Origin of the sequence: Pseudomonas sp. CAU 1711, from assembly GCF_039888625.1 — a bacterium.
GTDB lineage: Bacteria > Pseudomonadota > Gammaproteobacteria > Pseudomonadales > Pseudomonadaceae > Aquipseudomonas.
Map to the genome: position 1 here is coordinate 1 of NZ_JBDQQT010000009.1, position 54,680 is coordinate 54,680.

Annotated in this window: 54 protein-coding genes and 2 tRNA genes (1 of these 56 running past the window's edge); 30 read left to right on the top strand and 26 right to left on the bottom strand. The window is 67.8% G+C overall.

Going from position 1 to position 54,680, the window contains the following annotated elements:
- Positions 1-182 precede the first annotated feature (182 nt).
- The 6 genes from AAFN46_RS11475 to AAFN46_RS11500 form a co-directional block, all read right to left on the bottom strand.
- Positions 183-722: an alpha/beta fold hydrolase gene (locus AAFN46_RS11475; protein ID WP_347808824.1), complete on the bottom strand. Its 540-nt coding sequence runs from the start codon at positions 720-722 to the stop codon at positions 183-185.
- A 70-nt stretch (positions 723-792) separates the two neighbouring features.
- Entirely contained in the window at positions 793-1,224 is a 432-nt protein-coding gene (locus AAFN46_RS11480) for a hypothetical protein (RefSeq protein ID WP_347808825.1), read from the bottom strand.
- A complete protein-coding gene (locus AAFN46_RS11485; protein WP_347808826.1) occupies positions 1,221-1,496 on the bottom strand; it encodes a hypothetical protein in 276 nt (91 codons plus the stop codon). The genes AAFN46_RS11480 and AAFN46_RS11485 overlap by 4 nt, the downstream gene beginning before the upstream one ends.
- Positions 1,497-1,503: 7 nt before the next feature.
- On the bottom strand, positions 1,504-2,211 hold the full coding sequence (locus AAFN46_RS11490) for a DUF4349 domain-containing protein (RefSeq protein WP_347808827.1): 708 nt from the start codon (positions 2,209-2,211) through the stop codon (positions 1,504-1,506).
- A gap of 101 nt (positions 2,212-2,312) precedes the next feature.
- Entirely contained in the window at positions 2,313-3,971 is a 1,659-nt protein-coding gene (locus AAFN46_RS11495; protein ID WP_347808828.1) for a cation acetate symporter, read from the bottom strand.
- The gene (locus AAFN46_RS11500) at positions 3,968-4,279 is read right to left on the bottom strand and encodes a DUF485 domain-containing protein (protein ID WP_347808829.1); all 312 of its coding nucleotides are present in this window, start codon (positions 4,277-4,279) and stop codon (positions 3,968-3,970) included. The genes AAFN46_RS11495 and AAFN46_RS11500 overlap by 4 nt, the downstream gene beginning before the upstream one ends.
- Positions 4,280-4,545: 266 nt before the next feature.
- On the opposite strand from AAFN46_RS11500, the gene AAFN46_RS11505 reads away from it, so the two are divergent.
- The 6 genes from AAFN46_RS11505 (at position 4,546) to AAFN46_RS11530 (ending at position 9,253) form a co-directional block, all read left to right on the top strand.
- Positions 4,546-4,770 carry a DUF2061 domain-containing protein gene (locus AAFN46_RS11505; RefSeq protein WP_347808830.1) on the top strand — a complete coding sequence of 75 codons (225 nt, stop codon included), beginning with the start codon at positions 4,546-4,548 and terminating at the stop codon, positions 4,768-4,770.
- Positions 4,771-4,834: 64 nt separating this feature from the next.
- Positions 4,835-6,400 carry a beta (1-6) glucans synthase gene (locus AAFN46_RS11510; protein WP_347808831.1) on the top strand — a complete coding sequence of 522 codons (1,566 nt, stop codon included), beginning with the start codon at positions 4,835-4,837 and terminating at the stop codon, positions 6,398-6,400.
- 349 nt (positions 6,401-6,749) lie between these two features.
- Entirely contained in the window at positions 6,750-7,046 is a 297-nt protein-coding gene (locus tag AAFN46_RS11515) for a DUF2282 domain-containing protein (RefSeq protein WP_347808832.1), read from the top strand.
- A 30-nt stretch (positions 7,047-7,076) separates the two neighbouring features.
- On the top strand, positions 7,077-7,997 hold the full coding sequence (locus AAFN46_RS11520; protein ID WP_347808833.1) for a DUF692 domain-containing protein: 921 nt from the start codon (positions 7,077-7,079) through the stop codon (positions 7,995-7,997).
- On the top strand, positions 7,994-8,755 hold the full coding sequence (locus AAFN46_RS11525; protein ID WP_347808834.1) for a DNA-binding domain-containing protein: 762 nt from the start codon (positions 7,994-7,996) through the stop codon (positions 8,753-8,755). The genes AAFN46_RS11520 and AAFN46_RS11525 overlap by 4 nt, the downstream gene beginning before the upstream one ends.
- Positions 8,756-8,761: 6 nt before the next feature.
- Complete coding sequence (locus tag AAFN46_RS11530) at positions 8,762-9,253, top strand: DoxX family protein (protein WP_347808835.1); 492 nt, start codon at positions 8,762-8,764, stop codon at positions 9,251-9,253.
- 9 nt (positions 9,254-9,262) lie between these two features.
- On the opposite strand, the gene AAFN46_RS11535 is transcribed toward AAFN46_RS11530, so the two are convergent.
- Positions 9,263-9,631: a hypothetical protein gene (locus AAFN46_RS11535; protein ID WP_347808836.1), complete on the bottom strand. Its 369-nt coding sequence runs from the start codon at positions 9,629-9,631 to the stop codon at positions 9,263-9,265.
- 194 nt (positions 9,632-9,825) lie between these two features.
- Here AAFN46_RS11535 and AAFN46_RS11540 point away from each other — a divergent pair, with 194 nt between their 5' ends.
- The 3 genes from AAFN46_RS11540 to AAFN46_RS11550 all read left to right on the top strand — a co-directional run bounded on the left by AAFN46_RS11540 (position 9,826) and on the right by AAFN46_RS11550 (position 12,828).
- Positions 9,826-11,124 (top strand): serine/threonine protein kinase, encoded by a 1,299-nt coding sequence (locus AAFN46_RS11540; protein ID WP_347808837.1) that lies wholly within the window; start codon positions 9,826-9,828, stop codon positions 11,122-11,124.
- A 22-nt stretch (positions 11,125-11,146) separates the two neighbouring features.
- The gene (locus tag AAFN46_RS11545; protein WP_347809020.1) at positions 11,147-11,887 is read left to right on the top strand and encodes a VacJ family lipoprotein; all 741 of its coding nucleotides are present in this window, start codon (positions 11,147-11,149) and stop codon (positions 11,885-11,887) included.
- A gap of 92 nt (positions 11,888-11,979) precedes the next feature.
- The gene (locus tag AAFN46_RS11550; RefSeq protein WP_347808838.1) at positions 11,980-12,828 is read left to right on the top strand and encodes a pirin family protein; all 849 of its coding nucleotides are present in this window, start codon (positions 11,980-11,982) and stop codon (positions 12,826-12,828) included.
- Positions 12,829-12,831: 3 nt separating this feature from the next.
- Here AAFN46_RS11550 and AAFN46_RS11555 read toward each other — a convergent pair whose 3' ends face one another.
- Together AAFN46_RS11555 and AAFN46_RS11560 are read right to left on the bottom strand one after the other, a co-directional pair.
- On the bottom strand, positions 12,832-14,037 hold the full coding sequence (locus AAFN46_RS11555) for a patatin-like phospholipase family protein (protein WP_347808839.1): 1,206 nt from the start codon (positions 14,035-14,037) through the stop codon (positions 12,832-12,834).
- Positions 14,038-14,077: 40 nt separating this feature from the next.
- Complete coding sequence (locus AAFN46_RS11560; protein WP_347808840.1) at positions 14,078-15,004, bottom strand: lipid A biosynthesis lauroyl acyltransferase; 927 nt, start codon at positions 15,002-15,004, stop codon at positions 14,078-14,080.
- 110 nt (positions 15,005-15,114) lie between these two features.
- On the opposite strand from AAFN46_RS11560, the gene minC reads away from it, so the two are divergent.
- The 5 genes from minC to AAFN46_RS11585 all read left to right on the top strand — a co-directional run bounded on the left by minC (position 15,115) and on the right by AAFN46_RS11585 (position 19,195).
- A complete protein-coding gene (gene minC, locus AAFN46_RS11565) occupies positions 15,115-15,846 on the top strand; it encodes a septum site-determining protein MinC (RefSeq protein ID WP_347808841.1) in 732 nt (243 codons plus the stop codon).
- Between the two features lie 100 nt (positions 15,847-15,946).
- Entirely contained in the window at positions 15,947-16,759 is an 813-nt protein-coding gene (minD, locus tag AAFN46_RS11570; RefSeq protein WP_347808842.1) for a septum site-determining protein MinD, read from the top strand.
- Positions 16,759-17,013 carry a cell division topological specificity factor MinE gene (gene minE / locus AAFN46_RS11575; protein ID WP_110682317.1) on the top strand — a complete coding sequence of 85 codons (255 nt, stop codon included), beginning with the start codon at positions 16,759-16,761 and terminating at the stop codon, positions 17,011-17,013. The genes minD and minE overlap by 1 nt, the downstream gene beginning before the upstream one ends.
- 86 nt (positions 17,014-17,099) lie before the next feature.
- Entirely contained in the window at positions 17,100-17,735 is a 636-nt protein-coding gene (locus tag AAFN46_RS11580; RefSeq protein ID WP_347808843.1) for an RluA family pseudouridine synthase, read from the top strand.
- 170 nt (positions 17,736-17,905) lie between these two features.
- Positions 17,906-19,195 (top strand): M18 family aminopeptidase, encoded by a 1,290-nt coding sequence (locus AAFN46_RS11585; RefSeq protein WP_347808844.1) that lies wholly within the window; start codon positions 17,906-17,908, stop codon positions 19,193-19,195.
- An 11-nt stretch (positions 19,196-19,206) separates the two neighbouring features.
- Here AAFN46_RS11585 and AAFN46_RS11590 read toward each other — a convergent pair whose 3' ends face one another.
- On the bottom strand, positions 19,207-20,169 hold the full coding sequence (locus AAFN46_RS11590) for a helix-turn-helix domain-containing protein (protein WP_347808845.1): 963 nt from the start codon (positions 20,167-20,169) through the stop codon (positions 19,207-19,209).
- Between the two features lie 84 nt (positions 20,170-20,253).
- On the opposite strand from AAFN46_RS11590, the gene AAFN46_RS11595 reads away from it, so the two are divergent.
- Positions 20,254-21,051: an MBL fold metallo-hydrolase gene (locus tag AAFN46_RS11595; protein WP_347808846.1), complete on the top strand. Its 798-nt coding sequence runs from the start codon at positions 20,254-20,256 to the stop codon at positions 21,049-21,051.
- Here AAFN46_RS11595 and AAFN46_RS11600 read toward each other — a convergent pair.
- Positions 21,048-21,764, bottom strand: coding sequence for a UTRA domain-containing protein (locus AAFN46_RS11600; RefSeq protein ID WP_347808847.1), 717 nt, complete (start codon positions 21,762-21,764; stop codon positions 21,048-21,050). The genes AAFN46_RS11595 and AAFN46_RS11600 overlap by 4 nt on opposite strands.
- 298 nt (positions 21,765-22,062) lie before the next feature.
- Here AAFN46_RS11600 and AAFN46_RS11605 point away from each other — a divergent pair, with 298 nt between their 5' ends.
- The 6 genes from AAFN46_RS11605 to AAFN46_RS11630 all read left to right on the top strand — a co-directional run bounded on the left by AAFN46_RS11605 (position 22,063) and on the right by AAFN46_RS11630 (position 27,344).
- Complete coding sequence (locus tag AAFN46_RS11605; RefSeq protein ID WP_347808848.1) at positions 22,063-23,118, top strand: ABC transporter substrate-binding protein; 1,056 nt, start codon at positions 22,063-22,065, stop codon at positions 23,116-23,118.
- 85 nt (positions 23,119-23,203) lie between these two features.
- Positions 23,204-24,010: an alkaline phosphatase family protein gene (locus AAFN46_RS11610; RefSeq protein ID WP_347808849.1), complete on the top strand. Its 807-nt coding sequence runs from the start codon at positions 23,204-23,206 to the stop codon at positions 24,008-24,010.
- Positions 24,011-24,078: 68 nt separating this feature from the next.
- Complete coding sequence (locus tag AAFN46_RS11615; RefSeq protein ID WP_347809021.1) at positions 24,079-24,921, top strand: ABC transporter permease subunit; 843 nt, start codon at positions 24,079-24,081, stop codon at positions 24,919-24,921.
- Positions 24,911-25,705, top strand: a complete 795-nt coding sequence (locus tag AAFN46_RS11620; protein ID WP_347808850.1) for an ABC transporter permease subunit — start codon at positions 24,911-24,913, stop codon at positions 25,703-25,705. Before AAFN46_RS11615 ends, AAFN46_RS11620 begins: the two co-directional genes overlap by 11 nt.
- Positions 25,702-26,691, top strand: coding sequence for an ABC transporter ATP-binding protein (locus tag AAFN46_RS11625; RefSeq protein ID WP_347808851.1), 990 nt, complete (start codon positions 25,702-25,704; stop codon positions 26,689-26,691). Before AAFN46_RS11620 ends, AAFN46_RS11625 begins: the two co-directional genes overlap by 4 nt.
- A complete protein-coding gene (locus AAFN46_RS11630; RefSeq protein ID WP_347808852.1) occupies positions 26,691-27,344 on the top strand; it encodes an HAD family hydrolase in 654 nt (217 codons plus the stop codon). The genes AAFN46_RS11625 and AAFN46_RS11630 overlap by 1 nt, the downstream gene beginning before the upstream one ends.
- 1 nt (position 27,345) lies before the next feature.
- On the opposite strand, the gene AAFN46_RS11635 is transcribed toward AAFN46_RS11630, so the two are convergent.
- On the bottom strand, positions 27,346-28,308 hold the full coding sequence (locus AAFN46_RS11635) for an NAD(P)H-quinone oxidoreductase (protein ID WP_347808853.1): 963 nt from the start codon (positions 28,306-28,308) through the stop codon (positions 27,346-27,348).
- 156 nt (positions 28,309-28,464) lie between these two features.
- Here AAFN46_RS11635 and AAFN46_RS11640 point away from each other — a divergent pair, with 156 nt between their 5' ends.
- Positions 28,465-30,543, top strand: a complete 2,079-nt coding sequence (locus AAFN46_RS11640; RefSeq protein ID WP_347808854.1) for a carboxy terminal-processing peptidase — start codon at positions 28,465-28,467, stop codon at positions 30,541-30,543.
- 84 nt (positions 30,544-30,627) lie between these two features.
- Positions 30,628-32,388: a bifunctional diguanylate cyclase/phosphodiesterase gene (locus AAFN46_RS11645; RefSeq protein ID WP_347808855.1), complete on the top strand. Its 1,761-nt coding sequence runs from the start codon at positions 30,628-30,630 to the stop codon at positions 32,386-32,388.
- Here AAFN46_RS11645 and AAFN46_RS11650 read toward each other — a convergent pair.
- The 7 genes from AAFN46_RS11650 to AAFN46_RS11680 form a co-directional block, all read right to left on the bottom strand.
- Positions 32,372-32,848, bottom strand: coding sequence for a sel1 repeat family protein (locus AAFN46_RS11650; protein WP_347808856.1), 477 nt, complete (start codon positions 32,846-32,848; stop codon positions 32,372-32,374). The two genes, AAFN46_RS11645 and AAFN46_RS11650, sit on opposite strands and share 17 nt — an antisense overlap.
- Positions 32,848-33,213 (bottom strand): hypothetical protein, encoded by a 366-nt coding sequence (locus AAFN46_RS11655; protein ID WP_347808857.1) that lies wholly within the window; start codon positions 33,211-33,213, stop codon positions 32,848-32,850. Before AAFN46_RS11655 ends, AAFN46_RS11650 begins: the two co-directional genes overlap by 1 nt.
- Positions 33,210-33,521, bottom strand: a complete 312-nt coding sequence (locus AAFN46_RS11660; protein ID WP_347808858.1) for a helix-turn-helix transcriptional regulator — start codon at positions 33,519-33,521, stop codon at positions 33,210-33,212. Before AAFN46_RS11660 ends, AAFN46_RS11655 begins: the two co-directional genes overlap by 4 nt.
- 281 nt (positions 33,522-33,802) lie before the next feature.
- Positions 33,803-34,234: a DUF1232 domain-containing protein gene (locus tag AAFN46_RS11665; protein WP_347808859.1), complete on the bottom strand. Its 432-nt coding sequence runs from the start codon at positions 34,232-34,234 to the stop codon at positions 33,803-33,805.
- A 341-nt stretch (positions 34,235-34,575) separates the two neighbouring features.
- Positions 34,576-35,280 (bottom strand): FKBP-type peptidyl-prolyl cis-trans isomerase, encoded by a 705-nt coding sequence (locus tag AAFN46_RS11670; protein WP_347808860.1) that lies wholly within the window; start codon positions 35,278-35,280, stop codon positions 34,576-34,578.
- A gap of 213 nt (positions 35,281-35,493) precedes the next feature.
- Positions 35,494-35,570 (bottom strand) — tRNA-Asp (locus tag AAFN46_RS11675).
- A gap of 15 nt (positions 35,571-35,585) precedes the next feature.
- A tRNA-Val gene (locus AAFN46_RS11680) sits at positions 35,586-35,661 on the bottom strand.
- Positions 35,662-35,821: 160 nt separating this feature from the next.
- Here AAFN46_RS11680 and rdgC point away from each other — a divergent pair.
- Positions 35,822-36,742 carry a recombination-associated protein RdgC gene (rdgC, locus tag AAFN46_RS11685; RefSeq protein ID WP_347808861.1) on the top strand — a complete coding sequence of 307 codons (921 nt, stop codon included), beginning with the start codon at positions 35,822-35,824 and terminating at the stop codon, positions 36,740-36,742.
- Positions 36,743-36,898: 156 nt separating this feature from the next.
- Entirely contained in the window at positions 36,899-37,213 is a 315-nt protein-coding gene (gene sugE / locus AAFN46_RS11690; RefSeq protein WP_347808862.1) for a quaternary ammonium compound efflux SMR transporter SugE, read from the top strand.
- 35 nt (positions 37,214-37,248) lie between these two features.
- On the opposite strand, the gene AAFN46_RS11695 is transcribed toward sugE, so the two are convergent.
- The 4 genes from AAFN46_RS11695 to trxB all read right to left on the bottom strand — a co-directional run bounded on the left by AAFN46_RS11695 (position 37,249) and on the right by trxB (position 41,377).
- Positions 37,249-39,120, bottom strand: a complete 1,872-nt coding sequence (locus AAFN46_RS11695) for an MFS transporter (RefSeq protein WP_347808863.1) — start codon at positions 39,118-39,120, stop codon at positions 37,249-37,251.
- A 180-nt stretch (positions 39,121-39,300) separates the two neighbouring features.
- The gene (locus AAFN46_RS11700) at positions 39,301-39,630 is read right to left on the bottom strand and encodes an AzlD domain-containing protein (RefSeq protein ID WP_347808864.1); all 330 of its coding nucleotides are present in this window, start codon (positions 39,628-39,630) and stop codon (positions 39,301-39,303) included.
- Positions 39,630-40,340, bottom strand: coding sequence for an AzlC family ABC transporter permease (locus AAFN46_RS11705; protein WP_347808865.1), 711 nt, complete (start codon positions 40,338-40,340; stop codon positions 39,630-39,632). Before AAFN46_RS11705 ends, AAFN46_RS11700 begins: the two co-directional genes overlap by 1 nt.
- An 89-nt stretch (positions 40,341-40,429) precedes the next feature.
- Positions 40,430-41,377 carry a thioredoxin-disulfide reductase gene (trxB, locus tag AAFN46_RS11710; RefSeq protein ID WP_347808866.1) on the bottom strand — a complete coding sequence of 316 codons (948 nt, stop codon included), beginning with the start codon at positions 41,375-41,377 and terminating at the stop codon, positions 40,430-40,432.
- Positions 41,378-41,590: 213 nt separating this feature from the next.
- Between trxB and AAFN46_RS11715 the strand changes: the two genes are divergently transcribed.
- From AAFN46_RS11715 to AAFN46_RS11725, 3 genes are read left to right on the top strand one after another with little or no spacing between them, the layout of a single operon-like run.
- The gene (locus AAFN46_RS11715) at positions 41,591-43,543 is read left to right on the top strand and encodes a diguanylate cyclase (protein WP_347808867.1); all 1,953 of its coding nucleotides are present in this window, start codon (positions 41,591-41,593) and stop codon (positions 43,541-43,543) included.
- Positions 43,544-43,585: 42 nt separating this feature from the next.
- Positions 43,586-44,326, top strand: coding sequence for a sulfate transporter CysZ (gene cysZ, locus AAFN46_RS11720; RefSeq protein WP_347808868.1), 741 nt, complete (start codon positions 43,586-43,588; stop codon positions 44,324-44,326).
- 45 nt (positions 44,327-44,371) lie between these two features.
- Complete coding sequence (locus AAFN46_RS11725; protein WP_347808869.1) at positions 44,372-45,511, top strand: glycosyltransferase family 1 protein; 1,140 nt, start codon at positions 44,372-44,374, stop codon at positions 45,509-45,511.
- A gap of 45 nt (positions 45,512-45,556) precedes the next feature.
- Here AAFN46_RS11725 and AAFN46_RS11730 read toward each other — a convergent pair whose 3' ends face one another.
- The 3 genes from AAFN46_RS11730 to AAFN46_RS11740 all read right to left on the bottom strand — a co-directional run bounded on the left by AAFN46_RS11730 (position 45,557) and on the right by AAFN46_RS11740 (position 53,060).
- The gene (locus AAFN46_RS11730; protein WP_347808870.1) at positions 45,557-50,449 is read right to left on the bottom strand and encodes an alpha-2-macroglobulin; all 4,893 of its coding nucleotides are present in this window, start codon (positions 50,447-50,449) and stop codon (positions 45,557-45,559) included.
- A 55-nt stretch (positions 50,450-50,504) separates the two neighbouring features.
- Entirely contained in the window at positions 50,505-52,433 is a 1,929-nt protein-coding gene (locus AAFN46_RS11735; RefSeq protein WP_347808871.1) for a methyl-accepting chemotaxis protein, read from the bottom strand.
- A gap of 162 nt (positions 52,434-52,595) precedes the next feature.
- A complete protein-coding gene (locus AAFN46_RS11740) occupies positions 52,596-53,060 on the bottom strand; it encodes a YbaK/EbsC family protein (RefSeq protein ID WP_347808872.1) in 465 nt (154 codons plus the stop codon).
- Positions 53,061-53,219: 159 nt separating this feature from the next.
- Between AAFN46_RS11740 and AAFN46_RS11745 the strand changes: the two genes are divergently transcribed.
- Positions 53,220-54,566: an MATE family efflux transporter gene (locus AAFN46_RS11745; protein WP_347808873.1), complete on the top strand. Its 1,347-nt coding sequence runs from the start codon at positions 53,220-53,222 to the stop codon at positions 54,564-54,566.
- A 12-nt stretch (positions 54,567-54,578) separates the two neighbouring features.
- Positions 54,579-54,680, top strand: the start of a protein-coding gene (locus tag AAFN46_RS11750) for a sensor domain-containing diguanylate cyclase (protein WP_347808874.1). Its footprint extends 936 nt past the window's final position; only the first 102 of its 1,038 coding nucleotides appear in the window; its start codon is at positions 54,579-54,581; its stop codon lies off the right edge, out of view.

The following is a 54,680-nucleotide window of genomic DNA, read 5'->3' on the forward strand; positions in this document are numbered from 1 at the left end:
GGTCTGCTTGCGCTTGCCGGCGTACTCGGCATCGGCGAAGGTCATCTGCTTCATCGGGAAACTCGGGCAACGGGATCGGCGTATTTCACCAGATTCGGGAAGTCTTCTTCAGAATTTCCCTAAGTGAACAGTATTACGCCAACGCGGGGCTCTTCGTTTCTGCCACCCGCCGACTACCCGCCTCAGGCCGAGCAGGACAGCAGCGACTCCAGCAGTGCGCGGCCCTGCGGCCAGTCGCCGAGACCGCTGTCGCCGTTGATGTGGCCGCAGGGGCCGAGATTGTGCCAGCGGCTGCCCCAGCGCAGGGCGGCGGCATGGGCATGTTCCAGGCTGGAGTAGGGATCGTCGCTGCTGGCCACCACCAGGCTGGGGAAGGCCAGCGGCAGATCGGGCACCGGCACGAAGCCGCGGATGTTCAGCTCCGCCGCCGGCCCCTCGGGGTCGGGCGGCGCCACCAGCATGGCGGCGCGGATGCGCTGGCGGGTCTGCGCCGCCCAGTGCGCCACCAGCCCGCAGCCCAGGCTATGGGCGACCAGCACGGTCTGCGGGCCGCAGGCCGCCACCGCCCGCTCCAGCGTCTCGACCCACTCCGCGCACAGCGGGCTCCACCAGTCGCGCTGTTCGACCCGGCGAAAGCGCGGGTCCTGGTGCTGCCAGTGGCTCTGCCAGTGCTCGGGACCGGAGTCGCCGTAGCCGGGGATGATCAGAAAGGTCGTATCCATAGCGTTGACTACCTTGTCGAAAACCTGCGCCCACCATGCCGCAAGCACCGCACCAGCTCAAGCATGGGGCTCAACCTGCCGTGGACTGGAAGTTGAACACGCGCCAGCGCCCCACCTCATCGCGGCGCAGCTCGATGCTGATCAGGCAGGCGCCCTCGAAACGAGCGGTGATGCTGGGCATCTCCACCTCACGCCCTGACAACCAGCGACGCAGGCGATTGCCATTGGACTGCGGCGGATGCAACCGGAGCAGGGACAACGCCTCCCGCGTGCACAGCTGACGCCCGGCGACCCTGCGGAACTCGGCCAGATCGCGCCCGACCAGGCCATTGCCCTTGAGCGTCAGCGCGTAGGCCTGCTCCAACCGCCCATCCTGCAGCAGGGCGAGAAACTCACGGGCCACACCACTCGCCACGGCGTTGGCATAGGGCGCCTTGAGCCAGGCATAGCCGCCCGCCCCGGCAGCCAGCAGGACAATCAGCACGACGACCAGGCGTTTCACAGATCGGGGCCGTCGATATCGCGGAACAATCGCCCCAGCAGGCGCAGCAGCCAGAGCGCGACATTCACCGGCAGCTCCACCAGCACTTCCAGCACATCGAGCCAGCCGTAATCCAGCTTGCGACGCCGCGGCCACAGCCAGTAGGCCAGGAGAAAACACAGGGCCATGCCAAGCAGACCTGCCCATAGCGGCCCGACGGCAATACCGTGGACCAGGGCGGCGACACCGGCCAAAAAGGCCAGCACCGCCAGCAGGATGCGCAGCGGTTCCATGCTCACCTCACTCGCGAATGACGAACAGCTTGACCACCAACCACTCCGCGCCCTTGTACAGGTAGCCCAGCGGCCCATAGATGGTCGCCGGCTTGGGCGGTTCCTGCTGGCGCAGCGAGACGCGGAGGGTGGCCATCTGGACCTGGTCCTTGAGCACACGCATGCGCGCCTCCATCGAGTCGATCTCCGACTGGACGCGGTTGAGCTCGCTCTCGATCGCCAGGATGTCCTTGACGTCCCTGGCCTTGGCCAGCAGTTCGCGGAAGCGGTCGCGCAGGGCCAGGTTGTTCTTCAGCCGGGTCTCGATGTCGACGTACTGCTCGGTGACGTCCTCACCCTTGACGTGGCGCGACAGCACGCTGCCGCTGCGCTCGATATCGCCGAGGGCGTCGGCGAAGGCGTCCTTGGGCACGCGGTAGACGAAGCTCTGGCTCTGCCTGCCGTAATCGCTCTTCTCCTCCACGTAGCCGCCGAGGGCGAGCATGCGCGCGGTGAGTCGCTCGGCGGCCTTGTCGAGTTCGACCACCTCCACGGAGAAGTCGGCGCTCCACACCAGCAGACGACCGTTGCTCTTGCCCTGGCTGGGCGAATAGCCGGCGCTCACCGGTTCGGCTGCCTCGCCCGCATGCTCGCCGCCCTTGGAGGAGCAGCCCAGCAGCAGGCTCAGGCACAGTGCCAGGGCAATGGCGCCCCAGCCGGAAAAATGGCTGTTCATCCTTGCGAGTCCTCGTTCGTCCATGCGGATGGCCGGCGATCATACAGTCGCGCAGAAAAAAGGGCAGCCCGCAGGCTGCCCAGTGCACACGGAGCAATCGGTCAGTGAGCGGCGGCGCCGCTGGCGCCCAGGCCGGTCTGCGAACGCACGAACTGCGGGTAGAAGCGCGCGCGCTCGTCTGCGGCCATGGCCGACTTGTCGGTGATGGAGAAGAACCAGATGCCGACGAAGGCGACCAGGATGGAGAACAGCGCCGGGTACTCGTAGGGATAGATCGGCGCGGCGTTGCCGAGGATCTGCACCCAGATGGTCGGGCCGAGCACCATCAGCACCACGGCGGTGGTCAGGCCCAGCCAGCCGCCGATCATGGCGCCGCGAGTGGTCAGGCGCTTCCAGTACATGGAGAGGATCAGCACCGGGAAGTTGCAGCTGGCGGCGATGGAGAAGGCCAGGCCGACCATGAAGGCGATGTTCTGCTTCTCGAACAGGATGCCGAGGCCGATGGCCAGCACGCCTAGCACCAGGGTGGTGATCTTCGACACGCGCAGCTCATCCTTCTCGTTGGCCTTGCCCTTCTTGATCACGCTGGCGTACAGGTCGTGCGACACCGCCGAGGCGCCGGACAGGGTCAGGCCGGCGACCACCGCGAGGATGGTGGCGAAGGCCACGGCCGAGATGAAGCCGAGGAACAGGCTGCCGCCCACGGCATCGGCCAGGTGCACGGCCGCCATATTGTTGCCGCCGATCAGGGCGCCGGCGGCGTCCTTGAACTGCGGATTGGTGCCGACCAGCAGGATGGCGCCGAAGCCGATGATGAAGGTCAGGATGTAGAAGTAGCCGATGAAGCCGGTGGCATAGAACACCGATTTGCGTGCTTCCTTGGCATCGGAGACGGTGAAGAAGCGCATCAGGATATGCGGCAGGCCGGCGGTGCCGAACATCAGCGCCAGGCCCAGGGAGATGGCCGAGATCGGGTCCTTGACCAGGCCGCCGGGGCTCATGATCGCCTCGCCTTTCGGGTGCGCCTTGACCGCCTCGCTGAACAGGGTGCCGAAGTCGAAACCGACGTGCTTCATCACCATCAGCGCCATGAAGCTGGCGCCGGACAGCAGCAGCACGGCCTTGATGATCTGCACCCAGGTGGTGGCCAGCATGCCGCCGAACAGCACGTAGCAGACCATCAGGATGCCGACCAGCACCACCGCGACGTGGTAGTCCAGGCCGAACAGCAGCTCGATCAGCTTGCCGGCGCCGACCATCTGCGCGATCAGGTAGAAGGCCACCACCACCAGCGAGCCGCAGGCGGACAGGCTGCGGATTTCCTTCTGCCCGAGGCGGAACGAGGCGACGTCGGCGAAGGTGTACTTGCCGAGGTTGCGCAGGCGCTCGGCGATCAGGAACAGGATCACCGGCCAGCCGACCAGGAAACCGATGGAGTAGATCAGGCCGTCGTAGCCGGAGGCGAACACCAAGGCGGAGATGCCCAGGAAGGAGGCCGCCGACATGTAGTCGCCGGCGATCGCCAGGCCGTTCTGGAAGCCGGTGATACCGCCGCCGGCGGTGTAGAAGTCGGCCGCCGACTTGCTGCGCTTGGAGGCCCAGTAGGTGATGCCCAGGGTGGCGCCGACGAAGGCGACGAACATCAGGATGGCCGCGAGATTCAGCGGCTGGCGCTGCACCTCGCCCTCTATGGCGCCGGCGGCCCACAGGGCCGGCGCGGCGGCCAGCAGAGCGACGGCGGTGAGAATGCGGGCGATCATTGCTGCACCTCGGCCAGGATCTCCTGGTTCATGCGGTCGAACTCGCCGTTGGCGCGCTTGACGTAGATGCCGGTCAGCACGAAGGCGGAGAGGATCAGGCCGACGCCCAGCGGAATGCCCAGGGTCATCGGCGAGTCGTCGCTGATGCGGGTGCCGAGTACCTGCGGCTCGAAGGCGATCAGCAGGATGAAGGCCACGTAGAGGCCGAGCATGATGGCGGAGAGTATCCAGGCGAAGCGATCGCGCTTGGCGACCAGCTCCTTGAAGCGCGGGCTCTGTTCGATCCGCTTGTAGACGTTGTCGTTCATTGTTGTCCTCCCTCGGCGAGCATCGCCGGTGAGGCCACTGTAGGGCGCGCCAGGCCGCGAGACAGACGACCTTAGTCGTAACCGGGCGGGCTTCTCGACCAAAGTATTAGGGCCTGCGCAGCGGAAAACGCAGGTCAAGACTATGAGAATTTGAATATCGATTAGGCATAACTATCCAAGGCATATCCATAGACGATTTCACCGCGGCAGAACGGCCGACTAACCTGCACCTCAATAAAGAACGGCTCTCATTAACGAGGTGCAGCGTGCTCAAGACAGTGACCTTCACCCTTATGCACTTCTGCATTGCCTTCTCCGTGGCCTACGCCCTGACCGGCAGCGTCACGGTGGGCGGCCTGGTGGCGGCGGTGAAGCCGCTGTGCAACTCGGTCGGCTTCTACTTTCACGAGAGGCTGTGGAGCCGAATCGAGGACGGCGAGGCGAAACGCGCCGCCATCCCCAGGCACGCCTGGCTGCACCAGCACGCCTGAGCTGGGCGCCGCCGCGGGGCTCGGCTAAGATGCGCCGCTTTGCCGCCAGCCAGTCGCCGCCGCCATGACCCACAGCCCCAGAGCCTCTCTCGCCGCTTACTGCCTCGCCCTGCTCGCCGCCCTCGCGGCGCTGGCGGCCGCCTGGTACTGGGTCGGTCGGCCGCTGCCCCTGGCCGATGCCGCCACCCCTACGCACAAGCTGCAGTGCGCCTCCTACACGCCGTTCGCCAAGGATCAGTCGCCCTTCCAGCAACCCTTCGTGCTGCGCCCGGAGCGGGTCGAGGCCGACCTGGCGCTGCTCGCCCAGCGCTTCCGCTGCATCCGCACCTATTCGCAGAGCGGCCTGGAGGCCCTGCCCGAACTGGCGCGCAAGCATGGTCTGAAGATGTTGGCCGGCGCCTGGATCGGCGCCGATACGGCGAACAACGAACGGGAAGTGGCCGCGCTGATCGCCGCGGCCAAGGCCTATCCGGACGTGATCGAGGCCGCGATAGTCGGCAACGAGGTGCTGCTGCGCAAGGAGGCCACCGCGGCGCAGCTGGTGGCGCTGATCGAGCGGGTCAAGGCCGAGATTGAGCAGCCGGTGACCTATGCCGATGTCTGGGAGTTCTGGATCAAGCACCCGGAAATGGCCCCGGCGGTGGATTTCCTCACCCTCCACCTGCTGCCCTACTGGGAAGACGAGCCGAGCGGCATCGACGCCGCGCTGGCCCAGGTGGCCAACGTGCGCCGCGCCTTCGCCAGCGCCTACGCGCCCAAGGACATCCTGATCGGCGAGACCGGCTGGCCCAGCGAAGGCCGCCAGCGCGAGACGGCGCTGCCGAGCCGGGTCAACCAGGCGCTGTTCATCCGCGGCTTCGTCAGGCTGGCCGAGGACAATGGCTGGCGCTACAACCTGATCGAGGCCTTCGACCAACCCTGGAAGCGCGACAGCGAGGGCGCGGTGGGTGGCTACTGGGGCCTGTTCGATGCAGCGCGTCAGGACAAGGGGATACTCGCCGGGCCGGTGTCCAATCTGCCGCACTGGCCGCTGTGGCTGGGCGCCAGCGGCCTGCTGCTGCTCGCCGCCCTGGTTCTCGCCGGGCGCCCGGCCTCGACCCGCGCTGCCCTGCTGCTGCCACCGAGCGCCGCCCTGGGCGCCGCCTGCATCCTCGGCTGGAGCGAGCTGGCGCTGATCACCAGCCGCGGCTGGGGCGAATGGCTGTGGGCCACCGCCCTGCTCGGCCTCAACCTGCTGGTGCTGGCCCACGCCGTTCTGGCCCTGGGCGCCCGCCCGGGCTGGCGCGGGCGCGCCTTCGCCTGGCTGGACAGGCGTGGCGGCTGGTGGCTGGCGGCGGCCGGCTTCGCCGCTGCGGTGCTGATGCTGGCGCTGGTGTTCGACGCCCGCTACCGCAGCTTCCCCAGTCTGGCTCTGCTGCTGCCGGCGCTGGTCTACCTGTGCCGCCCGGTGTGCGGCCCACGCCGCGAGATCGCCCTGCTCGCCGCCCTCATCGGCGCCGGCATCGCCCCGCAGCTATACCAGGAAGGCCCGCACAACCTGCAGGCCATCGGCTGGGCGCTGACCTGCACCCTGCTGGTCGCCGCCCTGTGGCGCAGCCTGCGCACGCCCCCGGCGCCTCAATCGGCCTGATATCGAAGGGTGCGCAGCAGGCTGCTGACGGCCTGCCGGGCAGCGCTTGCGTAACGCAGCCGACGCTATTCGCCCACGCCCCGGGCGGCGCTCCCGAGTGCTCGCCTGGGCTTGTCCCCTTCTTGCCAACAAGGGCGGTCCATCGCGCCGAGCCCCTGCGCTGCGCTCGGCCGCTGGCGCTCGCCGCCTCGGCGTGCGGCTTTCTGACCTAACCTGAAGTCGTTCGAGCCGCGCTTTTTTGCAGTGCGGCTGTAACAAGTCGCCGTCTGCTTTCTCTATGTGGTGTAGGGCTGATAACCAGCACCTCGCCCTAACCCAACCCTCATGCAACGCTGCAAGGATTCGACCCATGAAAAGCACAACAACCGCTGCATCGCTGGCCCTGGCGCTGAGCACCGCACTGACCATCGCCGCTGCGCCGACAACCGTACAGGCAGCCGATCAGGAGAAATGCTTCGGCGTCGCCCTCAAAGGCAAGAACGACTGCAAGGCCGGCCCCGGCACCTCGTGCGCAGGCACTTCGAAGACCGACTACCAAGGCGATGCCTGGACCCTGGTACCCAATGGCACCTGCGAGAAGACTCCGTCGCCGACCTCGCCGACCGGCTTTGGCCAACCCCAGGAGTTCGAGGAGAAAGGCGCCTGACTAGCCAGTGAACCTTCGCGGAGCGATCTCATGCTTCAACCTCCTGGCAATACCGCGTGCAGGGCAGGCGCCTCGAGCGGGGCGCCTGCCGCGCTGCCCAACCGCGCCGGTATCGGTTTGAAGCCCGAGCACCTCCGCGAAATCCTCGCGCAACCACCGGCGCTGGGCTTCTTCGAAGTCCACGCCGAGAACTACATGGTCGCCGGTGGTCCGGCCCACCACTACCTGGAGAGAGTCCGCGAGCGCTACCCGCTCTCCGTGCATGGCGTCGGCCTGTCGATCGGCGGCCGGGAGCCACTGGACGAGGCGCATCTGGACAGGCTCGCACGGGTGCTGGAGCGCTACCAGCCGCAGTCCTTCTCCGAGCACCTGGCCTGGTCCAGCCATGGCGGCAACTTCCTCAACGATCTGTTACCGCTGCCCTACAACGCACTGAGCCTGGGGCATGTCTGTGCACATATCGACCATGTGCAGGAGCGTCTGGGCCGGCGCATGCTGCTGGAGAACCCGGCCACCTATGTCGAGTTCGCGGCGTCGAGCATGGCCGAGAACGAATTTATCCACGAAGTCGTACGCCGCACCGGCTGCGGCTTGCTGCTGGACGTCAACAATGTGCACGTGACTTGCGTCAACCACGGCATCAACGCCCATGAATACCTGGCGGGGCTGCCCCTGCAGGCGGTCGGCGAAATCCACTTGGCGGGCTTCGCCGAAGAGCTGGACAGCCGAGGCGCACCCTTGCTGATCGATAGTCATGGTGCCCCGGTGGCGCCGGATGTGTGGGCGCTTTATGAATTCGCGCTGGGCCTGACGGGCCCCAGGCCAACCCTGATCGAGCGCGACAACGACATCCCCGCACTCACGGTTCTCCTGGCCGAGGCCAGCCAGGCCCAAACCATGCTGGAGCGCACCGCTGCGGCCATGCCCGCGCGGCGCAGAGAACTCGTATGACCGCCCATGAGCAGTTCGCCCAATGCCTGTTGCAGGACTCACCTACCTGTCCATCGGGCCTGCGCAGCTGGAACGGCTCCGACCCCGCTCAGCGCTTCGCCATCTACCGCAACAACGTCGTTTCCTCGCTGATCGACGCCCTGGCCGACACCTATCCGGTGACCCAGGCCATGGTCGGCGAAGCCTTCTTCCGCGCCATGGCCCGCCTGTTCGTGCGCGCGCAACCGCCCCGCTCTCCGGTGCTCGCGCTGTATGGCGACGGCTTTGCGGACTTCATCGAAGGCTTCGCACCGGCCGCCCGCCTGCCCTATCTGGCCGACCTCGCGCGCCTGGAAATGCTGTACCTGGAGTCCTACCACGCGGCCGACGCGACTGCGCTGGCGCTGGACGAACTGGCGGCCTTGCTCGGTGACAGCGAGGCCCTGGCACAGGTGCGCTTCGAGCTGCACCCGGCCCTGCAGCTGCTGCGCTCGCCCCATGCGGTGGTCTCGCTGTGGAGCGCCCACCAGGGCCCGGATGTGACCGAAAGGCTGAGTTCGATCGACCTTACCCGCGGCGAGGCGGCCTTGCTGATGCGCCGGGAGCTGGCAGTAGAGATCATGCCGATCGAACGCGGGGCGGCCGAATTCATCGACAACCTGCGCCGCAGAGCAACTTTCGCCAGCGCCGCCGACACGGCCGAGCCTTTCGACCTGAGCGCCGCCTTGGAACTGCTGCTGCGCTGCGGCGCCATTATCCGCTTCACTACCCAGGAGTAATCCACGATGCCTGCCGCCCGCCCGATACAGCTGTTCAATGGACTCATCGCTCTTTTCGAGCAAGTGCCCTACGGGTTGATCGCCTTGCTCGGACGCTTCTCCATTGCGGCGATCTTCTGGAAGTCGGGCCAGACCAAGGTGCAGGGCTTCGCCCTGGACATCGTCTCCGGGGAGTTTCAGTTCGGTCTGCCGCAGCTGTCCAACTCGGCGGTGTTCCTGTTTCAGGAGGAGTACCGCTTACCGCTGATCGCGCCGGAGCCCGCAGCCCTGCTGGCGGCCATCGCCGAGCACCTGTTCCCGGCGCTGATTCTGCTCGGCCTGGCCACGCGCCTGTCCGCCCTGGCGCTGCTGGTCATGACGCTGACCATCCAGCTGCTGGTCTATCCGGATGCCTACCCGACCCACGGCGTCTGGGCCACGGTGCTCCTACTGCTGCTGGCGAAGGGCCCCGGTGCGGTGTCGCTGGATCACCTGATCGCACGCAGATTCAAGCGATAGCGCTAACGCTCAGGCCGGGCGCGGCGCACGCACCAGGCGCAGCCCGGCCAGCACCAGGGCGAATACCGCCAGGCTGGCGCCGTACAGCACCAGCGCCGCAATGCCCAGCAGCAGCCCCAGGCCGGCCAGCACGCGACCGGACCTGGCGGGCAGCAGGAAGCCGGCCACGGCCAGGGCCAGCGCGCCCCAGGCGAGCACTCGCAAGTGGATCAGATAGCCCAGGCCGGCGCGCGCCTGGCATTCCCAGCGTGCCGCCTGCTCGGCGCACAGGCCCACCCACTGGCCATCCTCCATCAGGGCGAAACGCAGGCCGTAGCAGGCCGCCAGCCACAGCGGCAGAAGCAGCAACAGCAGCAATAGGGAGGTTCGCTGGGGCATTCTCGGGCTCCGCGGATCGAAAAGGCGCCCAGCTTAATTGGCGCGCGCCCGAGCACAAGAGCGCGGCAGCGGATTTTTTGCGTGCCCGTGCGGCGGCCGGCGACTCCGCCGAACCGCGCCTGCGAACTGCGGCGCGCTTGCGCTTGTCAGAGCGTCGCTATTTACTCCCCGCAGTCCGTCATAGGGATCCGTCCATGCCCCGCTCCCGCCCTATCGCCAGCCTGTTCGCCGGCCTGCTGCTCGCCACCCAGGCCGGCGCCGCCGACATCGATGCCGCCAGCTACGGTTTCCCGCTGGCCAACCCCTTCGAGGCGACCATCGCCGGCACGCCACCGGAACTGCGTCCGCAGTTGCCCGCCGACGAGGATATCGACCAGGCCGACTACGAGCTCAAGCTGCGCCCGGAGCGCGAGTTCGAGCTGCCGGCGAACTTCTGGCCGGTCACCAAGCTGCGCTATCGCCTGGCCCGCCAGGACGGCCGGGCGCCGCTGATCTTCATCATCGCCGGCACCGGCGCTCACTACTCCAGCGGCAAGACCGAGGAGCTCAAGCGCCTGTTCTACGGCGCCGGCTACCACGTGGTGCAGCTGTCCTCGCCAACCAGCTACGACTTCATGAGCGCCGCCTCGCGCACCGCCACGCCGGGCGTGTCCAGGGACGACGCCGAGGACTTGTACCGGGTGATGATGGCCGTGCGCGCCCAGCATCCCGGGCTCGAGGTCAGCGACTATCACCTCACCGGCTACAGCCTGGGCGGGCTGCACGCCGCCTTCGTCAGCGAGCTGGACGAGCGCCTGCGCAGCTTCAACTTCAAGCGCGTACTGCTGCTCAACCCGCCGGTCAACCTGTACACCTCGGTGAGCAACCTGGACCGCCTGGTGCAGACCCGGGTCGCGGGCATCGACGACCACACCACCTACTTCGAGCTGGTGCTGGCCAAGCTGACCCGCTACTTCGAGGAGCAGGGCCGCATCGACATGAACGAGGCGATGCTCTACGACTTTCAGCGCTCCGAGCAGAAACTCAGCGACGAACAGCTGGCCATGCTGATCGGCAGCTCGTTCCGCTTCTCCGTGGCGGACATGGCCTTCACCGCCGACCTGATCAACCGCCGCGGCCTGATCACCCCGCCCAGCTATCCGATCGGCGAGGGCACCAGCCTCACGCCCTTCTTCAAGCGCGCCCTGCAGTGCGACTTCGACTGCTACATAGTCGAGCAACTGGTGCCCTACTGGCGCGGCAAGCACGACGGCGGCAGCCTGCCGCAACTGATCGACCAGGTCAGCCTCTATGCCCTGGCGGATTATCTGAAGGGCAGCAGCAAGGTGGCGGTGATGCACAACGCCGACGACCTGATCCTCGGCCCCGGCGACATCGGCTTCCTGCGCCGCACCTTCGGCGAACGCCTGACCCTGTACCCGCGCGGCGGGCACTGCGGCAACCTCAACTACCGCGTCAACAGCGACGCCATGCTGGAGTTCTTCCGTGGTTAGAAAATGGACGCTCTCGCTCGCCCTGTCGCTCGCCGCCGGCCTGGCCCAGGCCGATACCGCCGCGGAAGACGACGGCTTCACCCGACCGCTGGAACGGCTGCAGTTCAACCCGCACCTGGATCAGCGCGAGTTCGAGCGCTCGACCCTCAGTGCCCTGCAGGTCTACGACCCCTGGGAGTCGTGGAACCGCCGCGTCTACCACTTCAACTACCGCTTCGACGAGTGGGTATTCCTGCCGGTGGTGCGCGGCTACCGCTACGTCACCCCGAGCCTGGTACGCAGCGGCGTGAGCAACTTCTTCGGCAACCTGGGCGACGTGCCCAACCTGCTCAACAGCCTGCTGCAGTTCAAGGGCAAGCGCTCGCTGCAGACCACCGGCCGCCTGCTGCTCAACACCACCATCGGCATCGCCGGCCTGTGGGACCCGGCCAGCCGCATGGGCCTGCCCAAGCAGGGCGAGGACTTCGGCCAGACCCTGGGCTTCTACGGCGTGCCGGACGGCCCCTATGTGGTGCTGCCGCTGCTCGGCCCCTCCAATCTGCGCGACACCGGCGGCAAGGTGTTCGATTTCGCCGCCGAGAGCCAGATCAACTACCTGAATGTCGCCGAGACCAGCAGCGAACATCCGGAAATCACCGCCCTGCGCCTGGTGGACCTGCGCCACAGCACTCCGCTGCGCTACGGCCAGACCAACAGCCCCTTCGAGTACGAGAAGGTACGCTACCTGTACCGCGAGGCGCGCAAGCTGCAGATCGCCGAATAATCGATAAAGTCGATCGATTACACATAAATGTTGCGACCATCGATTAAATTTACAGGAATAACATGGACACATTCCCACTACGGAGGTGCCCCATGACCCAGTTCCGCCAAGTGATCGACCAGCATATCGGCCAGCGTGCCTCGGACGGCGCCGGCGTACGCCTGACCCGGGTGTTCGGCGGCGCCGGCCTCGAGCGCTTCGATCCCTTCCTGATGCTCGACGAGTTCGGCTCGGACGACCCGGACGACTACATCGCCGGCTTCCCGCCGCACCCGCACCGCGGCTTCGAGACCATCACCTACATGCTCGAAGGGCGCATGCGCCATGAGGACCATCTGGGCAACGTCGGCCTGCTGCAGAGCGGCGGCGTGCAGTGGATGACCGCCGCGCGCGGCATCATCCACAGCGAGATGCCGGAGCAGGAACAAGGCGTGATGCGCGGCTTCCAGCTGTGGCTCAACCTGCCGGCCAAGGACAAGCTGGGCGAGGCCGGCTACCGCGACTACGACGCTGGGGAGATTCCGCGCCTGACCAGCACCGGCGGCGTTTCGGTGGCGGTGATCGCCGGGCGCTTCGACGACGGCAAGCATCAGCAGGACGGCGCCGTGCAGCGCCCGCACACCGCGCCACAGCTGTTCGACCTGCAGTTGCCGGCCGGCGGCCATATCGCCCCGCGCCTGGCCGATGGCCTGCGGGTGCTGCTGTATGTCTACGAGGGCGAGCTGACGGTCAACGGCCACAGCATCGGCAAGGGCCGCCTGGCGCGCCTGTCGGAGGCCGGCGCCATCGAACTGGGTAGCGCCGCCGGCGCGCGCGTGCTGCTGATCGCCGGCACGCCACTGCGCGAGCCGATCGTGCAGCACGGCCCCTTCGTGATGAACAGCCGCGAGGAGATCGAGCAGGCCCTGCGCGATCTGCGCGACGATCGCCTGACCGCCTGAGCCTCAGCGCGTCGACAGCACCGGTCTTTCCTCGACCGCGCCTGCGGCATGGCCGAGGAAGCGGCAGAGGGCGCCCTTCTGCGCCATGGCGTCCTGGTAGCCCAGCTCGATCAGCTCGTTGCAGTAACCCGGTTCGAACAGCAGGTAGCTGAGCACCCCGGCGCCGCTGGCGCGGGTGGCCCCCGGGCCGCGCAGGAAGAAGCGCATGGCCTTGGGCAGTTCGTGGCGATGGCGAGCGGCGATCTGTTCCAGCGGCTGGCTGGGGGCGATCACCAGTACGTCCACCGGCTTCAGGCCGAGGCCGCGCGGATGCAGCCCCGAGGGTACGAGACTGCTCATATGGTTGAGCCGCTCGAGCAGTTCGATATCGCTCTCCAGGCTGTCGATGAAGGTGCTGTTGAGCATGTGCCCACCGATCTGCGCCAGGGTCGGCGGCAGGCCGCTGCGCGGGCGCACCACCCGCTCGTTGGCCTGTTTGCCCAGCGGGTTGCCGCTGACCCCCACCACCAGCACACGACTGGCGCCCAGGTGCAGGGCCGGGCTGATCGGCGCCGGCTGGCGCACGGCGCCGTCGCCGAAGTATTCGCGATTGACCTTGACCGGCGGGAAGATCAGTGGAATGGCCGCACTGGCCAGCAGGTGTTCCAGGCCCAGGCGGGTCGGCACGCCGACCCGGCGATGGCGGAACCAGGGGTCGATGGTGGCGCGGCCCTGGTAGAAAGTCACCGCCTGGCCGCTCTCGTAACCGAAGGCGGTCACCGCCACCGCGCGCAGCTGGCGCGCGCGCACCGCAGCGGCGATGCCGGAGAAGTCCAGCTCGCGCGCCAGCAGATCGCTCAGCGGCGAGCTGTCGAGCAGCGCCACCGGCAGGTCCTTGCCGAGCCCGAGCAGGCTGTGGCCGAGGAAGCGACTGGCCTGGCGCAGCACGCCGGGCCAGTCGCTGCGGAACACGTCCTGGCAGTGGAAGCCCTGCCACACCTGGGTCAGACGCTGCACCGCGCGAGTGAAATGCAGGGCGCCGCAGGCCAGGCCGACGGCGTTGATGGCACCGGCCGAGGTGCCGACTATGACCGGAAAGGGATTGCGCGAATCGCCGCCGAGCAGATCGGCGATGGCCGCCAGCACGCCCACCTGATAGGCCGCCCGCGCCCCGCCGCCGGAGAGGATCAGCCCGGTGGTAGGCCTGCTGGCTTCTACTGCATCGCTCATGGGGGCGGCTTCCGCGGCGCTTTGTTCGAGTATAGGCGGGCTACTTGCGGTACAACCTGGGCTCGCCCTCGGGGCGGGTCTTGAAGCGCCGGTGCGCCCACAGGTACTGCTCGGGGTGCTGGCTCACCGCCTGCTCGATCCATTGGTTGATGCGCAGGCAGTCGGCCTCCTCGCTGGCGCCGGGGAAGTCTTCCAGCGGCGGGTGGATCACCAGGCGATAGCCGCTACCGTCGGCCAGGCGCTCCTGGGTGAAGGGCACCACGCGGGCCTTGCCCAGGCGGGCGAACTTGCTGGTGGCGGTGACGGTAGCGGCGCTGATGCCGAACAGCGGCACGAAGAGGCTCTGCTTGGGGCCGTAGTCCTGGTCCGGCGCGTACCAGATGGCGCGGCCGGCGCGCAGCACCTTGAGCATGGCGCGGATGTCCTCGCGCTCGATGGCGCTGGCGTCCCGGTTGTGCCGCTCGCGGCCGCGGCGCTGGATGAAGTCGAACAGCGGATTCTTGTGCTCGCGGTACATGCCGTCGATGGTCTGCACCTGGCCGAGCAGCGCCGCGCCGATCTCCAGGGTGGTGAAGTGCAGGGCCATGAGGATCGCCCCCTGCCCTTCGGCCTGCACCTGGCGCAGGTGCTCCAGGCCCTCGACATGCGCCAGCCTGGCCAGGCGCGCCCGCGGCCACCACCAGCTCATGGCCATCTCGAAGAAGGCGATGCCGGTGGAGGCGAAGTTCTCCTTCAGCAGGCGTTCGCGTTCACCTGCGCTCAAATGAGGGAAGCACAGTTCCAGATTGCGCCTGGCAATGGCCCGCCGCGAGCGGGCCGCCCGGTACATCAAGGCGCCCAGCGCCCGCCCCAGCACCAGCAGTGCGCGGTACGGCAGCTGCACCACCAGCCACAGCAGCCCCAGGCCCAGCCACAGCGGCCAGAAACGCGGGTGAAGGAAAGAGGCGCGAAATTGCGGGCGGTCCATGAATGTTTCCGGGCGGCGAGAAAGCCGGGCATTTTACAGAAGTCCGCTCGGCTTGCGGCGCTGCGGCCTTCTCGTTATAAGTCGTGCCCATTCAATGCAGTGGGCAGACCATGAGCCAAGCCGACCTCCTCGACCAAGACCCCGTGTTCCAGCTCAAGGGCAGCATGCTCGCCATCACCGTGCTGGAGCTGGCGCACAACGACCTGGAGCGCCTGGACCGGCAACTGGCCGAGAAGGTCGCCCAGGCCCCCAACTTCTTCCAGAACATCCCCCTGGTGCTGGCCCTGGACAAGCTGCCGGACGGCGAAGGCGAGCTCGACCTGAGCAGGCTGATGGAAGTCTGCCGCGCCCACGGCCTGCGCACCCTGGCCATCCGCGCCGTGCGCGAGGACGACATCGCCGCCGCCGAAGCGCACGACATCCCGGTGCTGCCGCCCTCCGGCGCGCGGGAGAAGCTGGTCGAGCCGGTGGAGGCGCGCAAGAAGGAAGAGAAACCGGCCGAGCCGCAGTACAGGCCGACCAGGATCATCACCAGCCCGGTGCGCGGCGGCCAGCAGATCTACGCCCAGGGCGGCGACCTGGTGGTGCTGGCGCCGGTCAGCGCCGGCGCGGAACTGCTCGCCGACGGCAACATCCATGTGTACGGCCCGCTGCGCGGGCGCGCCCTGGCCGGGGTCAAGGGCGACGCCCGGGCGCGTATCTTCTGCCAGCAGATGGGCGCCGAGATGCTCTCCGTGGCCGGCCAGTACAAGACCGCCGAAGAGTTGCGCCGCGATCCTTTATGGGGCCAGTCGGTGCAGGTCAGCCTGTCGGGTGACGTGTTGAACATCACCCGCCTTTAACGGATACTGCGGCCCAATTTCAGGGAGCAAAAGGGGCATTCGGAAGCCAGTTTACCGGCGCCGGATTTCCCGATTTTTCATATATTTGGGGTGAATCACCTTGGCCAAGATCCTCGTAGTCACTTCCGGCAAGGGCGGCGTGGGCAAAACCACCACCAGCGCCGCCATCGGCACCGGCCTCGCCCTGCGCGGCCACAAGACCGTCATCGTCGACTTCGACGTGGGCCTGCGTAACCTGGACCTGATCATGGGCTGCGAGCGCCGCGTGGTGTACGACTTCGTCAACGTGATCAACGGCGAAGCGAGCCTGACCCAGGCCCTGATCAAGGACAAGCGCCTGGAGAACCTCTACGTGCTGGCCGCCAGCCAGACCCGCGACAAGGAAGCGCTGACCAAGGAAGGCGTGGGCAAGGTCATCGACGAGCTGTCGCAGAACTTCGAATACGTGATCTGCGATTCGCCGGCCGGCATCGAGACCGGCGCGCACATGGCCATGTACTTCGCCGACGAGGCGATCGTCGTGACCAACCCGGAAGTCTCCTCGGTGCGCGACTCCGACCGCATGCTCGGCCTGTTGGCCAGCAAGTCGCGCCGCGCCGAGCAGGGCCTGGAGCCGATCCGCGAGCGCCTGCTGCTGACCCGCTACAACCCCGAGCGCGTGACCAAGGGCGAGATGCTCGGCGTCGAGGACGTCGAGGAGATCCTCGCCATCAACCTGCTCGGCGTGATTCCGGAGTCGCAGGCCGTGCTCAAGGCCTCCAACCAGGGCGTGCCGGTCATCCTCGACGACCAGAGCGATGCCGGCCAGGCTTACAGCGACGCCGTCGACCGCCTGCTGGGCAAGGACGTGCCCCATCGCTTCCTCGACGTACAGAAGAAAGGACTCATGCAACGTCTGTTTGGAGCGCGCTAATGAATATTTTCGACTTCTTTCGTGAACGCAAGAAGGAAACCCCTGCGTCCATCGCGAAAGAGCGTCTGTCGATCATCGTCGCCCACGAGCGCGGCCAGCGCAGCCAGCCGGACTACCTGCCGGCGCTGCAGAAGGAGCTGGTCGAGGTGATCCGCAAGTACGTCAAGATCGACCAGGATCAGGTGCACGTGGCGCTGGAGAACCAGGGCAGCTGCTCCATTCTGGAACTCAACATCACCCTGCCGGATCGCTGAGATCCACCCTCTCCCACCGGGAGAGGGTCGGGGTGAGGGAACGGCGGCCGAGGCCGCCGTTTTCTTTTTATCGCCGTGGAATGCCCATGCCGCTGTCGAATATCCAGATCCTCCACCAGGACGCCGCCCTGCTGGTGATCAACAAGCCCACCCTGCTGCTCTCGGTGCCCGGTCGCGCCGAGGACAACCGCGACTGCCTGGTGACCCGCCTGCAGGAGAACGGTTACCCCGAGGCGCGCATCGTCCACCGCCTGGACTGGGAGACCAGCGGCATCATCGTCCTGGCCCGCGATGCCGACAGCCACCGCGAGCTGTCGCGCCAGTTCCACGACCGCGAGACCGAGAAGGCCTACACCGCCCTATGCTGGGGCCAGCCCGAGCTCGATAGTGGCAGCATCGAGCTGCCGCTGCGCTACGACCCACCGACCAAGCCGCGCCACGTGGTCGACCATGAGCAGGGCAAGCACGCCCTGACCTTCTGGCGCGTGATCGAACGCTGCGGCCACTACTGCCGGGTGGAGCTGACCCCCATCACCGGCCGCTCGCACCAGTTGCGCGTGCACATGCTGTCCATCGGCCACCCACTGCTCGGCGACCGCCTGTACGCCCACGACGAGGCCCTGGCCGCCCATGAGCGCCTGTGCCTGCACGCCAGCATGCTCAGCCTGACCCACCCGCAGACCGGCCAGCGCCTGCGCTTCGAGTGCCCGGCGCCGTTCTGATCCCCCTCGAACCGTACGACCAGCCGTAGTCCGGATACAATCCGGGTCCACTGCTGCCTGCCTCCCGGATTGCATCGGGGCTACGCGCCCTTGCCCTCCGCTCGGAGAGGGAGTCTCCTGCCGCCAGCCCGAATCCGATAAACTCGGGGCATTGCTGTCCGGAGTCCGTTATGCGCGCAGAGTTGAACCAGGGCCTGATCGATTTCCTCAAGGCCTCGCCCACCCCCTTCCACGCCACCCGCAGCCTGGCCCAGCGCCTGCAGGCCGCCGGTTTCCGCCCGCTGGACGAGCGCGAGCCCTGGCACCTGGAGCCCGGTGGCCGCTACTACGTGACCCGCAACGACTCCTCGCTCATCGCCCTGCGCCTGGGCAAGCGCCCCGCGCTGGACGGTGGCCTGCGCCTGGTCGGCGCGCATACCGACAGCCCCTGCCTGCGCGTCAAGCCGCAGCCGGAGCTGCAGCGCCAGGACTTCTTCCAGCTCGGCGTGGAGGTCTACGGCGGCGCCCTGCTCGCTCCCTGGTTCGACCGCGACCTGTCGCTGGCCGGGCGCGTCACCTTCCGCGAGGGCGGCAAGGTGCAGAGCCTGCTGATCGACTTCGAGCAACCCATCGCGGTGATCCCCAACCTGGCCATCCACCTCAACCGCGAGGCCAACCAGGGCTGGGCGATCAACCCGCAGACCGAGCTGCCGCCGATCCTGGCGCAGGTCTCGGGCGACGACAAGCTCGATTTCCGCGCCCTGCTCACCGCCCGCCTGGCCGAGGAACACGGCATCAGCGCCGACGCGGTGCTGGACTACGAGCTGAGCTTCTACGACACCCAGGGCGCGGCGCTGATCGGCCTCAACCAGGAGTTCATCGCCGGCGCGCGCCTGGACAACCTGCTGTCCTGCTATGCCGGCCTGCAGGCGCTGCTCACCGCCGAGGGCGACGAGAGCTGCGTGCTGGTGTGCACCGACCACGAGGAGATCGGCTCCTGCTCGGCCTGCGGCGCCGACGGCCCGTTCCTCGAACAGGTGCTGCGCCGCGCGCTGCCGGAGGGCGACGGTTTCGTGCGCACCATCCAGAAATCCCTGCTGGTGTCGGCCGACAACGCCCACGGCGTGCACCCCAACTACGCCGACAAGCACGACGGCAACCACGGCCCGAAGCTCAACGCCGGCCCGGTGATCAAGGTCAACAGCAACCAGCGCTACGCCACCAACAGCGAGACCGCCGGCTTCTTCCGCCACCTGTGCCTGGCCGAGGAAGTGCCGGTGCAAAGTTTCGTGGTGCGCAGCGACATGGGCTGCGGCTCGACCATCGGCCCGCTCACCGCCAGCCAGCTGGGCGTGCGTACCGTGGACATCGGCCTGCCGACCTTCGCCATGCACTCCATCCGCGAGCTGGCCGGCAGCCAGGATCTGGCCCACCTGGTGAAAGTGCTCAGCGCCTTCTACGCCAGCGCCGAGCTGGCCTGAACCGCTCCGGGCTAGAGCCTGAAACTCTGCCGGTAGGCCAGCGGGGTCATGCCGGTGACCCGCTTGAAGGTGCGGCGGAAGCTGGACTCATCGGCGAAACCCAGCGCCTCGCTGATCAGCGCGACCGATTCCGAGGTCAGGATCAACCGCTCCCCGGCCTGGTTGAGTTTGATCAGCCGCACATGCTCGGCCAGCGCGTGACCGGTCAGCGCCTTGACCTTGCGCGCCAGGGTGCGGCCGCTCAGCGCCAACTCCTGCGCCAGCTGTTCGGCCGCCAGCAGACGTGCCGGATGGCGCTCCACCAGCAGCCGCAACCGACGCAGCAATGGGTCGCTCTGCTCCGTCATATCCAGGGCGCGAAACACCGGGGCGGCCGGCTCCGGCCGTGGCAGCACCATCATCCGCGACAGCTCGCGATAGGCCTCGGCGCCCAGCCGCTCCTCGATCAACGCCCGGGCGATCGGCAGATAGCCACTGACACCGGAGGCGGTAGCGACTCGCGTCCCGAACAGCTGGGTGCGCTGGAACTGCCAGTCGACCCCGGGGAAGCGCGCCCGCAGGCTGTCCGCCAGCCACCAGGTGGCGGTGGCCTCCTCGCCATCCAACCGGCCACTGGCCGCCAGCAGGCACACGCCGGTGCAATAGCTCCACAGTCGCGTCCTGCGACTCAGGCGCGACAAGCCGTGCAACAACGCGCGGCTACGCTCCAGCGCCTGCGCCACCCGCGCCTCGTTGTCCGCCCATAGCCCCGGAACCAGCACGGCGTCGCAGCGCGCCTCGGCCAGCGCGGCCTGCGGCTGCAGCCGCAGGCCATGGGCGCATTCGACCGCCTGCAGATCCTGGCCGATCCAGCGCAGCTCGAAATGGCGCTTTCCGCTCTGCTGATTGGCGGCCGACAGCAGGTCGGCGAAGGCGAACAGGCCGGCGGGCATGCAGCCGGGGTAGAGCAGCAGCCCTATGGTCTGACTTGGCATGAAATGTCCGCTTTATGGCAATTCATGCCATGCTCGCCCGAGCGGGAAATTTTCACAATGGCCACACCTGAATCGGAGGCCATCATGAAGATCACCCAGTTGCGCAACGCCACCCTCATCGTCCAGTTCGGCGATATCCACCTGTTGGTGGACCCCATGCTATCCCCACGCGGCCAACTGCCGTCGCTCAAACTCATAACCCGCTCGCGCCGCCGCAACCCGCTGATCGAGCTGCCGGAAAATGCCGGTGAACATCTGCAGCGGGTGACCCACTGCCTGATCACCCACTGTCAGAAGGGTCACTTCGACCACCTCGACCGCGCCGCCGTGCGCTGGCTGCGCGAACGCGGCACGCCGGTATTGTGCATGGCGCAAGACGTCGCCTACCTGCGCCGGCTGCGGCTGAACGTGCGGGAGCTGGCGAGCGATCAGGACGGCGCCTTCTTCGGCGGCAGCGTGCGCGCCATCCCCTGCCTGCACGGCGAAGGTTTCGTCGGCCGGTTGATGGCCCACGGTCATGGTTACTTCATCCGCATTCCCGGCGAGCCCAGCCTGTATCTGGCCGGCGACACCCTACTGACCGAGGATGTCCGCCACTGCCTGGCGGAACTGCAACCCGAGGTCAGCGTGCTGCCGGCCGGTGGCGCCGAGTTCGATATCGGTGGCCCGATCATCATGGGCCAGGCGGACATCCTGAGCGCACTACGCCTCAGCCGTGGCGTGGTGATCGCCAACCACCTGGAGGCGCTGGATCACTGCCCGGTAACCCGAGCCGAACTGGAGGCGGAAGCGGCACTGCTGCGGTTGGGTGAGCGACTGCGAGTGCCGCAGGATGGCGAGACGCTGGAGTTCCCTGGCTCCGCCCGCGCGGATGCGGCCTAGTCCGGCACTTCCACACGCACCCGCACCGCATCGTGGCGCCAGTACTCCACGTCGCAGTCGATGATGCGCCCGTGCTGGTCGCGGTTGACCCGGGTGATGCACAGCGCCGGGCTGCCCGCTGTCGCCTTGAGGCCGAGCGCCGCCTCGGCCGGCAGCGCCGTGGGCAGGATGTCGAAGGCGACCCGGCCGTAGCGGATGTCGTACTGGCGCTCGTACATCTCGGTCAGCGAGGCGGTCAGGTCGTTGTCGAGGATGCCGGGAAAATAGGCCGGATTGAGGTAGTGCTCGACGTACAGCACCAGGCGTCCGTCGATGCGCCGCACCCGCCTTATTTGCAGTACTGCCGACAGTGCCGGCAGCTCCAGGCGTTCGCAGATATCCGCCGGCGCCGGCATGCTGCGCGCGCTGATCAGCTCGGTGGAGGGCACTCGCCGCTGCTCGCTGACCATGGCATGGAAGTGGCTGCGCACCAGCGGGTTGTAGTCCAGCCGGCGCGGCGAGACGAACCAGCCGCGGCGCTCCTCGCGGTAGATCAACCCCTCCGACTCCAGTTGCCCGAGCGCCTCGCGCAGGGTGATGCGGGTGGTCTCGAACAGCTCGCTGAGCTTGCGCTCGGCCGGCAGCTTGCCGCCCTGGGGCAACAGGCCGTGATCGATCTGCTCCTGCAGGGCGCGGCAGATCGCGGTGACGGTACGAGGCGCCTCTTCGCGCATGTAACTCTCCATTCTGGAATAGACCAACACCGCAACGGTGCCTGAACGGCCATGCTAGGCAGCCTAGATGACCGATAGATGACAGCCCCAGAGCCCGCCATCGCGCTGCATGCCTTGTGCCATAGCGCATAGATTCATGCAAAAGAAATCAGCCACTTAGCCATGGTCTACGCTTTCCTGCGCGACGCTCAGGACGCAGATCGCCGCGCGTTCGCCATAAAAGCGTCACAAAAGGCCTCTAGATTTGGCCTGCGTCTTGCTGATCTAGACCAACCTTTCACCTGACAAGGAGCTCCACATGAAACGCCTGCTGCTGGCTTCACTGCTGGGATCGGCCGTCATCCTGGGTAACCAGGCCATGGCCAACGAGGACTTGAAAGCACTGGAACAAGCCGCCCGCGCCGAGGGCGAAGTCAACAGCGTCGGCATGCCCGACAGCTGGGCCAACTGGAAAGACACCTGGGCCGACCTGGGCAAGCTCTACGGTCTCAAGCACATGGACACCGACATGAGCTCGGCCCAGGAGATCGCCAAGTTCGAGGCCGAGAAGGACAACGCCACCGCCGATATCGGTGACGTCGGTGCGGCCTTCGGCCCCATCGCGGTGCAGAAGGGTGTTACCCAAGCCTACAAACCGAGCACCTGGGAGCAGATCCCGGCCTGGGCCAAGGACCAGGACGGCCACTGGATGCTGGCCTATACCGGCTCCATCGCCTTCATCGTCAACAAGAACCTGGTCAAGGAAGCGCCCAAGTCCTGGGCCGACCTGAAGCAGGGCAAGTACAAGGTCGCCATCGGTGACGTCAGCGCCGCCGCCCAGGCGGTCAACGGCGTGCTGGCCGCCGCCATCGCCAACGGCGGCGACGAGAAGAACATCCAGCCGGGCCTGGACTTCTTCGCCGAGATCGCAAAGCAGGGCCGCCTGTCGCTGTCCAACCCGACCATCCAGACCCTGGAAAAAGGCGAAGTGGAAGTCGGCGTGGTGTGGGACTTCAACGGCCTGTCCTACCGCGACCAGATCGACCCGAGCCGCTTCGAGGTGCTGATCCCGGCCGATGGTTCGGTGATCTCCGGCTACAGCACCGTCATCAACAAGTACGCCAAGCACCCCAACGCGGCCAAGCTGGCGCGCGAGTACATCCTCAGCGACGCCGGCCAGATCAACCTGGCCAAGGGCAATGCCCGGCCGATCCGCGCCGAGCACCTGACCCTGCCGGCCGAGGTGCAGGCCAAGCTGCTGCCCAACGAGCAGTACGCCAAGGTCCAGCCGATCAAAGATGCCGCCGCCTGGGAAACCACGGCCAAGGCGCTGCCGCAGCTGTGGCAGGAAAACGTGATCATCGAAATGCAGTAACCGGAACGCGGGGCGGCGCTCTTATCCCCTCTCCCACAAGTGGGCGAGGGGAGTAGAGCCGCCCCGCTTTCGCCAAGGAACCCCGATGAAGCGCAAAGTCATCCTGGTGTTGCTCGACGGCCTCAACTTCGAGGTCGCCAGCCACGCCCTGGGCCACCTGTACGCCTATCGCAATGCCGGTCGCGCCCAACTGTACAAACTCGAATGCGAGTTGCCGGCGCTGTCGCGCCCACTCTACGAGTGCATCCTCACCGGTGTGGCGCCGATCGACAGCGGCGTGGTGCACAACGATGTAGTGCGCCTGTCCAACCAGCGCAGCGTGTTCCATTACGCCCGCGACGCCGGCCTGACCACTGCCGCCGCGGCCTACCACTGGGTCAGCGAGCTGTACAACCGCGCGCCCTTCGTCAGCACCCGCGACCGCCTGACCAGCGACGCCAGCCTGCCGATCCAGCACGGCCTGTTTTACTGGGCCGACCATTATCCGGATTCGCACCTGTTCGCCGATGCCGAGAGCCTGCGCCTGGCGCACAGCCCGGACTTCCTGCTGGTGCACCCGATGAACATCGACGACGCCGGCCATCGCCATGGCGGCCAGTCGCCCGAATACCGCAACGCCGCGCGGCGCGCCGATGTGATTCTCGCCGACTATCTGCAGCGCTGGCTCGACGCCGGCTATCAGGTGCTGGTGACCGCCGACCACGGCATGAACGTGGATCGCTCGCACAACGGCCTGCTGCCCGAGGAGCGCGAGGTGCCGCTGCTGGTGCTGGGCGACGCCTTCAGCCTCGACCCGCACGCCGCGCCGCGCCAGACCGAAATCTGCGGAACCCTCTGCGCCCTGCTCGGTGCGGCCCACGACAAAACCCTGTGCAAGGAACTGCTCAAATGAATGCCTCACTCGAACCAGGCGCCGAGCTGGCCGAGGCAAAGCCGAGCCGGGCCGCCGCGCATACGCGTCTGTCGCCACGCCTCAAGAGCAAGTGGCTGGCGCTGCTCTGCGTACTGCCCTTCGCCGTCTTCTTCTTCGCCTTCCAGGTGGCGCCGCTGCTGTGGGTCGCCACCCATAGCCTGATCGTCGACGGCAGCTGGAGCCTGGCCAACTTCGCCAAGATCTTCTCGTCCAAGTTCTACCTGCAGGCCATCAAGCACAGCCTGCAGATCGCCTTCTGGTCGAGCCTGTTCGGCATCACCATCGCCATCCTCGGCAGCTACTCGCTGCGCCAGGTGGATTCGAAGCTGCGCGACTTCGTCATGGCCTTCTCCAACATGACCAGCAACTTCGCCGGGGTGCCGCTGGCGTTCGCCTTCATCATCCTGCTCGGTTTCAACGGCGCGCTGACCCTGCTGCTCAAGCAGGCCGGGATCATCGAAGACTTCAACCTCTACTCCAAGACCGGCCTGATCGTGCTCTACACCTACTTCCAGATCCCCCTGGGCGTGCTGCTGCTCTACCCGGCCTTCGACGCCCTGCGCCAGGACTGGCGCGAGTCGGCCCAGCTGCTCGGCGCAGGAGCCTGGGACTTCTGGCGGCATATCGGCCTGCCGGTGCTGACCCCGGCGCTGCTCGGCACCTTCGTCATCCTGCTGGCCAACGCCCTGGGCGCCTACGCCACCGTGTACTACCTGACCACCGGCAACTTCAACGTGATGCCGATCCGCATCGCCGGCCTGGTGGCCGGCGACATCAACCTCGACGCCAACCTGGCCAGCGCCCTGGCCATGGTGCTGGTCGGCCTGATGGCACTGATCACCCTGGTGCACCAGTGGCTGCTGCGCAGGAGCTATCACGATGCGCGCTGAGACCAAGCCCGTCGCCCTCTACCACCGCGTGGTGGTCTGGCTGCTGTTTCTGATCCTGCTGCTGCCGCTGGCGGCCACCCTGCTCTACTCGCTGTCCACCAGCTGGGGCGCGACCGTGCTGCCGGACGGCCTGACCTTCAAGTGGTACCTGGCGCTGTGGAGCGACGCACGCTTCCTCGCCGCCTTCGGCCAGTCGCTGCTGGTGTGCCTGGGCGCGCTGCTGCTGGCGGTGTTGCTGATCCTGCCGCTGCTGTTCGTGGTGCACTACCACTTCCCCAAGCTGGACGCGCTGATGAACATCCTCATCCTGCTGCCCTTCGCCGTGCCGCCGGTGGTGTCCTCGGTGGGCCTGCTGCAGGTGTACGGCTCGGGGCCGCTGGCCATGGTCGGCACGCCGTGGATCCTGATCGGCTGCTACTTCACCGTGGCCCTGCCGTTCATGTACCGCGCCATAACGAACAACTTACAAGCGATCAATCTGCGCGACCTGATGGACGCCGCCCACCTGCTCGGCGCCAGCAGCTGGAAGGCCGCCCTGCTGGTGGTGCTGCCCAACCTGCGCAAGGGTCTGATGGTCTCGCTGTTCCTCTCCTTCAGCTTCCTGTTCGGCGAGTTCGTCTTCGCCAACCTGCTGGTCGGCACCCGCTACGAGACCCTGCAGGTGTACCTGAACAACATGCGCAACAGCAGCGGCCACTTCAACAGCGCCCTGGTCATCTCCTACTTCTTCTTCGTACTGGTCTTCACCTGGGCGGCCACCCGCCTGAATAAGGACAAGGCATGAGTTACCTTTCCATCCGCAATCTGCACAAGAGCTACGGCAGCACCTCGATCTTCAGCGATATCGACTGCGAGATCGAACAGGGCGAGTTCGTTACCCTGCTCGGCCCCTCCGGCTGCGGCAAATCCACCCTGCTGCGCTGCATCGCCGGCCTCACCGAGGTGGATGGCGGGCAGATCCTCCTGGACGGCCAGGACCTGGTGCCGCTGGCGCCGCAGAAGCGCGGCATCGGCATGGTGTTCCAGAGCTACGCGCTGTTTCCCAACATGACGGTGGCGCAGAACGTCGCCTTCGGCCTGCGCATGCAGAAGGTGGCCAAGGCCGAGATCGCCCAGCGCGTCGACGAGGTGCTGCGCCTGGTGGAGCTGCGCGACTTTGCCGAGCGCTATCCGCACCAGCTCTCCGGCGGCCAGTGCCAGCGCGTGGCCCTGGCCCGTTCGCTGGTCACCCGTCCGCGCCTGCTGCTGCTCGACGAGCCGCTGTCGGCCCTCGACGCGCGCATCCGCAAGCACCTGCGCGAGCAGATTCGCGCCATCCAGCAGGAGCTGGGGCTGACCACCCTGTTCGTCACCCACGATCAGGAAGAGGCGCTGACCATGAGCGACCGCATCTGTCTGATGAACGCCGGCAAGATAGTCCAGAGCGGCGATGCCGAATCCCTCTATACCGCACCGGTCGATGCCTTCGCCGCCGGCTTTATCGGCAACTACAACCTGCTCGAGGCGGACAGCGCCAGCCGCCTGCTGCTGCGCCCGGTGAGCGGGCGTATCGCCATTCGCCCCGAGGCCATTCAGCTGCACGACGGCGGCGCCATCGCCGCCGAAGTCCTCGGCCACAGCCTGCTGGGCAACGTGATCCGCTATCGGGTGCAGGCCAACGGCGTGGAGCTGCTGGTGGACGTGCTCAATCGCAGCGAACGCGAACTGATCGGCAAGGGTCAGTGCATCGGTCTGTCCATCGACGCCAACGCGATCCGGGAGGTGGCCTGATGGCCCTGGCGATCTTCGACCTCGACGAGACCCTGATCCACGGCGACTGCGCCTCGCTGTGGGCCGAGCGCATGGTCGACCTGCAGTGGGTCGACCGCGACAGCTTCCTGGCCCGCGAGCAGGAACTGATGACTCTCTACTCCCAGGGCAAGCTGGCCATGGAGGACTACATGGCCTTCACCCTGTCGCCCCTGGTGGGGCGCACGCCGGAGGAAGTGGCTTTTGTCGTCGAGCCCTTCGTCGAGGATGTGATCGAGCCGATCATCTACAGCGACGCCATGCGCTGCCTGGCCAGCCACCGCGCCGCCGGCGACCGCCTGCTGATCATCTCCGCCTCAGCGCACTTCCTGGTCAGCGCCATCGGCGAGCGCCTGGGCGTCGAGGAGGTGCTGGCCATCGACTGCGAGCTGCAGCACGGCTGCTACAGCGGCCGCACCCAGGGCGTGCTGACCTACCGCGAAGGCAAGGTCACCCGCCTCGCCGCCTGGCTACAAGCCGAGGGCGAGAGCCTCGACGACGCGCATTTCTACTCGGACTCGCGCAACGACCTGCCGCTGCTGGAGAAAGTGCCGCACCCGCATGTGGTCAATCCCGACCCGACGCTGCTCACGGAGGCCGAGCGGCAGGGCTGGGACATCCTGGCCTGGCGCTGAGTCAGCTCAGCGTCTCGTCGATCAGCAGCACCAGCTTGCCGCTAACCTGGTTGCTGGCCAGTGCGGCAAAGGCCGCTTCGGCGTCCTTGGCCGCATAGGCACGCTCCAGCTGCGGCCTGAGTCGGCCCTCGGCGAACAGCGGCCAGACGTGGTGCTGCAGATCCGCCATCAGCTCGGCCTTGAACTGCTCGTCGCGGTTGCGCAGGGTCGAGCCGGTCAGCTGGATGCGCTTGCCCAGCAGCAACGCCATGTCCAGCTGGGCCTTGCTGCCGCCCATCAAACCGATGCACACCCAGCGCCCGTCGCGCGCCAGCAACTGCAGATTGAGCTCGGCATAGCTGGCCCCGACCGGGTCGAGAATCGCATCGAAGGGGGCGAAGTCGCGCAGGCTCTCCAGATCCTCGCCGCGGACGACGCCACCCTGGGCACCGAGTCCCTCGCAGTAGGCCAGGCGCTCGGCCGAGCCGACGCTGACCCAGCAGGGGTTACCGAAGGCCTTGCACAGCTGGATTGCCGCCGAGCCGACACCGCTGGCGCCGGCGTGCAGCAGCACCTTCTCGCCCGGCTTGAGCGCCGCCAGCTGGAACAGGTTGAGCCAGGCCGTGGCGTACACCTCGGGCAGCGCCGCCGCCTCGGTCAGGCTCAGGCCCTCCGGCACCGGCAGCACATGGCGGGCATCGACCACCACCTCCTCGGCCATGCCGCCGCCGGCCAGCAGCGCGCAGACCCGCTCGCCCACGCGCCAGGGGCTGCCGGCGCCCACCTCGCTGATCAGCCCCGCGCACTCCAGCCCGAGTATGTCGCTGGCCCCCGGTGGTGGCGGGTAGTGCCCGGCTCGCTGCAGCAGGTCGGCACGGTTCAGCCCCGCCGCCGCCACGCGAATGCGTACCTGGCCCACATCGCAGCCCGGCGTGGGGCGCTGCGCCCACTCCAGCTGCCCCTCGACGCCTTGCAATGCCCTCATGCTGCCTCCATAGTGAACGAGTCCCCGGCGCAGACAGCGCGCGGCTCTGCGCCGCCTGCCGCCGGGCCTGTGCATTTCGCCGTCCGGCTCCCACGGAACCGAGGCCCTTCAAGACGACCTAATATGCGTTATCACTTGCCCTCGCGTCGAACCACCATGCAGAGATTCCTCCCCGCTACCGCCCTGGCCCTGCTACTCGGGCTTCATGCACTGCCCGCCGCCGCCAAGGCCACCGCGGAGAACTGGACCTACCTGCAGCCGGACCGCGAGCAGGTGATCGCCAGCCTCAACGTGGTCGAGCTGCTCAAGCGCCACCACTACAACAAGCCGCCCCTCGACGATGCCCGCTCGGCGAAGATCTACGAGGGCTACCTGAAGATGCTCGACCCGGCGCGCAGCTACTTCACCGCCGCCGACATCGCCCAGTTCGACCGCTGGCGCAACAAGTTCGACGACCTGCTCAAGAGCGGCGACCTGGAGCCCGGCTTCCTGATCTACCGCACCTACCTGCAACGCGCCGAGGAGCGCCTCGACCATGTCGACGCCCTGCTTGCCGCCGGCGTCGAGCAGTTCGACTTCGGCATCGACGAGAGTCTGCTGGTGGACCGCGAGAGCGCGCCCTGGGCCAAGGACCAGGCCGAGCTGGACGACCTCTGGCGCAAGCGCCTGAAGGACGAAGTACTGCGCCTGAAGATCGCCGGCAAGGACAGCCAGGCCATCCAGGAGCTGCTGCACAAGCGTTACAAGAACCAGCGCAAGCGCCTGTCGCAAACCCGCGGCGAGGACGTGTTCCAGGCCTACATCAACGCCTTCGCGCAGACCTACGACCCGCACACCAACTACCTCTCCCCGGACAACGCGGAGAACTTCGACATCAACATGAGCCTGTCGCTGGAAGGCATAGGCGCCGTGCTGCAGACCGACAACGAGTACGTCAAGGTGGTGCGCCTGGTGCCGGCCGGCCCGGCCGAGAAGAGCAAGCTGATCGCCCCGGCGGACAAGATCATCGGCGTGGCCCAGGGCGACAGGGAGATGGTCGACGTGATCGGCTGGCGCCTGGACGAAGTGGTCAAGCTGATCCGCGGCCCGAAAGGCTCCAAGGTGCGCCTGGAGGTGATCCCGGCCAGCAACGCCCCGAGCGACCAGACCAGCAAGGTGGTCACCATCGTCCGCGAGGCGGTCAAGCTGGAGGAACAGGCCGCGCAGAAGTCGGTGCTCAAGCTGCAGCACGAGGGCCGCGAGTACAAGCTCGGGGTGATCAAGGTCCCGGCCTTCTACCTGGACTTCAAGGCCTACCGCGCCCAGGACTCCAACTACAAGAGCACCACCCGCGACGTGAAGCGCCTGCTCGGCGAGCTGAAGCAGGAGAAGGTCGATGGCGTGGTCATCGACCTGCGCGACAACGGCGGCGGCTCCCTGCAGGAAGCCACCGAGCTGACCGGCCTGTTCATCGACCAGGGCCCGACCGTGCTGGTGCGCAACAGCGATGGCCGCGTCGACGTGCTGGCCGACGAGGAGCCCGGGGTGTTCTACGACGGCCCGCTGGCCGTGCTGGTGGACCGCCTGTCCGCCTCCGCCTCGGAGATCTTCGCCGGCGCCATGCAGGACTACCACCGCGCCCTGATCCTCGGCGGCCAGACCTTCGGCAAGGGCACGGTGCAGACCATCCAGCCGCTCAATCACGGCGAGCTGAAGCTGACCCTAGCCAAGTTCTACCGCGTCTCCGGGCAGAGCACCCAGCACCAGGGCGTGCTGCCGGACATCGCCTACCCGGACATAGTCGACACCCAGGAGATCGGCGAGAGCGCCCTGCCCGAGGCCATGCCCTGGGACAGCATCAAGCCGGCCGTGCGCCCGGACAGCAACCCCTACAAGCCCTTCCTCGCCGAGCTCAAGGCGCGCCATGAGTCGCGCACCGCCGGCAACCCGGACTTCGTCTTCACCCGCGAACGCCTGGCCCTGAGCCAGGAACTGATGGCCGAGACCAGCGTCAGCCTCAACGAGGACAAGCGCCGCGCCCAGCACGCCGCCATCGAACAGCGCCAGCTGGCGCTGGAGAACGCCAAGCGCAAGGCCAAGGGCGAGGAGCTGCTCAAGGAGATCAAGGCCGAGGACGAGGACGCCGCGCCGGCCGAACCGGAGAAGACCAAGCCGGAAGACGACGCCTACCTGACCGAGAGCGGGCGCATCCTGCTCGACTACCTGGGCCTGGAAGCCACGCTGGCCAAGCACTGATGTAATCAAACCGTCATCGCCTTGTCGTGAAATGAAGGCCGGTAGCGATACCGGCCTTTTTCATTGCCAGATCGAGTCCCCAACATGACAGTCACCGAGCAGTTGAGCGCCCTGCAAGCCATTCTCGCTCACGGCGACCTGCACAGCCTGTTCCAGCCCATCCTCAGCCTCTCCGAGCGGCGCATCCTCGGCTACGAGGCACTGACCCGCGGCCCGTCCAACAGCCCCCTGCACGCGCCCATCGCCCTGTTCAGCGTGGCGCGCAACGCCGGCCGCCTGAGCGAGCTGGAATTGGCGGCGCGCAAGAGCGCCTGCCGGCGCTTCCGCGACCAGCAGCTGGACGGCAAGCTGTTCCTCAACGTCTCCCCCGAGTCCCTGCTCGAGGCCAGCCACCAGCCCGGCCGCACCCTCAAGCTGCTGCAGGACGTCGGCATCTCGCCGGACCGGGTGGTGATCGAACTCACCGAGCAGGCGCCGATAGACGACTTCGCCCTGCTCGACACCGCCCTGCACCACTACCGCGCCATGGGCTTCTCCATCGCCCTGGACGACCTCGGCGCCGGCTACTCCAGCCTGCGTCTGTGGTCGGAGCTGCGTCCCGACTACGTGAAGATCGACCGCCACTTCATCGACGGCATCCACCAGGACGCGGTCAAGCGCGAGTTCGTCGACTCCATCCTGAAGATGGCCAAGGCCTCGCGCGCCCAGGTGATAGCCGAGGGCATCGAACTGGCCGAGGAGCTGGCCACCCTGATCGAGATGGGCGTCGACCTGGTCCAGGGCTACCTGCTGAGCCGCCCGCTGGAACAGCCGTCGCGCGACGCGCACAAGCTGCTGCCGCCGCTGAACAAGCCGGCCCCGGCCCTGGGCGAGGAAGGCGGCGATCTCTCCGCGCTGCTCAACGAGCAACCTGCGGTCGCGCAGGACACCCCCATCGCCGTGGTGCTGGAGGCCTTCCGCGCCCAGGCCAACCTCAACTCGCTGGCGGTGCTGGACGAGCAGCGGCAGCCGGTCGGCATCGTCCACCGCCATTCGCTGTCCGATGCCCTGCTCAAGCCCTTCGCCACCGACCTGTTCGCGCGCAAGCCGATCAGCCGGCTGATGAGCGCGGACTTTCTCGCCGTGGACCTGGGGCAGTCGCTGCAGCAGGTCAGCCGCCTGCTCACCAGCCGCGCGCGGCAGCGCATGGAGGAAGACTTCATCATCGTCCAGCAGGGCCGCTACCGCGGCCTGGGACGGGTGATCGACGTGCTCAAGCTGATCACCGAGCTGAAGATCCAGCAGGCCCGCCACGCCAACCCGCTGACCCTGCTGCCGGGCAACGTGCCGATCCAGCAGTGCCTGGGCCGCCTGCTGCAGCAGGGCCGCGAGGCGATGGTGTGCTACGTGGATATCGACAGCTTCAAGCCGTTCAACGACCTCTACGGCTATGCCAAGGGCGACGAAGTGCTGCTGTGCCTGGCGCAGTGCCTTAACGAGCGGGTCGACCCCAGCCGCGACTTCGTCGGCCATATCGGCGGCGACGACTTCCTCCTGGTGCTCGGCCCGGACAACTGGCGCGAGCGGCTCAACCAGTTGCTGGAGGACTTCCAGGCCGAGTGCCGGCGCTTCTACCGCGAGGAGCACCTGCAGGCCGGCTGCTTCGTCGGCCACAATCGCCAGGGCAAGCGCGAGGAGTTCGCCCTGCTGTCACTGTCCATCGGCGTGGTGCACCTGCATCCGCAGAACTGCGCGCACCTGGACGCCAGCCAGCTGGCCGGCCTGGCCTCGGAAGCCAAGCGCCACGCCAAGGCCGTGCCCGGCTACAGCCTGCATATCCTCGACAGCCTCAGCCTCTCGGCTTGACCCCCAGCTGCTCGGCGCGCCGCGCGTAACGCTCGGCCTGCGCCGCATCCGCCGGCAGCCCCGGGCCACCCTCACGATACAGCCGGGCCAGGCGCTGGGCCGCCAGCGGGTGGCCGGCCTCGGCCGCCCTCGCCCACCAACGCGCCGCCGCGCCGGCATCCGCCGCCTGGCGGCTGTCGCCGGCCAGACACTGCGCGCCGACCTGATAGGCCGCCTTGCCATCGCCACCCTCGGCGGCCAGCCGCAGCAGGCGCAGGCCTTCCTCGCGAGCGCCGAAGCCCTGGCCGCGAAACAGCAGGACATGGCCATAGAAGCTCTGCGCCGGCACATGCCCCAGCGCCGCCATGCGCGCGTACTGGCCCTGCATCCAGGCCCAGGCCCGCGGCTGCGCCAACACCCAGCGCCAATGCAACAGGCGACGCGCCAGCCAGTAGCCCAGGCGCGCCCGCAGCAGGCGCATCAGGGCTCCTCTGGGTAGCTGAACTCGAAGACCCGCGCCACCTCGGCGGCGTGCCAGGAGGCCGCGGCCACGCCATCGGACGGCCCGGAGAAGCGCCCCAGGCGCGCCACGCACTCGAAGAAACCGGTACGCGGCAGGCGACTGGCACCCTGGCTGATCACCAGGGCGCTGCGCAACGGACGCTCGGCGCGGGCATCGAGGGCGGCCAGATGCTCCAGCGCGGCGGTCAGGGTCTGCATCGCCGGGGTCGGCAGCTGCAGGCGTTCGACCAGGGCGCGGTAGGTCAGCAGATGGCGTTGCCGGCGAGCATCCTCCAGCTCGCCAAGCAGGGCCTGCCAGTGTTGACGATGGATGCGCACGCTCAAGACGGTTGCTCCCACTCGCCGACCTCCAGCACCCGCGCCAGCGAGCGCAGGATGGCGCCGTCCGGCTCGCGCTCGCCGCTCTCGATCAGGTTCAGATAGTGCGGGCTGATGCCCACGGCGCGGGCCAGGTCGGCCTGCGACAGCCCCTTGGCCTCGCGTAACCCGACCAGCTGGCTCAGAGGCGAGCTTGCCTTGACGGCGGCAGGCTCGACGGCCTGCCCCGCTGCGCGCAACAGCGCCTGGTACTCGGCCCAGGGCAGCACGGCGTATTCCGCTTCGCCGTCGCGCATGATCACTTGCACACTCATTACAGCTCTCCATGGAAAGCAGTGCCGAACTGCTCGACACCTTCCTTGCACTACTCAGCTTACCAATGCGGTCACCCCGAAAGCGTGACCTATACTGACCTGGCAGACAAGGGTCGGGAGCCCCGCAGGATGATCGAGGCCTCGCCACCTCCCAGCTTCGATGCGTGAGAGGCGCAGTTGCTGGAGGCATCGCGCCTATGGCCCCACGGCAACGAGCGCCGGGATGCCACACCGCACGGCGCAATCGCCGCGCCGCTGCGGCAGGCCGCGAACGGTCCGACTCAGTGAACCTCGTCCTCGGCCGGCAGGGCCTCCAGTTGGCGCAGGGCTTCGCCGGGCTGGCTCTCGCGCCAAGCGCGGTAGGCCTGCAGCTCGGCCTGCCAGGTACGCATCAACCAGCCCAGCACGGCCAGGTCGTCCAGCAGGCCGACCGCCAGCAACCAGTCCGGCAGCATGTCCAGCGGCACCAGGAAATACAGCAGGGTCGCCACCACGGCGAGCAGCGCCGGTCGCCCGATGCCGCGGTACTCGCCCCGCCACCAGGCGGCGCAGAGGCCGATCAGCAGCTGCACATCGCCCTGCGCGCCCGCCAGACGAGAGGCGCTGGCGCGGCTCTTGCGCGCCACGGCCAGCAGCAGCTCCGGCAGACGACCATCGGCCAGCACGGCCCGCGCCAGCCTCAGGTAACGCACACGATTCCAGGGAATGGTCATGCTCAGTCTCCTCGACAGCGCATGCCGGCTGGGCTGCGTCGGGTTATCCACCAAAGCTGTGGATAACCTTGTGAACAGTCTGCCGACGACGTCATTGAAGCCCCACGGTACGGGCCTCCCAGACAGATAGAGCAGATTTTGCTCAAGACACAAAAATGATAAAAATCAGTAGCTTACAAATCGAACACAGCTCAGCGAAACTGTAACGCCATGCCCGGGCATGGTAACCGCGGCGATGTGCATAAGCGTAACACCCGGCGGCGCCTCTCCCCTCATTACGACCGCGAGTTGCACAAATGAAAACGCCCCGACAAGCGGGGCGTTGTGCAACGTCGGGTGTGTTACTGGGCGGACGGATCCTTGATGCCCAGCAGCTCCAGCTCGAACACCAGCACCGAGTTGGCCGGAATCGCCGGGCTCGGGCTCTGCGCGCCGTAGGCCAGCTCGCTGGGGATGTACAGCTTGTACTTCTCGCCCACGTGCATCAGCTGCAGGCCCTCGACCCAACCCGGAATCACGCCGCTGACCGGCAGATCGATGGGGCTGCCGCGCTCGACGGAGCTGTCGAACACGCTGCCGTCGGTCAGCTTGCCCTCGTAGTGCACGGTGACCACGTCGGTGGCCTTGGGCTGGGCACCCTCGGCCTTCTTGACCACCTCGTACTGCAGGCCGGAAGCAGTGGTGACCACGCCTTCCTTCTTGCCATTCTCTTCGAGGAACTTCTTGCCGGCCTGCGCCGACTCCTCGTTCAGCTTGGCCATGCGCTCCTCGGCACGCTTCTGCAGGAAGGCGAAGGCCTCGGCCAGCTCCTCGTCCTTCAGCTTCTGCTCCTGCTTGCCGATGGCATCCTCGATGCCCTGCGCCACGGCCTTGGAGTCCAGATCGTCCAGGCCTTCCTGGGCCAGGCTCTTGCCCATGTTCAGGCCGATGCCGTAGGAGGCCTTCTGAGCCGGAGTCTTGAGTTCCACTTCGCTGGTCTGCGAATCGCAACCGGCCAGAACCAGGCCGACCAGGGCAACCGCCGCAGCAAGACGATGTTGTTTCATGCTTGTTCCTTGTAGGGGCCACGAGGGCAAAGAGAGCGCGAGCTTAGCAGTCTGTGCCAAGCACTGGCTATGACACAGTCGGAACTGGAAATGCGGGAGAAGTTCAATCCACAGCACAGGAAGGATTGGCGGGAGAAAAAACGCGGGCAAAAAAAAACGACCTTGCGGTCGTTTCTTCCAGTCTCGGTCTTCAGTCTAACCAAGGCTTATGTATGGCGCAGCGGACGGGACTCGAACCCGCGACCCCCGGCGTGACAGGCCGGTATTCTAACCGACTGAACTACCGCTGCGCGTAACCTCGAAAGTGGTGGGTGGTGACGGGATCGAACCGCCGACCCTCTGCTTGTAAGGCAGATGCTCTCCCGGCTGAGCTAACCACCCCTGTGCTCTCGAAGTGGTGCGCATTCTAGGGATGGCCTTTGACCTTGGCAAGCCTTTTTTGAAAAAAATTTTCGAGCAGTTCCAAAGGCTTAGCAGCGGGTTGGCCAATCAGGCCGGGCAGAGAATAATGCGCGCTTCGTGTTCAAGGAGTGTTTCCCCCATGTGGTTCCGCAACCTGCTCGTATATCGCCTGACCCAGGACGTGCCGTTCGATGCCGAAGCCCTGGAGGCGGCCCTGGCCGCCAAGGCCGCGCGCCCCTGCGCCAGCCAGGAGCTGACCACCTATGGCTTCATGGCCCCCTTCGGCAAGGGCGCCGATGCGCCGCTGGTGCATGTCAGCGGCGACTTCCTGCTGATCGCCGCGCGCAAGGAGGAACGCATCCTCCCCGGCAGCGTGGTGCGCGACGCCCTGAAGGACAAGGTCGACGAGATCGAGGCGCAGCAGATGCGCAAGGTCTACAAGAAGGAGCGCGACCAGCTCAAGGACGAGATCGTCATGAGCTTCCTGCCGCGCGCCTTCATCCGTCGCTCCAGCACCTTCGCCGCCATCGCGCCCAAGCTCGGCCTGATCCTGGTCGACAGCGCCAGCGCCAGGAAGGCCGAAGACCTGCTGTCCACCCTGCGCGAGGCCATCGGTTCGCTGCCGGTGCGCCCGCTGTCGGTGAAGATGGCGCCGACCGCCACCCTCACCGACTGGGTCAAGGCCCAGGCCGCCGCGCCGGACTTCTTCGTGCTGGACGAGTGCGAGCTGCGCGATACCAGCGAGGACGGCGGCGTGGTGCGCTGCAAGCGCCAGGACCTGACCAGCGAGGAGATCCAGCTGCACCTGTCCGCCGGCAAGCTGGTCACCCAGCTGTCCCTGGCCTGGCAGGACAAGCTGTCCTTCGTGCTGGACGACAAGCTGACCATCAAGCGCCTGCGCTTCGAGGACCTGCTGCAGGACCAGGCCGCCCAGGACGGCGGCGACGATGCCCTGGGTCAGCTGGACGCCAGCTTCACCCTGATGATGCTGACCCTGAGCGACTTCCTGCCGGCGCTGTTCGAGGCGCTCGGCGGCGAGGAAATCCCGCAGGGCATCTGAGCACCATGAGGCACTGCCAGGGCCCGCCCGTCCTCTCGGGCTTGCCCTGTGCAGCGCACTGTGCAGAATAGCGAACGACGCGAGGACGACCTCGCGACTCCTTTCGAGTGATCATCCGGGACGGCCCGTAGCCCTTTACAGTACGGAGCCACTCACATGTCCTGGATCATCCTGTTTCTCGCCGGCCTGTTCGAGGTCGCCTGGGCCGTCGGCCTCAAGTACACCGACGGATTCACCCGCCCCCTGCCCACCCTGCTCACCCTCGGCGCCATGGTCGTCAGCCTCGGCCTGCTCGGCCTGGCGATGAAGGAGTTGCCGCTGGGCACCGCCTACGCCATCTGGACCGGCGTCGGCGCGATCGGCACGCTGATCGCCGGCGTGCTGCTGTTCGGCGAATCCGTCGCCCTGCTGCGCCTGGCCAGCGCCGGGCTGATCATCGCCGGGCTGATCGGCCTCAAGCTCAGCCACTAGAAAGACCAGGCCCGCCACAAGGCGGGCCCGGCGTCTCAGCGCCGCTCGCCACGCAGCCGCGCGACCTGCTCCTGCAAGGCCAGGCGCCCGGTATCGGCCGGCAAGGCCGCGCCGGCCACTATGTCGACCCGCGACCAGAAGCGCTTGAACAGCCCCTTGTGCGGCGCGCGGCTGAAGAAACTGCCCCACAGCCCCTGCAGCGCCATGGGAATCACCGGCACCGGGTTGGCGGCGAGGATGCGCTCGACCCCGGCCTTGAACTCGTCGATCTCGCCGTCGCCGGTCAGCTTGCCCTCGGGGAAGATGCACACCAGCTCGCCCTCCTCCAGGTACTTGGCAATCCGCGCGAACGCCGCCTCGAACACTTGCGGGTCCTCGTTGCGCCCGGCGATCGGCACGGTGCCGGCGGTGCGGAACACGAAGTTGAGCACCGGCAGGTCGTAGATCTTGTAGTACATGACGAAGCGCACCGGCCGGCGCACCGCGCCGCCGATCAGCAGCGCATCGACGAAGGACACGTGGTTGCACACCAGCACCGCCGCGCCCTCGTCCGGGATCGCCTCGAGGTTCTGGTGGCGCACCCGGTACATCGAGTGGCTGAGCATCCAGATCAGGAAGCGCATGCTGAACTCGGGGACGATCTTGAAGATGTACAGGTTCACCGCGACGTTCATCAGCGAAATGGCCAGGAACAGTTGCGGAATGCTCAGCTTGGCGACGCTGAGGAAGAGGATCGACACCAGCGCCGCAGCCACCATGAACAGCGCATTGAGGATGTTGTTGGCGGCGATCACCCGCGCCCGCTCATGCTCTTCGGTGCGCGACTGGATCAGCGCGTACAGCGGCACTATGTAGAAGCCACCGAACATGCCGATGCCGAGGACGCAGGCGAGCACCCACCAGGCCTGAGCGACACCGAGCAGGCCCAGCCAATCATAGGCCGCCGCGGCCTGCGGGAAGTCGCTGGAGAACCACCAGAGCAGGATGCCGAACAGGGTCAGGCCGGCCGAGCCGAAGGGCACCAGGCCGATCTCCACCTTGTGCCCGCTCATCCGCTCGCAGAGCATCGAGCCCAGGCCGATGCCAATGGAAAACACCGCGAGGATCAGGGTCACCACGCTCTCGTCGCCGTGCAGCAGCTCCTTGGAGAACGCCGGGATCTGCGTCAGATACACCGCCCCGAGAAACCAGAACCAGGAGTTGCCCACCAGCGAGCGCGACACCGCCGGGCGCTGGCCCAGCCCCAGGCGCATGATCTGCCAGGTCTGGCGCAGGATATTCCAGTCCAGCGCCAGGCTAGGCAGGGCAGCTGCCGCGGCCGGTATGGCGCGACTGGCCAGGTAACCGAGCACTGCCACCAGCACCACGCTCACCGCCACCAGCAGCGCATAGCTGTCGCTGGCCAGCAGCATGCCGGCGCCGATGGTGCCGGCGAGAATGGCCAGGAAGGTGCCCATCTCTACCAGGGCGTTGCCGCCGACCAGCTCCTGCTCACGCAGCGCAGCCGGCAGGATCGAGTACTTCACCGGGCCGAACAGTGCCGACTGGGTCCCCATGGCGAACAGCGTGGCCAGTAGCAACGGCAGGCTGCCCAGCAGGAAGCCGGCGGCCCCCAGCAGCATGATGAACACCTCAGCCAACTTGATCTGGCGAATCAGGCGATCCTTGGCGAACTTCTCGCCAAACTGGCCGCCCAGGGCGGAAAACAGGAAGAACGGCAGGATGAACAGCAGCGCACAGAGATTGACCAGCAGATCGCGATCGGCGCTGACACTGAGCTTGAACAAAATGGCGAGGATCAACCCCTGCTTGAACACGTTGTCGTTGAACGCGCCGAGCAGTTGGGTGATGAAGAACGGCAGGAAACGCCGGGTGCCGAGCAGGGCGAATTGCGAGTGTGGGGTCATCGTCCTTGTACCTGTGTGGGCCGTCCTGCATTGGACAGCATCCGGCCCCGGCAAAGCCACACCCACGTGCGGCTTTCGTGCCGCAGCTCCCTCTCCCCTTGGGTGAAGGCGCCATAGGCGACGCGGCGTAGCCGGCAAAACCCTCACCCCCTGCCCCTCTCCCACAGGGAGAGGGGAAGATCAAAGCGGCATCTGCCCCAGCCACCAGCGCAGCAGGAAGAACACCAGCAGGCCGCCGCCGATGGTCGCCAACAGGTTGCGGCTGGTCGCGGCGATGGCGATGGTCGCCAGGCCGGCCAGCAGATAGGCGTTGTCCAGGCCCAGGGCCCAGTGCTCGCCGTCCGGCAGCAGCATACCCGGCACCACTATGGCGCTCAGCACGGCGGTGGGCACGTAGTGCAGGCCCTGGCGCACCAGCGGCGGAAAACGCAGGTCGGGAAAGGCGAACAGGCTGAAGCGGGTGGCGAAGGTGATCGCCAGCATGCCGAGGATCAGGAGCCAGTTTTCCATCAGCACACCTCGCCCCGCGGCAGCCGTTGGCGCCGTTCCAGCGCCACGCCGACCGCGATGCCGGCGCAGGCCGCGGCCATCAGGCCGAGCTTGTAGGGCAACGCGTGGCAGGCCAGGGCCACACCACCGGCCACCAGCGCGGCCGCCACCTGCGGGCGATTGCGCAGCATCGGCACGACGATGCCGATAAAGGTGGCGAGCATGGCGAAGTCCAGGCCCCAGGCGCCGATGTTCGGCACCGCCTGGCCGAACAGCAGGCCCACCCAGGTGCACAGCTGCCAGTTGAGGTACATGGCCAGCGCGGCGCCGAGGAAGTACCAGTGCTTGTGCGGCGAGGCATCAAGCTCGGCATAGCGATGCTGAACCACGGCGAAGGCCTCGTCGGTCAGCCAGAAAGCCAGCGGCGCGCGCCAGCGCGTCGGCAGATGCCGCACATGGGGCTGCAGGCTGGCGCTGTACAGGGCGTGGCGCAGGTTGACCACCAGGGTGGTGAGCAGCAGCACGGCCAGGGTCGCGCCGCCGCCGAGCAGACTGATGGCGATGAACTGCGCCGAGCCGGCGAAGACCAGCGCCGACATGCCCACGGCCTCCCAGGGCGAAAGCCCGGCGGCGCCGGCCAGGCTGCCGAAGATGATGCCGAAGGGGATGGCGCCGAGCAGCATCGGCAGCATGTCGCGAGCGCCCTGCAGGAATTCGTGATGACGGGACATGGAACCTCCTTGAGAGCGGGAGGCTAACCGCCATGCACGGCCTTGTCTTGAACTATCTTGCTGCCCCGCCGTAGCGGCGGGGCCCCGGTTCAGAGCGAATCCAGGTAGCGCTCCACATCCAGCGCCGCCATGCAGCCGGCACCGGCCGAGGTGATGGCCTGGCGGTATACCGAGTCGGCCACATCGCCGGCGGCGAACACGCCGGGCACGCTGGTGGCCGTGGCATTGCCGTCGCGCCCGCCATTGACCAGCAGATAACCGTCGCGCAGTGCCAGCTGGCCGTCGAACAGCGAGGTATTGGGGGTGTGGCCGATGGCGACGAAAAGGCCGTCCACCTGCAGCTCGCTGCGGGCACCATCGGCGTGATTCAGACGCACGCCGGTGACGCCCATGGCGTTGCCCAGCACCTCGTCCACCTCAGCGTTCAGACGCAGCTCGATCCTGCCCTCGGCGATGCGCGCGCGCAGCTTGTCCTGCAGGATCTTCTCGGCGCGAAAAGTCTCGCGGCGGTGCACCAGGGTCACCTTGCTGGCGATGTTGGCCAGGTACAGCGCCTCCTCCACCGCGGTGTTGCCGCCGCCTACCACCGCCACCTCGCGGTTGCGGTAGAAGAAGCCGTCGCAGGTGGCGCAGGCGGACACGCCCTTGCCCATGAACGCCTGCTCGGAAGGCAGGCCCAGATAGCGGGCACTGGCGCCGGTGGCGATGATCAGCGCATCGGCGGTGTAGGTGCCGCTGTCGCCGACCAGGGTGAAGGGCTTGCCGGCCAGGTCCACGGCATTGATGTGGTCGAAAACGATCTCGGTCTCGAAGCGCTCGGCATGCTCCTGCATGCGCTGCATCAGCGCAGGGCCCGTGAGGCCGTGCGGGTCGCCGGGCCAGTTGTCCACTTCGGTGGTGGTGGTCAGCTGGCCACCGGCCTGGATGCCGGTGATCAGCAACGGCTTGAGATTGGCGCGGGCCGCATATACGGCGGCGCTGTAACCGGCCGGACCGGAGCCGAGGATGATGACGCGAGCGTGGCGGGTAACGGACATGACCGGCTCCTGCATAAAAGGGGGCGTCCGCAAGCGCTTGGGGAAGGCTTGGGAGGCATGGACGACCCCGACAAAGGGAATTGCCGGCAAGGCTACCCAGGCGACGATGGCGGAGAAAATGCCCATTCTCAATACGGCCGATAGTCCCAGTCTATGTCGCCGCGGGCCCTTGACTATACTCGCCTCAATCCCCCGCCCCCTGGCCGCCCCGGCATGACACTGCGCAAACGTCTCCTCTGGCTGTTCGCACCCCTGCTACTACTGTCTCTGGGCTTCGCCTACCTGCTCTCGCAGAGCCTGATCCTCAGCCGCTTCGACCTGCAGGACGCCAAGCAGCTGGAGGCCGAGGCCGAACGCCTGCGCGCCCTGCTCGACACCGACCTGAAGCGCCACCTCGACCTGCTGGCGACCCACGCCCACTGGGACGACAGCTACGCGTTCATGCAGGGCAACTATCCGGACTTCCCCCAGCGCAGCCTCGAACCCGAGATACTGCGCCAGCTGAATTTCGACTTCATGGTCTACCTCGACCCGCAAGGCCGGGTGCGCGCCGAGCAGTGGCTGCCGCCCGACCTGCCGGATCTGCTCGTCCTGAGCCAGGACAGGCCAGCCAGCCACGCCGCACTGCGCGCCAGCATCCTGAACCTGGCCAGACGCCTGCGCATCGGCCCGGACGAGGCCCCGAGCGGCCAGCTGGTCACGGCCCAGGGCGTGCCGCTGATGCTGGCGATGGGCAATATCAGCGACAACCAGGGCAACCTGCCCAGCGCCGGCACCCTGGTCGCCGGACACTTCCTCGATAGCGAGCGTGCCGAACGCCTGCAGGCCAAGCTCGACGCCACCCTGCGCCTGCTGCCGCACGCCCGCGAGCCGGCTCGCGGCCGCGAGCTGCCCGGGCAAGAGCCTGGCAGCGCCAACCGGATCGAAATCAGTCCGCGGCGCCTCCTCGACGACGAGCTCCAGCAGGTGCTGCTGTTGTTTCGCAACGGCCTGGGCGAGCCCGAACTGGCGCTGGAACTCACTCGCGACCGGCGCCTGTACCACGAGGGGCACAAGGCCATCGCCATCTTCCTGCTGCAGGCCGGCGCCATAGGCGCGTTGAGCTGGCTGCTGATCTTTCTCGGCCTGGAGTTCGCCATCCTGCGCCGCGTCTCGCGCATGCACCGGGAGATCGCCGACATAGGCCCGAGCAGCAGCGGTTGGCGCCTGAGCGATCGCGGTGGCGACGAGCTCGGCCGCCTGGCCACGGGAATCAATCGCATGCTCGAACGCCTGGATCGCAGCGAGGAGCGCGACCGCGAGATTCTGGACGCGATCCAGGACGGCTATTTCGAGCTGGACCCGGAGGGCAGAATAGTCGCGGTCAACCGCGCCCTCTGCGAGATGCTCGGCTATCGGCCGGAGCAGCTGCTGTCGCGCTCCTACGAGACGCTGCTGGAGGCCGACGATCTTGCGCGGGCCCGCGCGCGCTTCGGCCAGACGCGCAGCCGGTCCGGCAACACCAGCTTCGCCGCGCCGCTGCGCCGCCATGACGGCAGCCAGGGCCACTACGAGACGCGCGTCTCGCCGATCCTGGGGGGCCAGGGCGAGTTCGCCGGCTACCGCGGCATACTGCGCGACATAGGCGCCCAGGTGGCCTACCAGAACCAGTTGCTGGACATGGCCTATCGCGACCCGCTGACCGGCCTGGGCAACCGCAAGGCCTTCACCGAGCAGTTGCGCCAGGCGCTGCAACAGGACGACGGCCCTCTGGCCCTGCTGTTTCTCGACCTGGACCACTTCAAGGAGGTCAACGACCGCTTCGGCCACGATGTCGGCGACGCCCTGCTGCGGCATATCGCCGAGCGCCTGCGCAGCGCGGTGCGCCAGCCGGACCTGGTCTATCGCCTGGGCGGCGACGAGTTCACCCTGATCCTGCCGCGCGGCGACGAGACGACCTCGCTCAAGCTCGCCGAACGCCTGCTCTCCGTGCTGGGCAGCGCCATCGGCGTCGGCTCGCTGAGCATCGACTTTGTTACACCGAGTATCGGCATCGCCCTCTACCCGCGCCACGCCAGCAGCGTGGAAGGCCTGACCAGAGCCGCCGATGCCGCCATGTACGAGGCCAAGCGCGAGCGCAACCGCGCCTGCCTGTACCGCGCCGAACCGCTTTCCTCCGCCCCCTAAACTGGTTAAGGTCGGCGCGTTTTCACCGCAGCGGAGCTCATCATGCCTACCCCCGCCCTGTCCGGCCCCCAGTACCTGGGCCAAGGCCTGAAACTGGTCCTCAGCCCCGGCCTGCGCCTGTTCGTCCTGCTGCCCCTGGCGGTCAATACCCTGCTGTTTATCGGCCTGATCGTGCTGGCCATGCAGCAGTTCGGCGGCTGGGTCGACAGCGTGATGCCCAACCTACCGGACTGGCTGGGCTTCCTCGAATACCTGCTGTGGCCACTGTTCGTGCTGCTGGTGCTGGTGATCATGTTCTTCACCTTCACCCTGCTTGCCAACATCATCGCCGCACCGTTCAACGGCTTCCTCGCCGAGAAGGTCGAAGTGGTGCTGCGCGGCCGCGACGACTTCCCGCCCTTCAGCTGGGCCGAGCTGCTGGCCATGGTGCCGCGCACCCTGGGCCGCGAGCTGCGCAAACTGGTCTACTTCCTGCCGCGGGCCCTCCCCCTGCTGATCCTCACCTTCGTGCCGGTGCTCAATCTGGTCGCCGCCCCGCTGTGGATTCTCTTCGGCGTGTGGATGATGGCGGTGCAGTACATCGACTACCCGGCGGACAACAACAAGCTGGGCTGGGACGAGATGCTCGCCTGGCTGCGCGAGAAACGCTGGCAGAGCCTGGGCTTCGGTGGCGCCACCTACCTGGCGCTGCTGGTGCCCTTCGTCAATATCCTGGTGATGCCGGCGGCGGTGGCCGGCGCCACCCTGTTCTGGGTGCGCGAGCGCGACGTCACGACGCCGTAACCCGAGCGTCACCCGAACTTCATCGTGTCGTCGCAGACTGGCACGATGAATGTCACACCCCTGCATATCGCCCTGGTCAGCGAGACCTTTGCGCCGGAAATCAACGGCGTGGCCAACACCCTCGAACGCCTGTGCAGCGGCCTGCGCGCGCGCGGCCACCGCCTGCAGCTGGTGCGCCCGCGCCAGGCCGGCGAGACGCATGGCGGCGACGAGAACCTGCTGCTGACCCGCGGCTGGCCGCTGCCCGGCTATGCCGGCCTGCAGTGGGGCCAGTCGGCCCTGCACAAGCTGCTGCGGCGCTGGCAGCGCAACCGCCCCGACGTGCTGTATATCGCCACCGAGGGCCCGCTCGGCCTGTCCGCCCTGCGCGCCGCACGGCGCCTGGGTATCCCGGTAGTCAGCGGCTTCCACACCAACTTCCAGCAGTACAGCGAGCACTACGGCCTGAGCCTGCTCAGCCGCCTGCTGACCGGCTATCTGCGCTGGTTCCACAACCGCACAAGGCTGACCCTGGTACCCAGCGCCAGCCAGCGCGTGGAACTGCAGCGGCGCGGCTTCGAGCGCCTGGAGCTGCTGGCGCGCGGCGTCGACGGCCAGCTGTTCCACCCGACGCGGCGCTCCGCCGAGCTGCGCGCCGCCTGGGGACTGGAGGAAGACGAGATCGCCGTACTGCATGTCGGCCGCCTGGCGGCGGAGAAGAACCTGCAACTGCTCAGCCGCGCCTTTCGCGAGCTGCAACGCGCGCTACCGCAGCGCCGCCTGCGCCTGGTGCTGGTCGGCGACGGCCCGCAACGGGCCCAGCTGCAGGCGGAGCATCCGCACGCCCTGTTCTGCGGCGTGCAGCGCGGCGAGGCGCTAGCGGCACACTATGCCAGCGGCGACCTGTTCCTCTTCCCCAGCCTCTCCGAAACCTTCGGCAACGTGGTGCTGGAGGCCCTGGCCTCGGGCCTGGCGGTGGTCGCCTTCGACCAGGCGGCGGCCGCCCAGCACATTCGCCACGGCCACAACGGCGGCCTGGCCAGCCCCGGTGACGAGCAGGCCTTTATCGAGGCCGCGCGCTGGCTGCTGGAGGACGAGGAGAGCCTGCGCCGAGTACGCCTGAACGCCCGCCAGCATGCCGGCAGGCTGGGCTGGGCGGCGATAGTCGAGCAGTTCGAGGCACATCTGCTGCAGGTGTTGCCCTGATGAACCGGCTCGGCCTGGCAACTGAGCGGCGGGAAAGGACGCCTTTCAGCGCTCCCTCACCACCAGCCGCTCCTCCGTCGCACCGATGGCATTCCACGCCGGGCGATACATGGACTCCACCTGCGGCGGCGGCACCCGGTAGCTGCCGGGGGTGACGGCGCGGGCCAGGTACAGCAGGTGGGTAGTGTCGTAGCCGCTGATGTCGACGGCGGCGACGAAACGGTCGTCGCGGAACTCCTGGTGCTTGATCGCCGCGTGCTGCATCGCCTTGTGCCACTCCTTCACCGCGCTGCTGGCGTCGTCCAGGCTGGCCGCGCTCTGCGCCAGGTTCTGGTTCTCCAGCTCCAGGCCGGCCGGCAGCAGGTCCACCACCAGCGCATCCGGCACGCGCTCCTCGGCGCGCACGGCCAGGTGCACCAGCACCAGTTGGCCGCTGGCCAGGTTGCCCAGGTCCAACGGGCGGCCATCCAGGCCGTAGAAGCCGCGCTCGATGCTGAGGTTGTGGCTGCGCGGCGCCGGCGCCGAGGTCGGGTAGCCGGAGAGGGTCAGCTGCTGGTAGAGCTTGCCCTCGAACGCGCTGCTCAGGCTCAGCGGCTCGCTCAGGCCGGCACCGTCCAGCCTCAGGGCCGGGCTTGCGTTGCTCAGCTCGCGCCGCTGGCCGCCGGCCTCCAGCACCGCGAGCCAGTCGGCCTCCGGCTGCTTGACCAGACCGCGGCCGGCGAGGAACAGGGCGTTGCGTTCCTGGGTCGAGAGATAGCGCTGCAGCGCACGCTCCTCGGCCAGCGCGAACAGCAGTTGATCGCGACTGGACGCGCCCAGGCCGTTCTCCTCCAGCAGGGCATAGATCAGCGCCTGGTCGCGCAGCGGGCTGCCATAGTCGCCCAGCCACGCCTTGCGCGAACGCCCCAGGCCCAGGCCGAGGGCCAGCGCCTCGTCGGCGCGCGGCTTGTCGCCCATCTTCTGCAGGGCCACGGCCAGCTGCACCAGCGGCAGGCCGGACCTGGCGTCGGCGCGGCGGTCGTACAGGGCGCGCAGGCTGCCCAGCGGCGCCTGCTGACTGCGCGCCAGTACCAGGCCGGCATAGGCCTGCACGGCGAAGCGGGTGTGGTTGAGGTCGTCGCTGTAGCCGGCATCGACCAGCTGGCGATCCTGCAGGTAGCGCAGCAGGCGCTGGCTGGCCCTCTCCAGGGCCTGCGGCGGCACGGCGAAGCCTTGCTCGCGGGCGCGCAGGAGGAAGTCGGTGACATAGGCGCTCAGCCAGTATTCCTCGTCGGCGTCGGCGCCCCACAGGCCGAAGCTGCCGTTGTAGCGCTGCATGCCGAGCAGGCGTTCGATGCCGATCTCGATGGCGCGGCGGCGCTGCTCGTCCGGCTCGCCTGCCAGGCCGAGGCGCTCGAGCGTCGCGGCGTCGGCATAGAGCGAGGGGTACAGGCCGCTGGTGGTCTGCTCCAGGCAGCCGTAGGGATAGGCCTTGAGCGCCCGGATCTGCTCGGCCAGGTTCAGCGGCGGGCGGCTGGAGACGCTGAGCAGCGCCTCGCGCCCGGCCGGCTCGAAGGCCGCCAGGGTACTGGCCGGCAGCTGCCAGGGCTGGCCCTGCAGCACGCTGCGCAGGTGCTGCTGCTGCGCCGGCCAGGCCGAGCGCACGCCGATGCGCCACTCGCGGGCAAAGGGCGGCAGGTTTTCGCCCGGCAGCTCGAGGCCCTCGACCCGCACCCGCAGTATGCCGGCGCCGTAGCCACCGGCGGCGCGCACCGGGATGCGCAATGTGCTGCGCTGGGCCTGTTCGAGGCGAATCGGCGCGCTGTAACCCTCGGGCGTCTCGCTCAGGCTCAACTGACCTTCGGCCTCGACCCGCACTTCGAGCTGCTGCACGGTGCCGGACAGGTTGGTCAGGTCCAGCGCCAGGCGGGTCTCGTCGCCGCCAGCGAGGAAGCGCGGCGCCGACAGCTCGGCCACCAGCGGCGCGGCGACCACCGTCTTGCCCTCACCCATGCCGTAGCGCTCGTCGCTCCAGGCCTGGGCCATCAGGCGCAGCTCGCCATTGAAGTCGGGAATGTCCAGGCTGACTTCGCCCTCGCCCTGGCCGTTCAACTGCAGCGGCGCGCTCTGCAGCGCGACTATGGTGACGCTGGTGTCCGGCCGCTTGCCGCCCTTGGCCAGTGCCGCGTCGCCGCCGAAGGCCAGCGTGGCCAGGCGGCCCTGACCGGCCTCGATCAACTGGCCGTAGACATCCAGTTGATCGACACCGTAGGCCTTGCGCCCGAACAGCGCGGCGAAGGGATCGGGGGTCTGGTACTCGGTGATATTGAGGATGCCGACGTCCACCGCCGCCAGCAGCACGCTGACCCTCTCCGGCACGCTGCCGTCGGCGTTCCTGGCCTGCACCTTGACCTTCAGCGGCTGCTGCGGGCGCATCTTCTCGGGGGCGCTGAGGCTCAGCTGCAGCTTGCGCGGTTCGCGGTCGAACGGCAGGTGCAGCAGGCCCACGGCGCGCTTGGGCGTGGCATGCGCCTGGCGCTCGCCGGGACGGATGACCAGGGCACTGACATACAGGTCGTGGCGCGCCCAGTCCTTGGCCAGGGGGATGTCGAAACTCTCGCCGCCGGCCGGTACCTCGATCTCCCGCCACCACAACGGGCCGTCGCTGGACTCGACCAGCAGGTAGCCGCTGCCGGCGGCCGGCGGCGTGACCGTGACCCTGGCCGTGTCGCCGGCGCCATAGGCCGGCTTGTCCAGGGCCAGCTTGACCTGGTCCGGGCGCACCGCGCCGCCGCCCGCGTTGTCCTGCCAGGAGTAGCCGGCCCAGAAGCGCAGGCTGCTCATGATGCCGGTCGCCGGATCGCTGACCTCGACTCGGTAGGGCCCCCACTCCACCGGGAAGCCGACCTTGGCGGTGCCGCCGGCCTCGACCCTGACGCTCTGCTCGCCGAGGTTGAGGAACTTCTCGTTGTAGTGGTAGCTCCAGCCGTCGCTCTCGGAGAAGCTCCAGTAGAAATCGCGGCGCTCGCGGATCAGGCGCACCTGCAGGCCGTCGCTGGCCAGCTTGTTGCCGGCCGCATCGGCCAGCAGCACCTCGACCTCGGCCAGGCCGTTGCCGTCGACCTCGTCGCCGTCGAACAGCGTACGCAGCCCCGGCAGACGCTCGGCCGGCCATACCGGCTGCACCAAGCGGCGGGTGATGGGACGACCGCCGGACTCCTGCAGGCTGGCCTGGAGGATCAGCTGCAGCGGCGAGCGGGCCTCGCTCCAGCGGTTCTCCAGCTTGAGGGTGGCCTTGCCCTGGGCATCCAGAGCGATCTCCTCCAGCTCCAGATCCTGGCTCAGCTCATCCTCGGTGAGCGAACCGAACTGGTAGCCGGGCAGCGCCGCCACCGCCTCGCGCAGCGGGCGCACGTAGACCTGGCCGCCGAGCCGGTTGCCGGAAGCCGGCGCGCCGTAGAGGTAACGGCCCTCGATCTGGAAACTGGCCTCGTCGCTCGGAGCCAGGGGCTGGTCGTTGCCTTTCAGCTCCAGGGCCAGGCGCTCGGGGAGGAAGTCCTCGACCAGGAACTCGTGGACCTGGCGACGCCCGCCGCCTAAGTCGAACAGCAGTTGCCAGCGCCCGGTCGGCGCCTGGTCGGCCAGTTGCAGCTGGTACTGGTACAGGCCGCCCTCGCCCGGCGCCCAGACGAACTTGCGGCTGACCTGCTCGTCCGGCCGGCGCACCTCGACGTTGACCGGCTGCGGCTCGACCGCGCGGCCGTCGGCGTCGCGCAGCAGGGCGTTGAGCAGCACCGTCTCACCGGGGCGATAGAGATCGCGCGGGCCGAACACGAAGAACTGCAGCGGGTTGGCCAGCGGGCCGGCGATGTCGAACTCGGCCAGGTCCAGGGCCGGGCTGCCGAGGTTGACCAGGCTGGTCTGCTCGCCCTGGCGGGCCAGCACCAGGGCGGCCTTGTCGACCAGCGGCAGCTCGGCATGGCCGGCGCCGTCGGTCTTGGCGCTGGCGACCAGCGCGCCCTTGTCGTTGAGCAGCTCGATCTCCACCCCGGACAGCGCCCGGCCGCCTTCCAGGGCCTGGGCGAAGGCGTCCAGGCGGCCGTGGTAGCGGTGCACGGACAGGCCGATGTCGCTCAGGGTGAACAGGGTCGCTGGCTGCGAATAGTTGTAGGTGCCGGCCTCGCGCATCACCGCCAGGTACACGCCCGGCTGCTTGAAGGGCTCCAGCCCGGCGATGGGCAGCAGCAGGGTCTCGCGCACGTTGCGCGCCGGGTTGAGGTCGAAGCGCCCGCCATAGACCAGCTCGGCCATCGGCAGCAGCTCGCGGGCCTCCCAGGTGTCCAGATTGGCGCCGCGTCCCCAGCGGGCGAGGAAGCTGGGCAGCGCCTGCTGGCGGATACGGAAGAACTCGACGTTGACCTTGTCGACGTTCAGCGCGATCACCGGCAGGCCCTCGGCCAGGCGCGTGGGCAGCAGCGAGCCGCGGCTGGCGAAGCCGACCGTGGGCTGCAGGTCGCGGGTGTCGATGCTGGCGCTGTACTCGGCGGCCAGCTCGCCGCCGTTGATCGCGCGCAGGCCGCGATCCACCGTGAGCACCAGCTTGCGCTTGGGTTCCAGGTGGCGCAGGCGCAGCTCCATCAGGTTGTCCGACAGTTCCCAGGCGCCGTCCACCTTGCCGCTCTTGCGGTCCACCAGGTGCAGCTTGCTGGCGAAATCCTGTTCGGGATCGAGCGGCACGCTGAAGCTGACCGCCAGGGTACTGGCGCCGTCCAACTGGATCTCCGAGGCATCCGCCACCCTCAGCTCGCGGCCGGCGTAGCGCGCGGCCAGTGCGGCGCGGTCCGTGGCCGGCCTGGCGGCGACCTCCGCATCCACCTTTCCGGCCGGCGGGGGCGTGGAGGAATCGCAGGCGCCCAGCAGGCTGAGCGCGAGAGCCAACAACAGTCCTTTGTAATGCATGGCGGGCCTCGCAGGGGAATCTGAGGCCCTGCACTATAGACGAGGCCCGCCCCGCTTACAGTCGGAAACGTCCCATTTGCGAGCCGAGCGCCTCGGCCAGGCCCTTGAGGCTCTGGCAATGCTCGCGGCACACCGTCACCTCGCTGGCGGTCGAATGCGCCAGGTCGGCGATACCCTGCACGTTGCGGTTGATCTCCTCGGTCACCGAGCTCTGCTCCTCGGTGGCGGTGGCGACCTGATGGTTCATGTCACTGAGGCGCTCGACCTGATCGGCGATAGACTCCAGGGCGCGCCCGGTGCCCTCGCTGGCCTCGACGCCGACCCCGGTGGCACTCTGCCCCGCCTGCATGGAGCTGACCGCCGCCTCGGCGCCCTGCTTGAGGCGCAGGATCATCTGCTGAATCTCGTCGGTGGAGTTCTGCGTGCGGCTGGCCAGGGTGCGCACCTCGTCGGCCACCACGGCGAAGCCGCGGCCCTGCTCGCCGGCACGGGCCGCCTCGATGGCGGCGTTGAGCGCCAGCAGATTGGTCTGCTCGGCGATGCCGCGAATCACCGCCAGCACCTGGTCGATGGACGCCACCTGGGCGGCCAGTTCGCTGACCGCCTCAGCCGCCGTGCCGATCTCGCCGGACATGCGCTGGATATGGGCGATCGAGCCGTTGACCTGGGTGCGCGCGCTGGCCGCCTCGTCGCGCGCGCTCTGCGACACCTCGGCGGCCGAGCCGGCGTTGCGCGCGATCTCCTGCACGGTCAGGCCCATCTCGTGCACCGCGGTGGCGACCAGGTCGGTCATCTCCTGCTGCTGGCCGGAACGCGTCGCGGTGTTCTCCACCACCTGGCTGACCTGCTGCACCGAATCGCGCAGGCGTTCGCTGGTGGCCAGCACCTCGCCGATCAGCTGGCGCTGGCCCTCGAGGAAGCGGTTGAAGCCGCGTGCCAGGTCGCCCAGCTCGTCGGCCCGCGAGTCGTCCAGGCGGCGGGTCAGATCGCCGCCACCACCACCGATCTCCACCAGCGCGGCGGTGACCCGCTGGATCGGCCGCACCAGGCCGCGCGCCAGCAGCACCACCAGGCCCAGGCAGGCCAGCAGCACGGCGCCGCCGATCAGTGCGCTGGTCAGCAGGGCCTGGCGTGCCTCACCGTAGACCTGCGCCTCGGGAATCTCGGCGACCAGTTGCCAGTCGATCGACTTCAGCGGCAGGGCCATGGCCAAAAAGCCCTCGCCATCGCGCTCGAAGCTCAGGCTCTTGCCGTCGCCGGCCATCAGCTGGCGCGCCTGCGCGTCGCCGACCAGCTGGCTCAGGCTGGCCTGGTCGCTGAGCTTGGCGTCCGGGTGGACCTTGACCTTGCCACCGGCGTCGACCAGGTAGACCCGCCCGGCCTCGCCCAGGCGGAAGCCACTGACCAGATCGCTCATGGCGCTCAGGCCCAGGCCCAGGCCACCGACGCCGAGAGTCTTGCCGCCGGCCTCGATGCGCTGGTTGATGAACAGCGTGGGGACCTTGGTCGAGTCGTCGATATCGATGTCCAGCGAACGCTGCTTGCCGCTGTCGACGAAGCCGTAGAACCAGGCCGAATCCGGGCCCCGCGTCAGGGTCCGTTCGAGGCCCTCGCCGGTCATGTAGTGGCCGGACTCCAGCGCCACGATGAAGGTGGCGAGGGTGCCGCCGGCGACCTTTTCCTTCTGCAGGTAGCGCTGCATCTCAGGCAGGCGCGCGGGGTCCTCGCCGTTGGCCAGCCAGTCGGCCACCAGGCTGTTGCCGGCGATGGCGCGCGCCTGCTCCAGCGGCGTGGCCAGCACCCGTTCGAGATCGTTGCGCACCGCCTCGACCCGGGCCGGCAGCTCGCCGTTGACCAGGTACTTCTCCACCTGGCGGTTGGCCACTCCGGAATAGATGAAGATGACGATCAGGACGCTGACCAGCAAGGCCGCCCCCATGCTGAGAATCAACTGCCAGCGGATACTACGTTGCCAAAACTGCATGCCCATACCCTCGCCCCGTTGGTTTTCGAGCGCACGCTCCTGCCCCGGCTATCGGCCGATGGCCGGGATATCTTGAATCGCGCAGAACGCCCTTCACGGCGCCACCGCCGCACAGGCGAGTGGCGCAGGGCGAATCCTGACTCAAAAGTCACATTCCTGTCATCAAGCACACAACTCGCACAGCTGGGCATTGGGCGCCAGACGGAAGAAATCCTCGATCGGCAGGCGCACCAGGCTCTCGTGATCGCCGGCTTCAAGATAGATGTCGCTCTGCCGGGTCAGCGCCGGATCGATCAACATCCCCATGCCGTAGGCCTCGCCGATGGCCGGGATGGCGCCACGCTCGCAGTCCTTGAACAGCCCGCCGAGGTTCTGCTCGCGGGTCAGCTGCCAGCGCCAGGGCCCCTTGCGCACCTTGCTCAGGTCGAGCAGGCGGTTGGCCGGCAATACGGCCATCAGGTAATGGCCGCGACGGTCGTCGAGCACCACCGATTTGGCCATGCGTTCGGCCGGGATGCGCGCCTTGCGCGCCGACTCCAGGCTGGTGGCGGAATGGTCGTGCTCGACCAGGTCGTAGTGACAGTCGGCCCGCTTCAGGCTGCGGGCCAGGGTTTCTGCCATGCGCATGCTGCACCTCCTCGGCCGCGACCGCTGCGGCCATCGCCTGCCTTCCAGTCTAGCGCGTCCCGCCTACCCCGGCCGCGCAGTTGCTGCTATGCCTGGCACACGTTAGATGGCTTTGCGCTATGCCGGCCCGCCATAATCGGCTTTTTGCCGGGATCAACCATGTCCGCACTGCTCGCCGCCTGGCGCCATGCACCGACCCATCGCCAGGTCTGGGCGCTGGCCGCACCTATGATCCTGTCCAACCTCTCGGTGCCGCTGGTGGCCCTGGTGGACAGCACGGTGATCGGCCACCTGGCGCACGCCCACCAGCTCGGCGCGGTGGTGGTGGGCAGCAGCCTGTACGCCATGCTGGTGGGGGTGTTCGGCATCCTGCGCATGAGCGCCACCGGCTTCGCCGCCCAGGCGGTCGGACGCGGCGACGGCGATACGCTGCGCCTGGTGCTGCTGCAGAGCCTGGCCCTGGCCGGGCTGATCGCCCTGCTGGTCGGCCTGCTGGCGCTGCCGCTGAGCGGCCTGGCCCTGCGCCTGATGCAGCCTTCGGCCGAGCTGGAAGCGCTGACCCGGGCCTTTTTCCACGAGCGCCTGTTCGGCCTGCCGGCGACCCTGGCGGTGGCCGCGCTGATCGGCTGGCTGCTCGGCACCCAGAACGCGCGCGCCGCCCTGACGGTGATGCTCACCACCAACGCGCTGAACATCGTGCTCAACCTGTGGTTCGTCCTCGGCCTGGAGTGGGGCGTGCTCGGCTCGGCGCGCGCCTCGGTGGTGGCCGAATGGTGCGGCGCCCTGCTCGGCCTGGCCCTGGCCTGGCGCACCCTGGGCCGCCATCCCGGCCAGCTGGCCTTGGCCCGGCTGCGCCGCTGGCAGGGCTGGCAGGCGCTGCTGGCGGTGAATCGCGACATCCTGCTGCGCACCCTGGCGCTGCAGCTGGTGTTCTTCCTGGTCACGCTGCAGGGCACCCGCCTGGGCGACGCGACCGTGGCGGGCAACGCCCTGCTGCTCAACGGCCTGCTGCTCGCCGCCTTCGCCCTGGACGGCCTGGCCCATGCGGTGGAGGCCCTGTGCGGTCACGCCATAGGCGCGGGCGACCGCCTGGCACTGCGCCGCGCCCTGGTGGTGGCGGGCGGCTGGTCGCTGCTCGGCAGCCTGCTGTTCGCCCTGTTGTTCCTGCTCGCCGGCCGCCTGTTCATCGAGCTGCAGAGCGACATCGCCACGGTGCGCGCGGCGGCCTATCCCTACCTGCCCTACCTGGCCCTGCTGCCTCTGGTCGCGGTATGGAGCTACCTGCTCGACGGCCTGTTCATCGGCGCCACCCGGGCGCGGGAGATGCGCGACGCCATGCTGTTCAGTACGGCCCTGGGCCTGCTCCTCGGCTGGCTGCTGCAGGGCCTGGGCAACCACGGTCTGTGGCTGGCCCTTCTATGCTTTATGCTGATGCGCGGGCTCAGCCTGGCCTATCTCGGCTGGCGCCTGCAGCGCCGAGATGCCTGGCTCGCCGCCAGTCCGTGAGTGGAGACCTATATGCAGTCAGCCCCCATCCCCGCCGACGAGAAGCTGCGCCAGCGTGCGCTGGACGATCTGGAGCTGCTCGACACGCCGGCCGAGCTCTACCTGGACACCCTG

Excerpts from the sequence above, each read along its gene's own strand:
- minE (WP_110682317.1), top strand. The coding sequence starts at position 16,759 with ATGAATATTTTCGACTTCTTTCGTGAACGCAAGAAGGAAACCCCTGCG.
- AAFN46_RS11590 (WP_347808845.1), bottom strand. The coding sequence starts at position 20,169 with ATGCCAAGTCAGACCATAGGGCTGCTGCTCTACCCCGGCTGCATGCCC.
- AAFN46_RS11695 (WP_347808863.1), bottom strand. The coding sequence starts at position 39,120 with ATGACCCCACACTCGCAATTCGCCCTGCTCGGCACCCGGCGTTTCCTG.
- AAFN46_RS11625 (WP_347808851.1), top strand. The coding sequence starts at position 25,702 with ATGAGTTACCTTTCCATCCGCAATCTGCACAAGAGCTACGGCAGCACC.
- AAFN46_RS11740 (WP_347808872.1), bottom strand. The coding sequence starts at position 53,060 with ATGCGCATGGCAGAAACCCTGGCCCGCAGCCTGAAGCGGGCCGACTGT.
- AAFN46_RS11490 (WP_347808827.1), bottom strand. The coding sequence starts at position 2,211 with ATGAACAGCCATTTTTCCGGCTGGGGCGCCATTGCCCTGGCACTGTGC.
- AAFN46_RS11610 (WP_347808849.1), top strand. The coding sequence starts at position 23,204 with ATGAAGCGCAAAGTCATCCTGGTGTTGCTCGACGGCCTCAACTTCGAG.
- AAFN46_RS11510 (WP_347808831.1), top strand. The coding sequence starts at position 4,835 with ATGACCCACAGCCCCAGAGCCTCTCTCGCCGCTTACTGCCTCGCCCTG.
- AAFN46_RS11500 (WP_347808829.1), bottom strand. The coding sequence starts at position 4,279 with ATGAACGACAACGTCTACAAGCGGATCGAACAGAGCCCGCGCTTCAAG.
- AAFN46_RS11730 (WP_347808870.1), bottom strand. The coding sequence starts at position 50,449 with ATGCATTACAAAGGACTGTTGTTGGCTCTCGCGCTCAGCCTGCTGGGC.
- AAFN46_RS11520 (WP_347808833.1), top strand. The coding sequence starts at position 7,077 with ATGCTTCAACCTCCTGGCAATACCGCGTGCAGGGCAGGCGCCTCGAGC.
- AAFN46_RS11705 (WP_347808865.1), bottom strand. The coding sequence starts at position 40,340 with ATGTCCCGTCATCACGAATTCCTGCAGGGCGCTCGCGACATGCTGCCG.
- sugE (WP_347808862.1), top strand. The coding sequence starts at position 36,899 with ATGTCCTGGATCATCCTGTTTCTCGCCGGCCTGTTCGAGGTCGCCTGG.
- cysZ (WP_347808868.1), top strand. The coding sequence starts at position 43,586 with ATGCCTACCCCCGCCCTGTCCGGCCCCCAGTACCTGGGCCAAGGCCTG.
- AAFN46_RS11550 (WP_347808838.1), top strand. The coding sequence starts at position 11,980 with ATGACCCAGTTCCGCCAAGTGATCGACCAGCATATCGGCCAGCGTGCC.
- AAFN46_RS11585 (WP_347808844.1), top strand. The coding sequence starts at position 17,906 with ATGCGCGCAGAGTTGAACCAGGGCCTGATCGATTTCCTCAAGGCCTCG.
- minC (WP_347808841.1), top strand. The coding sequence starts at position 15,115 with ATGAGCCAAGCCGACCTCCTCGACCAAGACCCCGTGTTCCAGCTCAAG.
- AAFN46_RS11605 (WP_347808848.1), top strand. The coding sequence starts at position 22,063 with ATGAAACGCCTGCTGCTGGCTTCACTGCTGGGATCGGCCGTCATCCTG.
- AAFN46_RS11735 (WP_347808871.1), bottom strand. The coding sequence starts at position 52,433 with ATGCAGTTTTGGCAACGTAGTATCCGCTGGCAGTTGATTCTCAGCATG.
- AAFN46_RS11700 (WP_347808864.1), bottom strand. The coding sequence starts at position 39,630 with ATGGAAAACTGGCTCCTGATCCTCGGCATGCTGGCGATCACCTTCGCC.
- AAFN46_RS11495 (WP_347808828.1), bottom strand. The coding sequence starts at position 3,971 with ATGATCGCCCGCATTCTCACCGCCGTCGCTCTGCTGGCCGCCGCGCCG.
- AAFN46_RS11560 (WP_347808840.1), bottom strand. The coding sequence starts at position 15,004 with ATGGACCGCCCGCAATTTCGCGCCTCTTTCCTTCACCCGCGTTTCTGG.
- AAFN46_RS11535 (WP_347808836.1), bottom strand. The coding sequence starts at position 9,631 with ATGCCCCAGCGAACCTCCCTATTGCTGCTGTTGCTGCTTCTGCCGCTG.
- AAFN46_RS11475 (WP_347808824.1), bottom strand. The coding sequence starts at position 722 with ATGGATACGACCTTTCTGATCATCCCCGGCTACGGCGACTCCGGTCCC.
- AAFN46_RS11745 (WP_347808873.1), top strand. The coding sequence starts at position 53,220 with ATGTCCGCACTGCTCGCCGCCTGGCGCCATGCACCGACCCATCGCCAG.
- AAFN46_RS11595 (WP_347808846.1), top strand. The coding sequence starts at position 20,254 with ATGAAGATCACCCAGTTGCGCAACGCCACCCTCATCGTCCAGTTCGGC.
- rdgC (WP_347808861.1), top strand. The coding sequence starts at position 35,822 with ATGTGGTTCCGCAACCTGCTCGTATATCGCCTGACCCAGGACGTGCCG.
- AAFN46_RS11600 (WP_347808847.1), bottom strand. The coding sequence starts at position 21,764 with ATGCGCGAAGAGGCGCCTCGTACCGTCACCGCGATCTGCCGCGCCCTG.
- AAFN46_RS11635 (WP_347808853.1), bottom strand. The coding sequence starts at position 28,308 with ATGAGGGCATTGCAAGGCGTCGAGGGGCAGCTGGAGTGGGCGCAGCGC.
- AAFN46_RS11540 (WP_347808837.1), top strand. The coding sequence starts at position 9,826 with ATGCCCCGCTCCCGCCCTATCGCCAGCCTGTTCGCCGGCCTGCTGCTC.
- AAFN46_RS11715 (WP_347808867.1), top strand. The coding sequence starts at position 41,591 with ATGACACTGCGCAAACGTCTCCTCTGGCTGTTCGCACCCCTGCTACTA.
- trxB (WP_347808866.1), bottom strand. The coding sequence starts at position 41,377 with ATGTCCGTTACCCGCCACGCTCGCGTCATCATCCTCGGCTCCGGTCCG.
- AAFN46_RS11665 (WP_347808859.1), bottom strand. The coding sequence starts at position 34,234 with ATGACCATTCCCTGGAATCGTGTGCGTTACCTGAGGCTGGCGCGGGCC.
- AAFN46_RS11525 (WP_347808834.1), top strand. The coding sequence starts at position 7,994 with ATGACCGCCCATGAGCAGTTCGCCCAATGCCTGTTGCAGGACTCACCT.
- AAFN46_RS11580 (WP_347808843.1), top strand. The coding sequence starts at position 17,100 with ATGCCGCTGTCGAATATCCAGATCCTCCACCAGGACGCCGCCCTGCTG.
- AAFN46_RS11485 (WP_347808826.1), bottom strand. The coding sequence starts at position 1,496 with ATGGAACCGCTGCGCATCCTGCTGGCGGTGCTGGCCTTTTTGGCCGGT.
- AAFN46_RS11555 (WP_347808839.1), bottom strand. The coding sequence starts at position 14,037 with ATGAGCGATGCAGTAGAAGCCAGCAGGCCTACCACCGGGCTGATCCTC.
- AAFN46_RS11670 (WP_347808860.1), bottom strand. The coding sequence starts at position 35,280 with ATGAAACAACATCGTCTTGCTGCGGCGGTTGCCCTGGTCGGCCTGGTT.
- AAFN46_RS11650 (WP_347808856.1), bottom strand. The coding sequence starts at position 32,848 with ATGCGCCTGCTGCGGGCGCGCCTGGGCTACTGGCTGGCGCGTCGCCTG.
- AAFN46_RS11660 (WP_347808858.1), bottom strand. The coding sequence starts at position 33,521 with ATGAGTGTGCAAGTGATCATGCGCGACGGCGAAGCGGAATACGCCGTG.
- AAFN46_RS11515 (WP_347808832.1), top strand. The coding sequence starts at position 6,750 with ATGAAAAGCACAACAACCGCTGCATCGCTGGCCCTGGCGCTGAGCACC.
- AAFN46_RS11620 (WP_347808850.1), top strand. The coding sequence starts at position 24,911 with ATGCGCGCTGAGACCAAGCCCGTCGCCCTCTACCACCGCGTGGTGGTC.
- AAFN46_RS11645 (WP_347808855.1), top strand. The coding sequence starts at position 30,628 with ATGACAGTCACCGAGCAGTTGAGCGCCCTGCAAGCCATTCTCGCTCAC.
- AAFN46_RS11530 (WP_347808835.1), top strand. The coding sequence starts at position 8,762 with ATGCCTGCCGCCCGCCCGATACAGCTGTTCAATGGACTCATCGCTCTT.
- AAFN46_RS11725 (WP_347808869.1), top strand. The coding sequence starts at position 44,372 with ATGAATGTCACACCCCTGCATATCGCCCTGGTCAGCGAGACCTTTGCG.
- AAFN46_RS11630 (WP_347808852.1), top strand. The coding sequence starts at position 26,691 with ATGGCCCTGGCGATCTTCGACCTCGACGAGACCCTGATCCACGGCGAC.
- AAFN46_RS11640 (WP_347808854.1), top strand. The coding sequence starts at position 28,465 with ATGCAGAGATTCCTCCCCGCTACCGCCCTGGCCCTGCTACTCGGGCTT.